Raw genomic sequence first — 41443 nt, forward strand, 5'->3', positions numbered from 1 at the left:
GCGAAAGTAGGAAGAAAACTACTTCGTTTTCCTCCTACTCGATTTTTGGGGACCATTCTGGGGACCAATTAGGTAGTATATTATGGATATACCGTTACTGCATGCGCTAATCCTTTTTATTTTAGGTTTTTCCCTACTGACAATTATGGAATTCACTTATTTATTCTGATTTTCCTGCGTTACTTTTGTTCTAAACCAAAAGAAAAACGCCATGAAAAAGATTTTATTTATCCTGTTTGTTGCCCAGTTTATTTTGGCTCCTTATATAATAAAGGGCTATGGTGCAAATCTTGTTGAAGATAATTATGAGTATTCGGGAGTTGACCAAGGGAGAGAGACTGTTGAAAAGGATATTTTAGGTAATATCATTATCCGTGATGATAATGGTAATAGAAAGACTATTGAAAAGGATATCTTAGGGAATATCATCATTCGTGATGATAAAGGCAATAGAAAGACTATTGAAAAGGATATTTTGGGGAACATCATTATCCGTGATGATAGAGGCAATAGAACGACTATTGAAAAGGATATTCTAGGAAATACCATTATTCGTGATGATAAAGGCAATAGAAAGACTATTGAAGAAGATATTCTAGGAAATACCATTATCCGGGACGATAAGGGTAATAGAAAAACTATAGAGAAAGATATTCTGGGAAATACTATTATTCGCGATGACAAAGGGAATAGAAAGACGATTACAAAAGATATCTTTGGGAATACTATTATCGAGGATGATAAGGGGAATAGAACAACCATTAAAAAAGATATTTTTGGAAACGAAATAATTGAATATGGTAACGGTCATGGGAAAATTATTAAAAAGGATATTTTTGGAAATACAGTCATTGAGGAGTATTAAAATGTACTTTTTAAAATGATAATATACGGGATGTCATTTGAGATAGGGGTTATTCACAATATCATGGATAGCCCCTTATTGTATGTTATAACCTGGCAATAATATTTTCGCTATAAAATCATATTATAATCGTAAAAGTGTATATATTTGCATAGTGCGGAGATAAAATATTTATTTCTAAGTTATTCAAGGATAAAGAAATGGAACACAAACAATTACTAACTGTATTTAATTCACTTCCTGTTGGAATAGGTTTCTTCACAGCCGATGGCACTCTGGTAAGATGTAATGAAAGCTTCTGCCGATTTTTTGGCGCTGACTCGCAAACGCTTCTTGGTAATAAACTCAACATAAATGAAAATTCTGTGGTTCCTGACGTGGTGAAGGAAGCAGTTCGTCGTTGTGTTCCGGTACAGATGAGTTTTTTGTATGATTTCGATAAACAGAGAACCGATAAACGCTTTTTCTCTACGCGTACCCGGACCTGCTATTTGAAATGTAATGGTAATCCTCTTTATGATAATGATGGCAAGTTTGTTAATTACATTTTTATCTTTGAAGATATTACAGAAACTGTGAAAAGTGAAGAGGTACTCCGTCAAAGTCGCCGGAAAACGGAGCTTGCTATGAAGGCAGCCAACATCATGTTTTGGGAATTTGATGCAGTGGCCAAATTATTTTATAGTGATAATGAACCGCTGAATGGATACGATCAGTCTAAGCCAGTTAGTATGGCACTATATCTGGAGACTTTGCATCCGGATGACCGTGGTCAGGTTACTGAAGTAATGGAAAGAATGAGCAATGGGGAAGACTTTTCTTTTTCTTTTGATAGCAGGGTTATGTTGCCGGATAGCTCAACCTGGCAATTTTGTACGATAAGCGGTGCTCCTTATGAATTTGATTCTAATAAGAAAGTATTGAAATATGTTGGTACCCGAAAGAATAATACGGAGGTGCAGAAAAAGCAGCAGTTCTTCTATAATATATTAAATAATCTTCCGTTATCTGTTCATATCAAAGATGTAGAGAATGATTTCCGCTATGTTTTTTGCAATGAAGAGAGTAAGCTCATGTTTGGTACCAGCGAAGATAAAACTACTTATGATGTGCTGAGTGAAGAAGAAGTAGAGCGTATTCAGAAGACAGATTTAGAGGTATACAATACTGGGAACCCTTATTTCGGCATGGAACGTATTATACTGAAGGATGGACGCAGCTATGATACTATTGTTCGCAAAAGTATAATTGAAGATGATGGCAAGCGCTTTCTGTTAAATACCCGCTGGGATCAGAGTTTACAAAATGAACTGAAGCGTCGTGCACAGCTGTTAACTGTCACTATGGAAGCGATGAATGCCTTCACCTGGTTTTTCGAGCCGGCTAAGAACAGGGTGAGTTTCGGTGAAGGTTTTGATAAAAATGGGAAAAAGGCATCAGAAATTAATTCGGTCGAGAAATATCTGACTCTCGTACATCCTGATGACCGACAAAAGTTTGCTGAAACTTTGCAAAAGGCGGTAGAACTAGGAAGCGGTGTATGGGATGTGGAATATCGCATTGACTTTAAAGGAGATGGCGTGTATCAATGGTGGGAAACGCGTGGCCTTGTTGAAACCACAACTTTGAACGATGCTCCTTATAAGTATCTGTTCGGTATGACGCAAAATATCGATTCCTATAAGCAGACTGAATTGACCTTACTAAAGAATAAAGAAATACAGGACGCTTTGGTACGACAGAATGAACTGGTTCTTAACAATACGAATTCAGGGTTGGCCTACATCACGAAGGAATATATGGTTCAATGGGAAAATATTTCGTTATGTTCAAAAAGTCTTTCTTTTGAAGCCTACAAAAAAGGTGAACTTTGCTATAAAAGTACATATAATCGTACTTCTCCCTGTGAAAATTGTGTGATGCAACGTGCTTTTGTTTCATTACAGACGGAACAGATGAAGTTTTCGTTGGACAGTGCGCATACCGTTGAAGTGTTTGCCACTCCCGTAGTTCTTGAAGATGGATCTGTGGATGGTGTTGTAATTCGCGTGGATGATGTAACGGAGCGTGAAAAAATGATTAAGGAATTGCAGGAAGCCAAACATCAGGCAGAGCAGTCTGATAAATTGAAATCTGCGTTCCTGGCGAATATGAGTCATGAAATCCGTACTCCCTTGAATGCTATTGTAGGTTTTTCGGAGTTGATGGCTTATGCCGGAGAAGAAGAAAAGGCGGACTATATCCAGATTATTAATAGTAATAATGAGTTATTGCTAAAACTGATAAATGATATACTTGATTTATCCAAGCTGGAAGCCGGTTCGGTAGAACTGAAATACGAACCGTTCGACTTATCCGAACATTTTGAAAACATGTTTACTTCCATGAAGCAGCGCCTGAAGAATCCGGATATCGTGTTAACTGAAATCAATCCTTATCACTGTTGCCGGGTAACTCTGGACCGTAATCGCGTGGCACAAATTATAACGAATTATGTCACTAATGCTATCAAATATACTTCAAAAGGTTCTATTAAAATGGGATATGCATGTAAGGATGGAGGCGTCTATTTTTATGTGAAAGATACCGGTATTGGTATAGCTGATGATAAAAAAGGAAAAGTATTCCAGCGTTTTGAGAAACTTGATGAGTTTGCCCAAGGTACCGGACTTGGACTTTCTATTTGCAAGGCAATTGCAGAAGCTATGGGAGGCAAAGTCGGCTTTGAATCGGTACACAATGAAGGATCGCTGTTTTGGGCATTTTTACCTTGTGAAGTCGATACACTTTCTATGGTAGAAGAGAAGAAAGAAGAGAATATCTCCGGAGAAGAGTTTGGCGCGAATGACGAAGTGATGGAGAAGAGTGCCGGTCGGAAAACAATTCTCATAGCTGAAGATATACAAAGTAATTATCAGCTGGTGTCTACTATCCTGAAGGATCATTATGATTTACTGCATGCAGAGAATGGGCAAAAGGCAGTGGAAATAGCGCGTAGCCAACATGTCGATTTGCTGTTGATGGATATGAAAATGCCAGTACTGGATGGTTTGAAGGCTACAGCTGAAATACGTAAGTTTAATGCTAGCTTGCCTATCGTCGCACTTACCGCCCATGCCTTCGATTCTGACCGGATTGCTGCAATAAAGGCCGGCTGTAATGAATATCTGGTTAAGCCGATTGAAAAAATGAAATTAATGGTGGCATTAAAGAAATATTTATAATCTTTGCATTGTGAATATCTGGAATTAGTTGAATATATCGATGAATCGTATTAAAGGTATACTTTATGCGGCGGTATCCTCCTCCACTTTTGGGCTGGCTCCGTTTTTTTCTATAACTCTGTTGTTAGCCGGTTTTTCGGCTTTCGAGGTGCTTTCTTATCGTTGGGGAGTGGCTGCTATTGTATTGACACTGTTTGGATGGTGTTCGGGATGTAATTTCCGGCTGGCAAAGAAAGATTTGTTAGTCGTTTTCTTATTAAGTTTGTTGCGGGCAACCACCTCATTCAGCTTGCTCATTGCCTATCAGAATATAGCCACGGGGGTAGCATCGACTATTCATTTTATGTATCCGTTGGCCGTATCATTGGCAATGATGTTTTTCTTTCACGAAAAGAAATCTCTTTTGGTGATGCTTGCTGTTTTAATGTCTTTGTTTGGTGCGGCTTTACTGTCATCGGGAGAGTTGGAGGCGAAAAGTGGTCATACAATGGTAGGATTGGTGGCGGCTTGCATTTCTGTCTTTTCTTACGGAGGATACATCATTGGGGTTCGAACAACACGAGCCGCTCAAATCAATTCCACTGTACTGACATGTTATGTTATGGGGATGGGAGCTGTTCTCTATCTGATAGGAGCTATGGCAACTTCCGGGCTTCATCTGGTGACAGACGGTTATATATGGCTGATTATTTTAGGACTTGCATTGCCGGTCACCGCTATTTCGAATATAACTCTGGTACGGGCAATTAAGTATGCGGGACCTACACTGACTTCTATTTTAGGTGCGATGGAACCACTGACAGCCGTTGTGATCGGTGTCTTTGTTTTTAAAGAACTGTTTACCCTGAATAGTGCTATTGGAATTCTTTTGATTTTGTTGGCTGTGGGTATGGTAGTATTTCGTAAGCAAAAATCTTAAAGAAGATATTAATAAAAAATGCTGCTTATCTGATGTGATAAACAGCATTCATTCTGGAGAGCCTCTTGTCGGATTCGAACCAACGACCCCGAGATTACAAATCACGTGCTCTGGCCAACTGAGCTAAAGAGGCGTTTTTCTTTTGCGGGTGCAAAGGTATGAATTTCTTTTAAAAATGCAAATACATCACATACTTTTTTTATATTTGCAAAGTTACCAATGATTAGATGAAAATGAAAATTATGAATGTATGTAGTGTGGCGCTTTTAGCCATAGGTATATGGGCTTGTTCCGGACAGAAGAAAGGAACGGCGAATGTTGAAGTTGCAACAGATAGTGTAGAAGTAACTGCGGATGCAAAATCTGTTCAGGCAGATAGTACAGGATATATTGTCCGGGTAGGAGAGATGGCTCCGGATTTCACAATTACCTTGACAGATGGGAAACAAGTGAGTTTATCTTCCCTTCGTGGTAAAGTTGTCATGTTGCAGTTCACTGCAAGCTGGTGTGGAGTTTGCCGTAAAGAAATGCCGTTTATCGAGAAGGATATTTGGTTGAAGCATAAAAATAATGCAGACTTTGCCCTGATTGGCATTGACCGTGACGAACCGCTTGACAAAGTACTGGCTTTTGCAAAATCTACCGGAGTCACTTATCCGTTAGGGCTGGATCCGGGAGCTGATATCTTTGCGAAATATGCATTACGTGAATCCGGAATAACGAGAAACGTGTTGATTGATAAGGAAGGAAAAATTGTAAAGCTGACTCGTTTATATAATGAGGAAGAGTTTGCTTCTCTTGTGCAGGCAATTAATGAAATGCTGAAATAAAAGAAAACCTTCATCAGATGTTTCTAACGGAACATGTATGAGTATATAAAAATAGTAACGCTATCCTGATGTGATGGCGTTACTATTTTGGTTATATAGTGACGCTATCCGGAGTGCATACCGTCACTATATGAAGATGCATTTTCAAGCAATGCTAAGTTTGACCAGGTAATCGTAATGTTTGCCTTCTTTTATCAATTCTGCCTTAAAACCACATTCGGAAGCATATAAGCTAAGAGTCTGGAAATCTACATATAACCAGTCGAATGTGTCTCCTTTTACATCTTTATATTGCATTTGGAAGTCGATCTCTCCGTAGTAATCTCCGGCCAGATCGATGACTATGCTACCGTCTTCCTCTTCAAAAAGATAACGCAAATCACTGGAATCCATAAATATGCATCCACCGGGGCGGAGAATACGTTTCATCCGTTGGAAAAATCCGGGCATATTATTCAGCTGTCCGATGATTCCGGAACCATTCATGAGCATTAGGATTGTATCGAATGTTTCGGAAAATGTTTCATCAAAAAGGTTGATGAGACGGGGATCGTTCACTCCGCGTTGTTTCATTACTTCGACAGATAAGGGAGAAATATCAATGGCGCATACGTCTTTTCCCATTTCCTGAAGTGCCAGCGCATGGCAACCACTTCCGGCACCTACATCCAAAATCCGTCCGGTAGCCATTTGCAGGGCGGTACGCTCTAGTATAGGCATAGACTGTATACTACGAAACAGTTCTTTGACGGGAATTTCATCTTCTTCGAATTGAGAAGAAAATACCCGCAAACGATCAGCTCTGTGATGGTTGAAATAGTCAGAAATAGCGGCTCCCATCGGGTCCTTTTCTGCAGAAAGAATTGTTGTTGCCATTGGTGGTTACGATTGTTAACTTTGCAAAGATAAATAAATCCGTAGAAAAGGGTTATCTTTGCCATCGGAAATGTTGAATACTAATAAATGATTATATGAGTATAGAAGAAGCAATCATGGGTGGTATCGTTTTTAAAGGTAAGAAAGATAAGCCCAAAGAAGAGGAAAAGGTGAAAACGAAAGCGAAAAAAGCGACGTATATTCGTGGACAACATGGTTCGGGTGCAGCGAAGATGAAAGCAGATATCCGGAAGAAAAGAGCTAACCGACATAAAAAATAAAGATCGTAGCAATAAACGGATCATATTCTGATATAAAAAGTGGGGGCAGGATAATTATCCTGCCCCCACTTTTTATATAAAATCACTTCTGTGGAAGTATTTCAATCCAGTAATCATCCGGGTCATTAATGAAATAAAGCCCCATGGCAGTGTTCTCAAAACATACACAATTCATTTCTTTGTGATAGGCCCTGATTGCATCGTAATCACCGGCTACACGAAAACATAGGTGACTTTCGTTTTCCCCCAGTTCGTATGGAGCAGTATGATCTTTGAGCCATGTCAATTCCAATAGGAAACCAGTTTCATTATCTGTCAGGTAAACCAGTGTGAATGAACCGTCGGATGCTTCTTTCCGATGATGTTCTTTTAAGCCGAGTGCTTTCTCATAAAAAGCGATACTCCGCTCCAGGTTTGTAACGTTGATATTAAAATGGTCAAATTTACTTTTTATTTCCATTGTTGCAATTTTCCTTATTTTTTCATTAAGAGTTTCACAATTTCTCCAACATAGGTACGGGGTTGTCCGGCTTGCGGAGTTGTCTGTGAAGGCATTTTCTTACATTCGATAACAGCTGAAGGAGTTGTTTGGTTCGGAGCATACAATTTCAGTGTATAGCTGTCTGCCTTTTCTATAGCATCATAAGGTTGGTCGGGTGAAAGTGTGCAATATGCAACAGCTTTTCCTGATTGATACCCCAATGCACCACCTGCATTTGCAGTCATATTGGTCATGTTGAACTCATCTTTTCCAATACTGATTACTAATTTACCACTTCCCATTAAGGCATATACTTCGCCCGGAATTTGTTTCAAATCAATTTCTGTATAACCGGATGCGTCGGATGCAACTTTGGTAGCCGGAGTGGCAGGAGTCAAAGTAGCCGCAGGAATGGTGGTTTGAGCAGATTCGGTAGTGGTAACTTTACCTCCCTGACCGATAACGATCGGACCGGCAGCGGCCACAACAGATGGTTTTTGTTGCTCTTCTTCTTTCTTCTTTTTCTCTGTCTTCGGACGAGTATCAGGTGCTCCGAAAGCTACTGCTACATCCATAAACATATCATCTGCGAAGTCTACAGTTTTTCTACGCCATTTAGCCAGGCCGCGCACTAATTTGGTCTTTGCTTTATTGAGCGCATATTTATCAGTAATCCATTCTTCCGCTTTGTATTTCTCTGTTTCGCGATAAGTGAAACGGATTTTCTCAAGCTCTACCAGGCAGTTGCCGGGTTTACAGGTAACGGTAATCTGATAGTTGACCAGTGTACGGTCTAATGACAGAGCACTGGAACTGAAAACAATCCATTCTTCTCCAACACCGGCAATTGTCCCCTTTGCTTCGTCAGAGAAAACAATGCGGCTATCAATATTTTTATTTTCTTTCAGACGTTCGTCCATCCACTTTGTCATTGTGTCGTAGATTTGTGCCTGACTCATTCCGGGAATCTGGAACTCTTTGGAAAATACTACTTTACCATCTACTTCAGGAACAGCTCCTACAAGGTACCTGGTGTCATCTTTCTTCTCTTTTGCAGAATCTGCCTTCATCGCCATCGGCAATGCAAGGAACAGGGTAAGAAACAGAATCGTAAATTTATTCATAATTATCATGTGTTTATTTGGTAATCTCAAAACTTTCGCCCCGATGGGTGATGCTGATAAAACGGCATCCGGCATTTTCAGCAAAACTACGAAGTGCATTTCCCCCCTCATAATCTTCACTGAAGTGCATGGGCACAAATATAGTAGTTTTTATTTGTTCGATGAACTGTTTTGCCCCTTTCATGTAATCTTTTCCCATTCTCCGATCCACCGGGAATAGTACTAAATCAATGTTTGGCGCTTTTTCTTTTAAATATTTAACTTCTGCAAGGAAATCACCATTGGCTTTTCGGATCTCTTCTTCAGTAGATTCCTCACTCCAATGCCAGTTGTTCAAGTCGCCGGCATGGAAGATACTCCAATCTTGCAGGTGAAGCAAGAACGAACTGCCGACATCCGTTGAGCCGAAAGCATCGATACGAATTGTCTCGTCTTCGTATGTTTCTCCTTTTTTAATATAGAAAGCATCTTCGGCTTTGGCACGATGGGACTTCAAAATATCTTTGGAGAAAATATATTGAATGTCGGGGCGTTGTTCTTTCCAGGTCAATATCTCACGGTTAAAGTGGTCGGGATGGAAATGGGTGGCCAATACGTATAGTTTACCCGGCCTTTGCAGGAGATAATCATGTACGATTCCCCGGTTATGTTCCGTTTCGGAAGAATCTTTGTAGTAATCGATGATAACGGTTACACCTTCCATTTCGATGGCGAAACCGCTGTGATAAATATAATCCAATGTCATAAGCTGACTATTTTATAGTTGCAATATTACGTATTCTAGTTGGAGTTGCCAAGAAAAATCGACGAAATCAAGGAGCAAGACGACTGATTTTCCATTCCCCGTCCGGTTGCAGGGTATATAGAAAACGGTCATGCAGACGGTTGGGGCGTCCTTGCCAGAATTCAATCCTTGTAGGGGTAACGGCATATCCGCCCCAATTATCGGGCCTCTCCACTTCTTTTCCGATCCACCGGGCTGCCTCCCTGACAAAAGACCGTATTAATTGCATTCGGCTTGTTATAGGTTGACTTTGGGGAGAAATTCGTGCACCGACCCGACTTTTATAAGGACGTTTCCGGAAATATTCATCCGATTCTTCCGGAGGAACTTTCGTCGCTATTCCCTCTATATGTATTTGTCTTTCGAGGGCGTGCCACACAAAAGAGAGGGAGATATACGGATTTTGTGCCAATTGCCTGCCTTTACGGCTTTCATAATTGGTATAGAAGACAAATTTTCCATCATGGAGCCCTTTTAATAATACGGTACGCGTGGACGGTCTCCCTTCAGGGGATACGGTTCCTACAATGACAGCAGTCGGTTCATCCACCTCTGCGTCAATTGCTTCTTGTAGCCAACGGTTGAAAAGCGAAAGCGGGTCGCCCGGAAGTTCATTTTCCCGCAACCCGCCTTTCGTATATTCCTGTCGGATATCTGCTATGTTTAATTTCGCCATAAGATTATCTGGCAGTTTTAGTTCTTAATTTCTAATTATGGAATCACATAGGTACTTCTATTAATAGAATATGTGAATCTTTCAATGTCTCCAGTTCGAAACTGTTGGTATCGTAAACACCCATACCATCGCGGCGTTTCAACACTTCGCCGTCTACTACAATTTCTCCTTCAATGAGGAAAATATAGACGCCTGCATGACTTTGATGCATGTGATAACCCAGTTTCTTTCCGGCTTCTACTTTACCGATTGAGAACCAGGTGTCTTGCAAAAGGGAGGCAGGTGTACTGCCGTCGGGAGATACGATGACTGCCAGTTCATTCGGACGTTCCAACTCTGTGATACTGAAATCCTGATAAACGGGACGGGTGTTCCGTTCTCTCGGCATAATCCAGATTTGCAGGAATTCTACCGGTTCTACAGGGCTTGCATTCACTTCACTGTGGAAGATTCCCGTTCCGGCACTCATTGTCTGAATTTCTCCAACAGTAATGATGCGGCTGTTCTTCTTGCTGTCTCCATGTTGCAGATGTCCTTTCAGAGGGATGGAGATGATTTCCATATTCTTATGCGGGTGAGTCTGAAAACCTTCTCCGGGTGCAACTTTGTCATCATTCAATACGCGAAGGGCACCGAAGTTGATACGATTGGAGTCGAAGTATTCGTCAAAACTAAAAGTATGGTAACTATCCAACCAATCATACTGGGAATGTCCTCTTGTATCTGCTTTATGTATTACTTTTTTCATAAAATCTGTCCTTTCTCTTATTTGTTTATATGTTTTGTAAACAAAGAAAGGAGCTTAAAAGTTTTATTTCTTCACTTCATTTAGCAAAGGCTTATGATTGATAAAATCTTTTATGTTTTGCAGGGTGGTCGCAGCAATATTCTCCATCGCTTCGTGTGTGAAAAAAGCTTGATGAGAAGTGACGATCACATTGTTGAATGAAAGTAAGCGGGCGAGTACATCATCGTCGATAATACGGTCGGATTGATCTTCGTAGAAGTATTCACTTTCTTCCTCATATACATCCAGTCCTGCAGAACCTATTTTTTTGTTCTTCAATCCTTCGATCAGTGCGTTGGTATGAATCAGCTGTCCACGGCCGGTATTGATAATCATTACTCCGTCTTTCATTTTGCTGATAGAGTAGTCATTAATCAGGTATTTGGTCGCTTCGGTGAGCGGGCAATGCAAAGAGATGATATCCGAATTGTGATATAGTTCGTCCAATGAAGTGTAAACTATTTGTTCTTCACGGGCGAAGTTGTGATCCGGATAGAGGTCGTAAGCCAATATGTTCATCTCAAAGCCTTTTAAGATGTGAATCAGTATTTTCGCGATTTTGCCTGTGCCGATGATTCCTGCAGTTTTTCCGTGCATATCGAATCCCATCAGACCGTGCAGGGAGAAATTACCATCTTTGGTACGCCAGGAAGCACGGGGAATTTTTCGGTTTAGCGATAGCATAAGAGCTACGGTGTACTCTGCAACGGCATAAGGAGAGTAGGCAGGAACCCGTACTACGGTAATTCCGGCAGCGGCGGCAGCATCTAAATCTACATTATTAAATCCGGCACAGCGTAGTGCCAATAGTTTTACTCCGTTGGCTGCCATCACACGGATTACTTCTGCGTCGGCAACGTCGTTCACAAAGATACAGACAGCATCCACTCCTTGTGTCAGTAGTACGTTGTTCTTATTCAGATGCCCTTTGTAGTAGCGTATCTCAAACCCGAACTCTTTGTTTTTGTCATTGAAAGAGGACTCATCATAAGGCTTTGTGCCGAAAAATGCAATTGTATAGGCCATAATATTATTCTATGAATTATATAATATTAAACGTTGGAGCAGGTGAATTTGTTTAATCAATCCATCATTCGAAAAACAGATTGTTTCATTAGAAACAGTTTGATTTTTCAATTAAAATGGCGGATAAATGAAAATAAATGCACAAATGTGTGCTCCCTGTGCAATATTATTATATCTTTGCGCCGAAATAATTTTAAAAAAGATTTAGATGAGAAAAATTTCGTTGATTGGTCTTGCAATGTTGATCGTTTCAATTCCAACTTTTGCCGGAGATTATCTAACCAATACGAATCAGAATGCTGCTTTCTTACGCATGATAGCCCGCGGCGCTTCCATCGATGTTGATGGAGTTTATAGTAATCCTGCCGGACTGGCATTTCTTCCCAAAGATGGTCTTCAAGTAGCACTTACTATTCAAAGTGCATATCAGACCCGTGATATTGCTGCAACAAGTCCTTTATGGACTATGGACGGACAGACTACTGTGCGTAATTATGAAGGGACGGCTTCTGCTCCCGTTATTCCTTCCATACATGCTGTATATAAAAAAGGTGATTGGGCGTTTTCCGGTAGCTTTGCCATTGTGGGTGGCGGTGGAAAAGCTTCTTTCAACACAGGCTTGCCTATGTTTGATGCCGCTGCTATTAGTTTGGCAAATTCTGCGAGTGGAGGAATGTTGAAACCTAATATGTACAATATTAATTCGGCTATGGAAGGTCGTCAGTACATCTATGGTTTTCAGTTAGGAGCAAGTTATAAGATTAATGAACACTTCTCTGTTTTTGCTGGTGCACGTATGAATTATTTTACTGGTGGATATAAGGGGCATTTGAATATTAGTCTGAAAGAGGGTGTGGCTCAACAGTTGGGTGCTGCCATAGTACAACAAATCATGGCTGCTAATCCTGATATGAGTTTAGAACAAGCAACTCTGGCAGCGCAGGCGCAATCGGGTCCTTTGCTTCAAAAACTGGATGATACAAAGATTGAGCTTGATTGTGACCAGACAGGTTGGGGATTGACACCTATTATCGGTGTAGATGCTAAATTCGGAAAGTTGAATTTGGCAGCGAAGTACGAATTTAAGGCTAATATGAATATTGAAAATGATACGCATACACGTGAGTTTCCGGATGCAGCTGCGGATTTTATGGCACCTTATGCGAATGGTGTGAACACGCCGAGTGACCTTCCTTCTATGCTTTCTGTAGCAGCAAGTTATGAATTTTTGCCATCATTGAGAGCTTCGGTAGAATATCACTTTTTTGATGATAAGAATGCCGGTATGGCGGATGGTAAGCAGAAAACACTGAAACATGGTACACACGAGTACTTGGCGGGTGTTGAATGGGATATCAATAAACTGTTCACAGTCAGTGGAGGTTATCAGAAAACAGACTACGGATTGAGCGATGCTTTCCAATCAGATACAAGTTTTTCTTGTGATTCTTATTCAGTTGGTTTCGGAGGCCGTATTAATTTCACGCAGGCATTGAGCCTTGATGTTGCTTATTTTTGGACTACATACAGTGATTATACCAAAGAAAATCCACGACGTGGTGGTTTGCCTGAATCGATGGCATCATTAGTAGATAAAGACGTTTATAGCCGTACCAATAAAGTATTTGGCGTGAGCGTGAACTATAAGTTCTAAATTTCTAATCCTTTATATGTATAGAAAAGCCGTCTCGAACATGATGTTGAGACGGCTTTTTTGTTTTACTGTTCTATGTTAGTTTAGAAAGAATATTGTACCAGCATATTCAACCGGTTGGCGTGGCGGGTTGAAGAACTGAAATCAGTACGCCATCCTCTTAAATATTCTACGCCCACTTGCAGGTTACTGCTTACATTCCAGAAAGCATTAGCCACTAAATACTGTCCTTTGCGATAGGATTCCGGATTTTCACTTGGATATCCGTTTTCAGAATAAAGTCTGGATAAACTATATGTACCGGATATAAAGATGCTCGGACAAAGGTTGTATTGCAACCCTGCATACCATCCCAACATTGGGAGAACCTGCATTTTTCCCTCATTATCAGGATCGGGAACGATATCTACGTTCAGATTACTTAAATCGTTCAGGTAAGATCCGATACCTTTTCCATAATTAAACTGTCCGAATGCCTGTAATTTCTTCGTAATATTGAAGGTTGTAGATGCTTGCAGACCGAATCCGGTGGCGGAATAGGCTTTCTCATGAACGTTACTTGAGTAAGTCATACTACGGACAATAGCACCTAATTTAACGTGACTGCTACTATTCCAGTTATACTGTACGGAAGTGGCAAAGTCCGGCATTCGTTGGGTGTTGATAGACAAGTCATTGTTGGTTGTACCGTCTACTGAAGGCATTTCCATCGAAACACCGAATTTCCAGTTTTTCAACTTATCGCACATATAGCTCAATTGCGTAGTGCGGTAAAAGGCTGATCCGTTAGGACCTGCAAAGTCAATGGTGGGAGGCAGTGCGGAGAGATCCATGAACGAACCGTAGCTGTATCCGATCGTGAAACCGAGGAATTGCGCATAAGCATTCTGCAATTCAAAAGTTTTTCCGTCACCCCGGAAGTTTCCGGCTGTGTAGACAACGAAGTCTCCCAGATGTTTTGTGCGTCCTACCAGTTTGAGGAATAGGGTAGAAGTGGTGATATCCATCTGGAATTGATTCTTGGCAAAATTGCCGCTTCCGCGTTGTGGAATCAATGCCGGATAGAAATCGACATCATTTACGATACCGTTAAAGTCATACTCTGCTGTTGCACGAACATATCCTCCGATACCCAGGGCAAATTTCCCTTTCTGGTCGGTGAGCAGGAAACGGGGAGCATTCGGGTCATGGAAACGCATCTGCGAACGATCGTTCATGATTCGGATGATTTCATCTCCTGCTTTGTTCTTCGAAACAAACATGATAGAATTCGGTTCTTCATCTTCGATGACTACCTTCTGTTGTGCATAGGCACAGAGGGGGAAAATTCCTATCCCCAGTAGCATAGCTACCATTTTAAAGCTTGTTTTCATTATCAGTTAAGTTTTAGGTGAATGCCCAATGAACAACTAAAAAAAGAAATGGTTGAGAGGGGCAAAGGAAAAATTGCCAAACTAATCGGAAGAATTGCTATTTATAATGATTCTAAAAGAACGGATCTTTGTACCGTACTAATTAGATAAAAGAAATACGACGATGGAAAAAGTAGATTTTACCCAAGGAATATTAGCGATGGAACAGGATTTGCATCGTTTCGCATATAAATTGACAGCAGATCGTGAGTCTGCAAATGATTTGGTACAGGATTGTCTGTTGCAAGCACTGGATAATCGTGAAAAATTCACGTATACCAAGAATCTGAAAGGATGGATGTATACGCTTATGCGTAACATTTTCGTCAATAACTACCGCCGTACAGTTCGTGAAATGAATCTGATTGATGATAGTTATTCTATCAATCAACAACATTTGATCGAGGATGAAGATGCCGACAGATTTGAATTTACCTATGATATGAAACAGCTGTACCGGGTGATACATTCCATACCGGAAGAAATGAAAGTTCCCTTCCAGATGTTTGTTGCCGGATTTAAGTATAGAGAAATTGCCGAAAAATTAGGATTGCCGATGGGAACGGTAAAGAGCCGTTTGTTTTTCATCCGTAAGCGGTTGAAAGAGGAATTGAAAGATTTCTCCTCCTGATGCAGATGCCTGATTGAGTGATGTGTTTTAAGGTCAAAGTGATGAGCCTTCCTGTCAGAATACGACGACTGACGGGGAGGCTTATTTTTTTCTTCAATTTTCGAGAAGGCAGATTCTGGTAAGATGAATGTGATAATTCCAGTTTTATTTTTTACCTTTGCACCCCGAAAGAATAAAAAATGTATGATGCCGTGAATAGCGGTCGTGTATTCTAGAACACCACGTAAAAAACAGGAATTATGAAAGAAAAAGTATCTGTACCCTTTATGCTGCTGGGCATTCTGTTTAATGTCTGTCTCATTGCAGCCAATCTTCTTGAAACAAAAGTAATCCAGGTAGGTAGTCTGACCGTGACAGCCGGATTATTGGTTTTTCCTATTTCTTATATTATTAATGATTGTATCGCCGAAGTTTGGGGATTCAAGAAAGCGCGGCTCATCATTTGGAGTGGTTTTGCGATGAATTTCTTCGTGGTTGCTCTTGGGTTGATCGCTGTTGCCATTCCGGCTGCTCCTTTCTGGGAGGGCGAGGAACATTTCAATTTTGTGTTCGGTATGGCTCCCCGTATTGTGGCTGCCAGTCTGATGGCTTTTCTGGTAGGTTCATTTCTCAATGCGTATGTGATGAGTAAGATGAAAGTAGCCAGTCAGGGACGTAACTTTTCGGCCCGTGCCATCTGGTCGACTGTTGTAGGTGAGACTGCCGATTCATTGATTTTCTTCCCGGTAGCTTTTGGTGGAGTTATTGCCTGGAAAGAACTGCTTATCATGATGGGAATTCAGATTGTGCTGAAATCCATGTATGAAGTTATTATCCTTCCGGTGACAATTCGTGTAGTGAAAGCCATTAAGAAGATAGACGGTAGCGATGTGTATGATACCGATATCTCCTATAATGTATTGAAAGTCAAAGATATTTAAGATAGAATATGAATAGAGAAGCAGCATTGGTTGTGTTTAGTGGCGGACAGGACTCTACTACTTGTTTGTTTTGGGCAAAACGCAATTTTAAGAAGGTATATGCCTTGAGTTTCCTGTATGGTCAGAAGCATCAGAAAGAGGTGGAGCTTGCACGGGAGATAGCCCGGAAAGCAGAAGTGGAATTTGATGTGATGGATGTTTCCTTTATCGGACAGTTAGGTCATAATTCATTGACCGATACTACGATGGTGATGGATCAGGAAAAACCAGCAGATAGCGTTCCCAATACCTTTGTTCCGGGACGTAATCTGTTTTTCCTAAGTATTGCGGCAGTATATGCCCGTGAACGTGGTATTAATCATTTGGTAACGGGAGTTTCCCAAACAGATTTCAGCGGTTATCCCGATTGCCGTGATGCCTTTATCAAGTCTCTTAATGTAACTCTCAATCTGGCTATGGATGAACAATTTGTGATTCATACCCCTTTGATGTGGATTGATAAGGCAGAAACATGGGCATTGGCCGACGAACTGGGAGTGCTGGAGCTGATTCGCACCGAGACTCTGACTTGCTATAATGGTGTTCAAGGGGATGGTTGTGGACACTGTCCGGCTTGTACGTTACGTCGGGAGGGACTGGAGAAGTATTTAAAAAGTAAGAATCAATAATATCTCTACATAGAGATTAAAATGTATTTTTTTGTTGTCATCTGTCACATTGTTGTAGATAAATATTTGATTATAAGATATCTAGTTTGTGACAGCAAGTAGTGACAGCAGCTAAATTTGACATTTTGCCGTCACATCTATTGTCACCGGTACGTTCTAATTAATAAATGATAGTAGCTTCTATCCAGAATGTATAGGCTTAGATTAGTTTCAGCGGCTTGAAACTGTTGTTTCATCGGTGAGAAACTAAAGTTTCACCAGTAGGAAACTAAAGTTTCTAACGCTTGAAACTATTAGTTTCAAGGCTTGAAACAGTTTGTTCCAAGTAATGAAACAGTTTGTTTCAAGGCGGGAAACACCTTGTTTCAGGCAATGAAACGCACCGTAACAAGTAAGATGAGGAGAAAGCAAACGTGGGTTAAGAGTTGATGGTGATAGGTGATAGATGCGGTGATAGGTTGTAAAATGAATCCTTCACCACTGAAACCTTGATGAATAAGGCGTTTGAGACTGGACGGTGATAGGTGAAAGAGGAAATGCATTTTTTGTTTAGGATAGAGATTGTAGTTAACGAGTGCAATGACTGAATTAAAAGACCAACTTTCCTTGTTAGGAAGAAAAACCGAGTATAAGCAAGATTATGCTCCTGAAGTACTGGAAGCCTTTGATAATAGGCATCCTGAAAATGATTACTGGGTACGTTTCAATTGCCCGGAGTTCACAAGTCTGTGTCCTATTACCGGACAGCCGGATTTTGCTGAAATACGTATCAGCTACATTCCTGATATAAAAATGGTGGAAAGCAAGAGTTTGAAACTCTATCTTTTCAGTTTCCGCAGTCATGGAGCCTTTCATGAAGATTGTGTGAATATCATAATGAAAGATCTAATCCGATTGATGAATCCCAAATACATAGAAGTAACGGGAATATTTACTCCTCGTGGTGGTATTTCCATTTATCCGTATGCTAATTATGGTCGTCCGGGAACAAAATTCGAACAGATGGCAGAACATCGTTTGATGAATCGGGAATAATATAAATAAAAGAATTCACTAGCTAAAAATATCGAATATGACTCATCATGTGCCTGCTGAATTGCAAAACTATGTTCGGCAAAGTATTATCCCTCAATACGCTCACTTTGATAAAGCGCATCAAATTGACCATGTAGAAAAGGTTATTGAGGAAAGTCTGAAATTAGCGACGCATTATGAAGTCGATTATTCGATGGTTTATGTCATCGCTGCTTATCATGACCTGGGGTTGTATGAAGGACGTGAATTTCATCATATAACCTCCGGCAAAGTGTTGCTAGCGGACGAAACTTTGCGGCGTTGGTTTACGGATGAACAGCTGTTGCAGATGAAAGAGGCGATAGAAGATCATCGGGCTTCTAATAAACAGGCTCCCAGAACGATCTATGGAATGATTGTTGCCGAGGCTGACCGAATTATTGATTCCGAAGTCACTTTACGTCGTACCGTACAATATGGGCTGTCTCATTATCCGGAGATGGATAAAGAAGGGCAATATGCCCGTTTTCGGAAACATCTAACTGAAAAATATGCAGAAGGAGGGTATCTGAAGTTGTGGATACCTCAATCGGATAATGCCGGACGGTTGGCAGAACTTCGTCAACTAATTGCGGATGAAAAAAAACTTTGTAGAGTTTTTAATAAAATCTATGAAGAAGAGAATAATACAGTTTTGTGAAATATAGCTATTAGCTTGCGTTCGATTCATTTTTTATTTTTATCTTTGTCATATTAAGGATTGCAATACGATAGATAATGGAAGAATATATTACTCGATTTTCAACATATCTTTTTTGGGATGTCAATAAAGATGATTTGGATATGGAGAAGCATTCACAATATATAATAAAGAGAGTGCTTGAGTATGGTATGTTGCAAGATTGGAATATTGTAAAACAATATTACGGACTTGGGAGAATCGTCGAAATAGCTAAAGGGTTTCGTGAATTGGAGCCTCGGGCTTTAGCTTATCTTTCTGCCATTTCACAAACTCCTAAAGAACAATTTAGATGTTACACTTATCAACGGTCGAATCCACAACACTGGAACTTTTAAAAAAGTTACAACAGTTACCTGTACTTTGTAATACTCGTCTAGTCGGTGGTACTGCATTAGCTTTGCAATTAGGACATCGGAAGTCAGTCGATTTGGATTTTTTTGGTCAGATTAATGTAGACTCTCAAGATTTGAAGGAAGCTTTGCGAACACTTGGGACACTGACTATCTTAAATGATTCTAAGAATATACACATTTACGTATTGAATGAGGTTAAAATAGATATCGTGAACTATACTTATCCTTGGCTTGATGATGTCATATATAAAGATGGGATACGCTTGGCAAGTCCTAGAGATATTGCGGCAATGAAAATTACTGCTATTGAAGGGAGAGGTACTAAAAAAGATTTTGTAGATATTTACTTTTTGTTGAAAAAGTATTCATTGAAGAATCTATTGGATTTCTATTCTCAAAAATATCCTGACTCATCTTCTTTTATGGCTATGAAAAGTTTAGCTTATTTTGAAGATGCGGAGGAGGAGCCAATGCCTTATATGTTTGTGGATGTATCTTGGGACGAAATTAAAAAGTCTATTTTGTCTCGTTTATAATAGTATATGAGATAAGTTACTATTCATGATGATACGGCCCTCCATTCAATATAGTCATCGCCCGATAAATCTGCTCAACGAATATCAGCCGGATCATCTGATGTGAGAAAGTCATCTTAGACATTGAAATCTTTTCGTGTGCCACTTGATAAACTTTTTCAGAAAAGCCATAAGGCCCTCCGATAATGAATACCAGTCGTTTGTTGACCGTGTTCATTTTTCGCTTCATATATTCGGCAAACTCCAGAGAGCGCATTTCTTTTCCGTGCTCATCGAGCAATACCACCACGTCACCCGGTTGGAGAACTTTCAGTATCAGTTCTCCTTCTTTTTCTTTCTGCACTTCCATTGAAAGACTCTTGGTGTTTTTCAGTTCGGGAATCACTTCCATATCAAAAGTGATATAGTGTTTGGTGCGCTGGATATAGTCATTGATGGCAGTTATATAGTGTTGTTCTACGGTTCGTCCTACGACGAGCAGGGCTGTTTTCATACGTTTACAATTCTGATTATTGCACAAAAATAGGCATTTTTTATGTTATTCTGCAATTAATGCTTACCTTTGCCTATCATTAGTTGAAAGTTTAAGCCTTTAAACTACAACTTAAAAGCTTGTATTTATGAAAAAACGAGTGCTCGTAGGAATGGCCACTTTGCTTCTTTCTCTCTCGTTGCTGATGGCACAAGAGATACCGGCAGGAGTGATAACGGCATTTAAAAGAGGAAGCTCGCAAGAGCTAAGTAAGTATATGGGGGACAAGGTAAATCTGGTGCTCCAAGGTCGCTCGACAAGCGTTGACAAGCAGAAAGCAACAGCTATGATGCAGGAATTCTTTACGGAGAATAAAGTCAGCGGATTTAACGTGAACCATCAGGGAAAACGAGACGAATCGAGTTTCGTTATCGGTACGTTGGCTACTACTAATGGGAACTTTCGTGTGAACTGCTTCCTGAAGAAAGTGCAGAATCAATATTTAATACATCAAATAAGAATTGACAAGATCAATGAATAAGGAAAAAGAACTGATCGACAAGTTGATCGATCTTGCTTTTGCAGAAGATATAGGTGATGGCGATCATACCACCCTTTCATGTATTCCCGCTACGGCAATGGGAAAATCAAAATTGCTTATCAAAGAAGCCGGTGTGTTGGCTGGCATCGAAGTAGCTAAAGAAATCTTCAACCGTTTTGATCCTACCATGAAAGTGGAAGTGTTTATTAATGACGGAACAGAAGTGAAACCGGGTGATGTAGCAATGGTAGTGGAAGGAAAAGTGCAATCTTTACTTCAAACCGAACGCCTGATGTTGAACGTGATGCAGCGTATGAGCGGTATTGCAACAATGACGCGTAAATATGCAAAGGTATTGGAAGGAACAAATACCCGTGTGCTTGATACCCGCAAAACAACTCCCGGTATGCGTATCCTCGAAAAAATGGCAGTGAAAATCGGTGGCGGAGTAAACCATCGTATTGGTCTGTTCGACATGATTCTTCTGAAAGACAATCATGTGGACTTCGCCGGAGGTATCGACAAAGCCATCACTCGTGCCAAAGAATATTGCAAGGAAAAAGGCAAAGACCTGAAAATAGAAATAGAAGTCCGCAGCTTCGACGAACTGCAGCAAGTTCTTGATCTCGGCGGAGTAGACCGCATCATGTTTGATAACTTCACTCCCGAAATGACAAAGAAAGCAGTAGAGATGGTAGCAGGCAAATACGAAACCGAATCTTCGGGTGGTATCACCTTTGATACTCTCCGTGAGTATGCCGAATGTGGCGTAGACTTCATCTCTGTAGGAGCTTTGACTCATTCAGTGAAAGGACTGGACATGAGTTTCAAAGCATGCTGATAGTATAATAATAAGCGGTGAACGATAAACAGTAAACGGTGGATATTTTGTAGCATGATTATGCGCAGCTTTGTTCATCATTTACCGTTTATCGTTCACCGTTTTTTCTTTCCCGTTTATTATTATCTATCCTTTAACTTCTTTTAGCAATATCCATTGCAGCATTCCTCAAACTCTCGCGTCTAATGAGCAAACGACGCAGACATACGTTCGATTTTAAAAAAAGTAATTGACTTTGGAAAACGAGATAGAACTGATAAAGGGCTGTCGGGCAGGAAAGGATTCAGCCCGAAAGGAACTTTACACCCTCTATTCCAAGCAGATGCTGGCGGTATGTTTCCGCTATACGGGCGATATGGATGCGGCGCACGATGTACTGCATGACGGTTTCATCAAGATTTTTACCAACTTTTCGTTCCGGGGTGAGTCTTCACTTTGTACATGGATTACCCGGGTGATGGTTACTCAATCACTCGATTTCCTGCGACGGGAGAAACGAGTCAGCCAGTTGGTAGTGCATGAAGAGCAGCTTCCCGATATACCGGATATATCGGATTCGGGAGGAGGGGCTGGAATCTCCGAAGAGCAGTTGATGGCGTTTATTGCCGAATTGCCGGATGGTTGCCGAACCGTTTTCAACCTTTATGTGTTTGAAGAGAAATCGCACAAGGAGATAGCCAAGATGCTTCATATTAAAGAGCATTCATCTACTTCGCAGTTGCACCGGGCCAAATATTTGTTAGCAAAAAGAATTAAAGAGTATAGGAATCATGAAGAAAGAAAATGATGAAATAACCGATCTGTTTCGCACGCGTCTCGCTGATGCCGGGATGAGTGTACGGGATGGCTTTTGGGAAGAGCTCTCGCAGGAAATTCCTGTGGCTTGCCAGCATCGTCGTCGGATTCTGCTCTTCCGTGTGGCGGCTGCGGCATCTGTATTGCTCGTTTTGGCGGCCTCGTCGGCTACTTTTTTGTATTTCTCTCCAAAGGAAGAAATGGAAGAAGCATTTACAAAGATAGCCGTGACGAATGGAGGACAGATGGATGGAGATGGAATACGCGTCAATCAGTTGCCGTTGCCGGTAGAACCGGTGTTGCCTAAACCGGCTCCGAAATCTTACGGTATGCTGTCGCAATATACAGAGGAAGAAGATTCTCTTTCTATCACTTTCTCCATGTCGTTTTCTTTTTCTTCCACTACTTCTACGGGAAATGGCAACCGATACGGCAATCAGGGGCATAATGGCTATTGGCAGGCAACAAACGGTCATACAGAATCATCTGTCGCTCCGGAAGAACAGTCGAATGTCAATATATCTCAACCCAAAGCGGTGAAAAAGCATCGTTGGGCGATGAAAGTTCAAGTGGGTACAGCACTTCCGGCAGATAACGGTACTTATAAAATGCCGGTTTCCGCAGGGGTGACGGTAGAACGTAAGTTGAACGATTTTCTCGGCATAGAAACCGGACTGCTCTATTCGAACCTCCGTTCTGCAGGGCAACACTTGCACTATCTGGGAATCCCCGTTAAAGTGAACGTGACGTTGGTAGATACGAAGAAAATCGACCTTTACGCTACTGTGGGAGGAATAGCCGATAAATGTATTGCCGGTGCACCGGACAATAGTTTTAAAGAAGAACCTATCCAGCTGGCAGTGACTGCCGGTATTGGAATCAACTATAAGATTAATGACCGACTTGCTGTTTTTGCCGAACCCGGAGTTTCGCATCATTTCAAGACAGATTCGAAATTGGCTACGGTACGAACGAAACGGCCGACTAATTTTAATTTACTTTGCGGACTTCGCATGACGTATTAATCCTTATGAAAATGAAAAAAACACTACTAATGCTGTGGATGGCTGTTTGCCTGATCGTATCCTTTACAGGATGCACCAGCGAAGAAATGGATTATAACAATCCGGATGTTGCTCTTTTTGTGAAGCAATTGAAGTCGGGTACGTACAAGATGAAGAATGAAAAAGGGGTGGTGGAGGTTCCTCATTTCACGGAAGAGGATATCCCCGAACTTTTAAAATATGCAGAAGATCTGACTATTATCCCTTCTTTTCCGTCGGTTTATAATATGAACAACGGTAAGATTCGGTTGGGTGAGTGTATGCTTTGGGTGATTGAATCTATCCGTCAGGGCACACCTCCGTCATTAGGTTGCAAAATGGTATTGGCGAATGCTGAAAATTATGAAGCAATCTATTTCCTGACCGATGAGGAAGTACTCGATGCAGCCGCTTGTTATCGTAGTTGGTGGGAAGAACGCCAATATCCGAAAACGGGATGGACAATTGATCCGTGCTACGATGAGCCGCTTTGTGGATCGGGTTATCGTTGGTGGTAATAAAGGGGGAGGAGCCTTCGGAAAGTAAAAAATAGGAAACATTCATGTGGGAACATTTGTTTGTATCAGTAGTCTTTTGCTGCTGACAGGGGGATTGTTACGCTCAAAAGATAGCTTCTCATACGTGCAAATGTATATGAAGTGCTCCGAAATATAGGTAATGAAAGAGTAAAAAGGATGGATGGATTAAAACGGGTTATAACAACGATGGCACTGTGCCTGATCGCTGTATTTGCATATTCGCAAGTATGGACGGCACAAGATTCTTTGCATTTGAAGAAATTGCTGGAGAGTGACCAGGAGTTGCATTTAAATATGGATGCTGTGAAGTCGATTGATTTCGGAAGCGCAGTGGGTACTCCCCGGATGTCGGAGGAGAAAAGCTGGATGATGCCTGATGAATCGCTTCCTGAAGCGTTGCCTAAACCGAAAGTGATGTTGACTCTGATGCCATATAAAGCGAATACCCGCTATAACTGGGATCCCATCTATCAGAAGAAGATAAAGATCGATAAAAATACCTGGCGGGGTGATCCTTTCTACGAGATACGCCATCAAAGATCTTATTCAAACTGGGCACGCAATCCGATGGCAAAGGGAATGCGTAAGTCGTTGGATGAGATACAGGCGAGTGGGGTGCGTTTCCGTCAGTTGGGTGAACGTGCTAACGGAATGATGGTGAACACGGTAGTGATGGATGCACCTATTCCCTTGTTTGGTGGGGGTGGAGTGTATATCAATGGTGGAACTATCGGCGGACTTGACCTGATGGCTGTCTTTACAAAAGATTTTTGGAATAAGACGGGACGGGATAACCGTGCCCGCACATTGGAAGTGTTGAGAACTTATGGAGATTCTACCACTGTGTTGATAAATAAACCAATCGAACAGATTGCCCGTTGAAGGCGTTATAATGATGTGTTGATGTAGCAATGCGCTAATGTGCTGACTAGAGAATGTTTGTAATTGAATAATTAGTATATTTGTGTGTTGTTATGTTGGCGCATTGTTATATAGCTCTGTCGCTATTATTGGTATCTTAGTATATTAACACATAGATAAATTATTGGTTATGAATAGAATTACTTCTCTTCTGGGTATTCAGTATCCTATTATTCAAGGTGGTATGGTGTGGTGCAGCGGTTGGCGTCTTGCTTCTGCTGTGAGCAATACCGGTGGACTGGGATTGATCGGTGCCGGTTCTATGCATCCGGAGACTTTACGCGAGCATATCCGTAAATGTAATGCGGCCACGAAACTGCCTTTTGGTGTAAACATTCCTTTGATGTATCCCCAGATAGAAGAGATTATGAATATTGTGGTGGAAGAGGGAGTGAAGATTGTTTTTACCTCTGCCGGAAATCCGAAAACGTGGACCGGATGGTTGAAAGAGCGTGGAATAACGGTTGTTCATGTTGTTTCTTCTTCCCGTTTTGCTGTAAAATGTGAGGAGGCTGGAGTAGATGCGGTAGTGGCAGAAGGGTTCGAAGCCGGAGGGCATAATGGACGCGAAGAAACAACGACTTTCTGTTTGATTCCCGCTGTACGTGAGGCTACAACATTACCTTTGATAGCTGCAGGAGGTGTCGGCACAGGAGAAGGAATACTGGCTGCTATGGTATTGGGAGCCGAAGGTGTGCAGATAGGAACCCGTTTTGCTCTTACTGAAGAGAGTTCAGCGAGTCCGGTATTTAAAGATTATTGCTTGAGTCTCGGTGAAGGGGATACTAAGTTGTTGTTGAAAAAGCTGGCTCCGACGCGTTTGGTAAAGAATGCTTTCCGCGAAGCAGTAGAGAAGGCTGAAGATAGTGGTGCTAGTGCAGAAGATTTGAGAACTTTATTAGGACGGGGGCGTGCTAAAAAAGGAATCTTCGAAGGTGATCTGGAAGAAGGGGAATTGGAGATCGGACAAGTTTCGGCAATCATATCCCGTCGGCAGTCTGTGGCAGAAGTAATGGACGAATTGGTAGCGGCTTATCAACGGGCAGCAAAGAAAGATTATTTATTTTAAAGATATAGCTCACCACAGAGTAATACAAAGTCTTGCAAAGTTTTTTTAAAAGGTCATCAATCGAAGGCGTAAGACATTGAGATGGCCTTATTTTGAAAAAGAAAAAACTCTGTAAGACTTTGTGTTACTGTATGGTGAAAATGCATAGTTATAGGCTGATAGGATCGTACTTTAAACCAAATACGTCGGCTACGGCCTTATAAACGACTTTTCCTTCTACGATATTTAATCCGAGTGCTAATGCTGGATTCTCTTTGCAGGCTTTTTTCCATCCCTTATTTGCTAAAGCGATCACATAGGGGAGGGTAGCATTGGTCAGTGCAAGGGTGGAAGTGTAAGGTACAGCTCCCGGAATATTAGCTACTGCATAATGCACGATTCCATCTACAATATAGGTCGGTGCACTGTGAGTGGTCGGGTGAGAGGTCTCGAAGCATCCTCCCTGATCGATTGCTACATCTACTAATACTGTGCCAGGCTGCATTATTGAAAGCATTTCTTTGGTAATCAAATGTGGTGCTTTATCACCGGGAATCAGTACAGAGCCGACAACTAAATCAACATCCGGCAATTCTTTTCTGATTCTTAGTTCGGATGCGTATAATGTCTTTACATTCTTCGGCAGTGTCTCGCTCAAATAGCGCAGACGTGCCAGATTTATATCTGTAATAGTGACATCTGCCCCCATTCCTGCAGCCATTTGTGCGGCATTGCTACCTACCACTCCACCTCCTAAAATTAATACTTTAGCTGGTTTAACACCTGGTACACCTCCCAAAAGAATACCTTTTCCGCCTTGCGGTTTTTCCAGAAAACGGGCGCCTTCCTGGATAGACATACGTCCGGCAACTTCACTCATAGGAATTAATAAAGGTAATGAGTGGTCTGCTTCTTCTACAGTTTCATAAGCCAGGCATATTGATTTGTTGGAGAGCATGGCGAGGGTTAACTCCCGGTCGGAAGCAAAATGGAAATAAGTGAATAGTAACTGTCCTTTTCTGATTAAGTTATATTCGGTGACTATCGGTTCTTTCACCTTTACAATCATCTCGGCAGTGGCGTAAATGTCTTCTATTGTTGGCAGGATATGCGCGCCGACAGCTTGATATGCTTCATCCGGAAAACCGCTATTTATTCCCGCTGTATGTTGGATAAATACCCGATGCCCTTGTTTTACCACTTCGGCCACTCCTGAAGGTGTCATGCCTACACGGTTCTCATTGTTTTTGATTTCCTTTGGTACTCCGATAATCATAATGTTACGTATTAAAGATTTAACATGTTCGAATGTACAAAAAATCCCCTTACGTTGTTATTCGTAAGGGGATGTTTTAGAACAGAATGCCTCGCGTGTTGAGATGAATAAATGCGTAGAGTGGTTATTTTATAGACATTCACTGCCCTGCTTGTTGATTTTCATGCTTTTTCCATAGAGACCCACTCGAGCTATGTTGTTATAAAAGGGTTCTGCAATATCGTACTTAAAAGGAAGTACTTCTTGGTTGTCTTTGTTTATATACCCCCACTTGGACGACTGACTTTCAATACAGACAGCAGCCAATCCTTCAGAGAAAGAGCATCCATTATCATATTCCAGGGGAATGACAACTTCTCCTTTCTTGTTAATGAATCCTATCTTGTTGTGTAGCGAGACGAGAGCTAATCCTTCCGCGAATTGTTCTATTTGACTGTAAGTCGGTGGAAGAATGTAGTTTCCTTGTCTGTCAATCAGTCCCCATAATCCATCGTGGCATACACGCGCGCATTCTTGCTCAAACGAGTGAGCGGCTGCGTACTTAAACGGAATCTGTACCTGTCCGGTATGGTCGATGAATCCGTATTGGGAATTGAGTACTACCATTCCTAATCCTTCTTTAAAAGAGAAAGCCTGTTCATACATTAGAGGGATGACAACGTCATATCCTTTATTGATGTATCCCCATTGGATTTTTCCTTTAACCGGAGCCAATCCTTCAGAGAAACGGCCAATTGCCGAAAAGCGCTTTTTCTTATTAGCTACCCCATAAGCTAAAAAAGAAGCAAAGAACTTTGTAATAGTGTTGCTCATTTTTCTTGATTGTTTGTGCGGTAAGCGTCCGGATACCATATATATACAAGAGAAGCGTGGACGTCGTTAGTTCATTCTATTCAAGGCTCTGGTAAGCCCAACAGTGAATGAACAACAGAGTCCACGCCCTTGCATATAACAAAGACGTGAACGCTTAGTTGTCATTACCCCACTGTTGATGAATTTACCAGATTCTGAATAGGGATAATATTCTAAACGCTTCTACGTTATTAATCGTAATAAGTCGCTACAAAGATACGGATTTCTTGTTAAAGAACAATATTTTGAGGGATAAAGATTTTGCGATGAATGAGGTGTGTAGACAAAATACGAAGTGGTTAGTAGATGGATTAAAAAAAGCTCCCCTTACGTTTTAGGTAAAGAGAGCTTTTTTTAGTCTATGTCAGGCGATTTCTATGAAGAATGCCTGTATTAGTTTAAAAGTCCTGGATTAGCATCAATTGCATCTTGTGGAATACGCAATGTGTAACGGGAATCATCTTGTACAAGTGTGTAGGTTACATTTTCAATTACTTTTTTGATTTCCGGCCGGGTAGTTCGGCGTAAATCAAACCAGCGATGTCCTTCAAAAGCAAGCTCACGAGCACGTTCTTTCAGAATTTCTGTGATTAGCTTTTCTTGGCTCATCGCATTTATTTCATTCTTTTTCTGCTCATAACCTTCTGATGTATAACGATTCTCTATTAGTTTTAAGAGTCGGGTACGTGCTTCTGGTAATTTGTTTAAATGTGCAGCAGCTTCTGCTGAATTTAAATAAAGTTCTCCGGTGCGGAAAGTGCATTTGAATTTAGATTCACCATTTTTGATGGAAGTATAATTCCCATTTTCATTTGCTTTGTAGTACTTGTTTGGTCGTAGATCTTTCCCTTCCTCATACTCTTGTAAAAATGAAGGGTAAAGTAGGAGTGATCCGGCATAATCGTTATTCGGGAAAACTTCATAGGCAGTAATCATTTCTACAGATGTAAATTCATTAGGAAGTTTGCCTCCTTCATCGTTCAGGTTCACTAATGTTGATTTTCCGGCTAATACACGTTCTGAAGCTTCATAAGATTTGGCCCATTCACCCATGTATAAATATACCCGTGATTCCATAGCATCTACAGACAATGTTGAAAAACGGTATGAATATTGAACTTCCCATTCTTTTTTATTAATCAACTTCCGTGCTGTTTCTATATCAGACAATATAGAAGTATATATTTCCTTTACAGTGTTTTTTGATGGTATTTCTTCTAAGTCAGTATTGAGTTTTAGTGGAACTGCTTTGGTTTCTAATGCTCCGGTAGCTGTATAAGGTTGTCCATAAAGATTAACCAATATGAAATGCATATATGCTCTCATAAGGTAAGCTTCTCCAACTAGTTGATTAATATCCGCTTGGCTTCCTTCTGATATTTCATCTTTTTTATCGATGATTGCGTTGGCGTAATAAATATTGGTATAATAGCCTGCCCATCCAAATTGTCTCGTACTTGCATTCGGATTTACATCATTCCATTTCTCAACATCTCCTAAAGAGTTTTTGGAAGTGGCATCAGATTGTAATATTGTTGCGATATCTGTTCGGATTTCACATATTCCTCTGTCATTGAGTGCAGTGTTGTAGACTGTTGTGAATAAAGCTCTGTATTCAGCCAGCGTATTGGGAATTACTTGGCCTACCGGTTGTATGTCTAAATAACTATCACAGGAAGATAATAGCAGGCTTCCTATAAATGTGAATATATAATATATTTTCTTTGTCATAATCTATTTTTTTAAAAGTTAAGACTTAGGTTGAAGGTGATGGATTTAGGAACCGGGGTAGAGTATAAGTTACCCATTGATTCCGGATCCATATAATTATCATAATTTGAGCTGATAACAAATAGGTTACGAGCTTCTAATCCTACAGTTGCTCCGCCGATACTTAGTTTATGTAGCCATTCGGATGGAACCCGGTAAGCAAGACGTATATTTTGTAGACGTACAAAGCTTAGTTTTTTTACCCAAATATCCAATGATCTGTAAATGTCATTTCGAGTACTGAACAAGTAGTAGTCAGCCGGATTGTAGTTGTATGTTGCTAATGCTGGGAATTTTCCTGTTTTATTTTCCGGTGTCCATCTATCCAGTATGTCTCTATTCATATTGCGTCCTGGATCTAAGTCAGACACATTATAACTTGGAGTAGTTTTTACGTGTGCTCCAAAATTATAAGAAAAATTCAGATTCAGTTCCCAATTGCGGTAATTGAACGTATTTAGAAAACCGCCCGTATAGGGAGCATCTGACGTTCCGACATAGCTGTAGAACTCTCTTTGTTCTTCAGTATTTGGTCCTATTTGGTAAGTGCCAAGCCCGTCTTCATTCGATGTCATTCTGAATAATTCTTCTACAGTGACAGCTTTCCCCTCTTTATTCTCAAGATAGATTTGTCCTGTCTCGGGGTTTATACCTTTGGTTTTCAATGCAAAGATTGCACCTACGGGGTATCCTTCCAAACTAGGAGTCACTTGGTTTTTATCTGTAAGTACTTTTAGTACTTTATTTTGGTTATATGCGAAGTTGAAAGTTGTGTACCAAGAGAAGTTTTTAGTGGTAATATTACGGGTTTGCAGGTTTATTTCGACACCTTTGTTTTCCATGCTAGCCCAGTTTATAGACATATTAGTGAATCCATTTTCCAAAGCTAATGCTTTAGAACCAATTAAGTCTGTTCCTTTTCTATAGTAGTAGTCTACGCTAAGATTGATGGCTTGATTGAGTACAGAAAAATCTATTCCTAGATTGTAAGATGCTGTTTTTTCCCAGCGTAATTTACTGTTGGGAGCACTATTGATAATAATGTTTTCTTCACTGTAGCCAGGTAAAATACTCACATTATCATATTTTCCGACTAGGAATGGAGAGGTTCCCTTATCAATATTTCCTTGTAAGCCATAAGAAAGACGAAGGGCTAAATTATCGATCCATTTGTATTGTCTGATGAACGATTCATTAGATAAACGCCATAAACCACTTACCGAATAGATTGGCAAGAAACGATATTTCTTATCTACTCCGAATAAATCAGAACCATCCATGCGCACACTTCCTCCCAATGTATAACGATTCATTAAAGTATATGAACCGTTGGCAAAGAAAGAAGCAAAAGCGTTTTCCTTGTATGACTTGGTTTTTAGATTCCAATCATTAGCCTGTGTTTCATCTTTAAATATGAGATTTTGGAATGTCAGTTTCTTGGGATCATATCCGTATCCGGTTGAGGCTTGGTTGTCTACCCAGTTTTTACGGATTTCCGAGCCGGCCATTATTTGTATATCATGTATATCGCTAAATGTATTTTTGTATTCTCCCTGGATTTTCCATGTGAGTTGTGAGGTTGTGCTATTAGTTGTTTTAAGCATACCTCCTTCTGGTATAAGATAGGTTTGTACACCATCTTTCCAATATTTATTGTTTTCACGTATATTTCTGATATTGTATGAATTTAGCCCAGCATATTCTTCTTGAGACAATTGATCCCATTGCACACCAATCTGTGAATAAACTTTCCACTGATCGTTAAAGCGTAGTTGAACATCAAAGATAGAATTGATGGCTGTGGTGACAGATTCTTTATTTGTGTTTGCCCGTTCTTCGAATATATTAAAGCCTTGCTTTTCATCTGTTTCACTGCTTTTGACTACGTCGTAATCGTACAGGTAGTTTCCCTGTTCGTCAAACGGATTAAAGTAAGGGTTGGCGATACGTGAATAATATATAGGGTTGATAAGTCCGTAAGTATCGGTCATAAATGTGTTATTCTTACGTCTGTTGGCAAAAATAGACATTCCAATTTTTAACATTTTGTTGATTTGATAAGACGTTTTACTGGTCAGGTTAAAACGACTCATGCTTACGCCAGGTACATTTCCGTTTTCTTTTACATAACCGAGGGAATTGTAATAAGTAACCTTTTCACTACCACCGGAAATGCTAAAGTTATATTCTTGTGTGAAAGCATCTCTGAATAATATATCATTCCAGTCTGTATTGATTGTTTTCAGTTTGTTTATAGCATTTTGGGCTTCAGGTGTCAGTCCGTTCCAGCCTTGTTCTTTATAGATGTCTATTAAGTCATATTGTTTCATGATCGCGGCGACTTTACCTTTTTCAGGAAATACTGCTATCGGATCTGTTAACCCCCATAATATGTCAAATCGTGCTTCTTTCAATAATTGAAGTTCCAAATCGACTTTCTCTTCCGAGTTTAATAAGTTGAGTCGTGAAGTATTGAGATTTGGAGTGTAAGTCAATTTGGTATTGAAGTTAATAACAGGTTTTCCGGTTTTTCCTCTTTTGGTTGTTACCACAATTACGCCATTTGCAGCACGTGCACCATAGATAGCAGTAGCAGCTGCATCTTTTAATATCGTAATGCTTTCAATGTCGTTTGGACTCAAACCTGCGATAGAAGATTGGGACATATTTACGATGTCATTATCGTTATCTTTGTTGATTTCAGGAATATCAGTCCCTTCCAAAGGTATTCCATCCAATACCCATAACGGGTCTTGTGTTCCATTCAATGAAGCTGTACCACGGATACGAATACGTGCAGGAGCTCCCGGTGCACCGGAAGTTGTCGTAACGGCTACACCCGCAACTTGTCCGGCTAATGCCTGGTCGATGCTTTTTGCTGCGCCTACCATTCCGTCTGTAACGTCTACTTTAGCAATAGCAGCAGTCAGTTTACGACGTTCCAGTTCTTGATAACCAGTTACTACTACGTCTCCTAGTGTGTGTGATGAAGCTTGAAGGACAATACGATAAGTATCTTTTCCAGCTTGCAACACGATATTTTGTTCTTCAAAACCTATATAACTACAATGTAGTCTGGTCACCTTTTCCGGAATGGAAATGGAGAATTTGCCATCCATATCAGTGATAGTACCTAGAGAAGTCTGTGATACTCCAGCTTTTTTCAAATCGTCTGCATTAACATATACAGAAGCACCGATTAGAGGTTCATTGTCTTCACCGGATATAACGACTCCGGTGATTGTGCGATTTGCAGCGTTGGCTGTAGCCAGCGTGCTAACAAGAAAACATATAAGAACGTATAAGTATTTTTTTCTCATCAATATAGATTGTTAAAGTGATTGATTTTGTTTTATTTGATTCCCAAAGCTGTATTGATACGTAGAATCATGTCTTCATAATGATAGCGTGCGGCAGTATCAGAAGTGCCGAGGCGGTTCTGCAACAATTTCTTGATACGTAATAGCTCTCCACGTTTCACCGAGATAGCATCAGAAATACGGTTGAGCTGACTGCCGTAGAAGTTGAGCACACGTGGAGCACCCATTCGGTCTTCCTGACGAAGTGCCCGTTGTTCGGCTGCATAACAACTACAGAAAGGAGTAGCATGGTCAAGCAGAAAATGCTCGTTTGCAATCTTCTTGTTGATTTTTACAGCTTCGGGTTCTGCGGCTGCTGTAAGTAATGCATCGAGGAAGTTTTTCTGCAAAGAACGTTCCATAACATTAGGGATGCCACCACGTTCGGTAATACCGAAAATGTTTTTATGAAGTCCGTCCATAAGCTCCACTACTGTAAAGGCTTTTTTTCCGTTGACAGATTCATTCTCTATCATACGCATCAAACGAGTGTTGCCTAGTAAATCCCAGAGGATATAGGCTTGGGCGTTCTTTAAGATTTGAGTAGGAGCATTCTCCTGTTTTCCGATTGGAGTGTTGCGGAGCAGATAGGTATATTGTCCTACTTCCGTGTCAAACAGCCATTTAGGATATGTCAATACTTCATCCATCAAGAATTTTAATGAAGCTTCTTGTTTCTCTTTCTCAACGAATGTATAAGTCTTGACACCGTCTCCTACAATTGTATTTTCAATATAGATACCACCGATGTTGGCAAGTACATGATATAAGTAGTTGTTCCACTGGTTGATAACTGCGTAGTAGAGACGCGACGCTTCTTCGTAAGTTTGTCCCTTTTCTCCGGTAGTAGTCCATTGAAGAATTTGTGGAACGATACGTTTCAGGTTTTCGATGCCATATAAAGAAGAACGAACCGGATCATCACCCAGATCTTCGTTCTGTGCGCGTGGATCTACCGCGTCACGTACATCCTGCGCTTCACTATACTTATAAAGACGATCGGTATGCTTACTCAAGAAATCGAATAAAATATCTTTTTCTTCTTCCGGAGTATTCTTTCCATACCAACGATAGCCATATTCGATAGCAAACATATCATAAGGACCGATATGCGGAGAAAGAACTTTTACGCCATCTCCAGGCTGTGCAATATAATTGAATCGTGCATAATCCATGATAGATGAAGCGGTAGAATTCATTCTGGAAGTGAATGCTTCGGAACGTAATGAATCCGTCGGGAAAGCCCATGATCCCATCATATTGTGACGGAGTCCCAATGAGTGGCCTACTTCATGGCAAGCAACGAACCGGATGGCATCTCCCATTAAAGCATCGGGTAATTGCACATTGCGTGCTTCCGGACACACAGTTCCAGTTTGTACAGTGATCCATTCGCGTACCATAGAAAGCACATTGTGCCACCACATAATATCAGCTTCCAGAATTTCTCCGGAACGTGGATCTAACAGGGAAGGTCCCATTGCATTTTTCTTTTCTGAAGCAGCGTAAGTCAGTACCGAGTAATTAACATCGTCCATGTCTACATGCATACTGTCTGTGATTTCCTTGGCGATAATCGCGTTCTTGAAACCAGCTTTTTCGAAAGCAATCTGCCAGTCCTCGATACCTTTTTTAATGTACGTACGCCATTGGTAAGGTGTTGAATTATCAATGTAGAATACGATTGGCTTGGCAGGTTCCACAAGCTGACCTTTCAAATAAGCCTCCCGGTCTTCCGGTTTGGGCTCCATACGCCAGCGAGTGATATACTGTGTTTTATCCGTACCCTGTTGTGCATCACTAAAACTCAATAACGGATTAGTGAAATAACCGACTTTCTGATTGTCGAATCGTCCCATCATCGGTTTTTCGGGCAACAAGAGAATAGAAGAACTAACTTCCACCGTCACATAAACAGTGGTAGTTCCTTCTGTAACTTTGGTGGTCAACTCGGAAGTTGCCACGACATTGTTTGAAAAGGATTTGATGGATAAAATACGTGATAATTTCTTGATAGCCGAAGTACCCAGATTGATATTAGTAAATACATTATTAATACTGGTTTCAGTACCGTCATAAATATCATTCACCTTGATTACTAATGCAGTAGAATCTGCATTAATCGCTTCTATTTTGAATGCGGCAATCAACGGAGAGATAAAATTATCCTTTACCGAACGGAAGATAGCATCCGTTTGGGGGGCCAGAGGTAATGGGCGTTGTTGTCGTAGCATTAGTTTGCCCGTAGCTTTATCCCATTCCATGCAAACCATCTGATTCTCGTAGTTTACTCCACGGTTTACACCTGCATCATTAAGTTCGGCAGGAACTCGCTGCAGTTTGTTGACAACTAATAAATCACGTCCCAAAAGTGAGGTAGGAATTTCAAAATAATAGTCATTCTTCTTTTGGTGTACAGCAAACATTCCTTTTGTAGTTTTACTGTCTTCCACTAATTTTTCGTAGTCGCTTTTACTCTTCTCTTCTGGTTTCTTCTTTTTCTTTTTAAACCAACTCAGATTTTCTGTAGCGGGGGTAATTGCAAATGCCGAGAGTGCTTCTCCACTCAGCAATATACATGCAATGACCGCTGCCATTACTTTTACATACATTCTCATTGAGTCTCTAACTTTTAATTATAATTAAAAAACAGCCACAAAAGTACTAATATTAATAACATAATGACTACTGATTTGCAATGAATATAACATTAAAAAGAAATATTAACTAGAATCTAAGGCCATCATTCCTCCCAGATATTTCATAGTTTAGTGGGAATAGTGTACATTTGCGGGAGTAAAAAAGTGAGTGGAATGATGAGACGATATATCACAGCTTTGATGCTAGCTTGCTGCATCGGAGGGTATGGACAAGAGAAAAAGCAAGCTACCTTTGTGCCTCCTTTTGACTTTCCTCTTACATTGAGTGGAAACTTTGGCGAAATCCGCTCCAATCACTTCCATGGCGGGCTGGATTTTAAAACAGGTGGAGTGATCGGTAAACCCGTTCGTGCTCTTGCTGATGGCTATATTTCACGTATTCGTGTCACGAATGGATCGGGATATGTACTTGATGTCTGCTACCATAATGGTTATTCAACTATCAACCGCCATTTGAGCGGTTTTGTTTCTCCCATTGCCGAAAGGGTGGAGAAACTTCAATATGAAGAAGAGAACTGGGAAGTGGAGATTGTTCCCGAACCGGGAGAATATCCGGTAAAAGGAGGTCAACAGATTGCATGGAGCGGCAATACGGGATATTCGTTCGGCCCACATCTTCATCTGGATGTATTTGAAACGGAATCGGGAGATTATATTGACCCTATGCCTTTTTTCCAGTCGAAAATAAAAGATACACGTGCTCCGAAAGCTGATGGCATCCTATTTTTTCCGCAACCGGGTAAAGGAGTGGTGGATGGAAAGCAGGAGAATAAAACGATTCTTCCCAATAGCGAACGTCCTGTGGAAGCATGGGGAGTGATAGGACTGGGCATCAAGGCATACGATTACATGGATGGCGTAAGTAACCATTACGGAGTTTATTCTGTGGTGCTCACGGTAGATGGGAATGAAATATTTCGCAGCACCGTAGATCGTTTCTCGCAGGAAGAAAACCGGATGATTAACTCATGGACGTATGGACAATATATGAAATCTTTTATTGATCCGGGGAATACGTTGCGTCTGCTGAAAGCGTCGAATGATAATCGTGGTTTGGTGACGATTGACGAGGAACGGGATTATCAGTTCTTATATACATTGAAAGATGCTTTCGGAAACACTTCCAACTATCGTTTTACCGTACGGGGCCGGAAGCAGCCGGTTGAACCGTTGAATCATCGGGAGAAATATTATTTCACCTGGAATAAGACTAATTATTTGCAAGAACCGGGATTGAGCCTGGTTATTCCGAAAGGAATGCTGTATGACGATGTCCCCCTCAATTATCAGATGAAGGCGGATAGTGGTGCCGTTGCTTTTACTTATCAACTGAATGATAAAACGGTTCCATTGCATGCAGCTTGTGAACTTCGTATCGGGTTGCGTAGAAAGCCGGTTGCCGATACGACCAAATATTATGTAGCCCGCATCACTCCGAAGGGCGGAAAGTACAGCGTAGGCGGAAAGTATGAAGACGGATACATGAAAGCCGCTATCAGGGAGCTGGGAACTTATACTGTTGCCATCGACACCATTCCGCCGGAGATTATTCCTGTCAATAAGAACCAGTGGGGAAGAAACGGAAAGATTGTCTATCGGTTGAAAGATCAGGGGGCGGGAATTGCTTCCTATCGTGGAACGATTGATGGTAAGTATGCACTTTTCGGACGCCCCAATATTGTGAAATCGTACTGGGAATGCGTACTTGATCCGAAACACGTGAAGAAGGGTGGAAAGCATACTGTCGAGTTTACAGTGACCGATGGGTGTGGAAATGAAACGGTGGCTCGTGAAAGTTTTGTTTGGTAAATTATTAAAAGTGAATCATATATTTATGAAAAGAAGAATTATTCTTTGTGCTGCCGTATTTATGGCAGCTGTGGCGAACACTTTCGCCTGCACTAACCTGATTGTCGGAAAGAATGCGTCTGCCGATGGTTCGACAATCGTTTCCTATTCTGCCGACTCATATGGCCTGTTCGGAGAACTTTATCATTATCCGGCTGCTACCTACCCGAAGGGAACGATGTTGAAAGTGTATGAATGGGATACCGGCAAGTATCTGGGAGAAATAGAGCAGGCACGCCAGACTTACAATGTAGTCGGTAATATGAATGAATATCAGGTTACGATTGGTGAGACTACTTTCGGCGGACGTCCGGAATTGGCGGATTCTACAGGGATTATTGATTACGGAAGTCTGATTTATATTGGTTTGCAACGTTCGCGTACCGCCCGTGAAGCAATTAAAATCATGACCGATTTAGTGCAGCAATACGGTTATTATAGCGAAGGAGAGTCCTTTACTATTGCCGATCCGAACGAAATATGGATCATGGAAATGATTGGTAAAGGTCCCGGAATCCGTGGAGCTGTTTGGGTGGCTGTGCGTGTACCCGATGATTGTATCTCGGCTCATGCCAATCAGTCACGTATCCACCAGTTTGATATGAATGACAAGGAGAACTGTCTGTACTCTCCGGATGTGGTTTCTTTTGCCCGCGAGAAGGGATATTTTAATGGAGTAAACAAAGATTTTAGTTTTTCGCTGGCCTATGCACCTCTTGATTTTGGTGCCCGCCGTTTCTGTGAGGCACGTGTGTGGAGCTATTTTAATAAGTTCACGGATAACGGAAAAGATTATCTTCCTTATATTGAGGGAAAGACCGATACTCCGATGCCTCTTTTTGTGAAACCGAAACAAAAACTGTCTGTACAGGATGTGAAAGATATGATGCGTGACCACTATGAAGGTACGCCTCTTGATATTTCCAATGATTTCGGAGCAGGTCCTTATAAGACGCCATATCGCCTTTCTCCTCTGAACTTCAAGGTAGACGACAAGGAATATTTCAACGAACGTCCCATTTCCACTCAACAAAGCGGATTTGTATTTGTTGCACAGATGCGTGCTCATAAGCCGGACCCGATAGGTGGTGTACTTTGGTTTGGTGTGGATGATGCCAACATGACGGTATTTACTCCGGTCTATTGCTGCGCAACGAAAGTTCCGGTATGCTATACCCGTGTAGATGGAGCCGATTATATAACATTCTCCTGGAATTCAGCTTTCTGGATTTTCAACTGGGTATCTAATATGGTCTATCCGCGTTATGATTTGATGATCGGTGATGTACGGGAAGCGCAGAAAGAAATGGAAACGACTTTCAACAATGCACAGGAAGGCATTGAAGAGATGGCTGCCAAACTGTTGGCTAAAGATAAGAATGCAGCAGTTGATTTCCTGACAAATTATACAAATATGACTGCACAGAGCACTTTCGATACTTGGAAACAATTAGGTACATTCTTGATTGTGAAGTATAATGATGGAGTAGTGAAGCGTGTTAAAGATGGTAAGTTTGAGCGTAATTCTATCGGACAACCAGCCGGTGTGATCCGTCCCGGATATCCGAAAGAATTCTTGCAAGAATATGTCAAACAGACCGGTGACAGATATTTGGTAAAATAAGAATTGAGAATTGAAAATTGAGAAATAACAGTAATCAATCATTTTTTGATTTTCAATTCTCAATTTTCAATTGAATAACTAGGATTTATAAACTTATTATTTTACATTTGTGTGCTCAAGAAATTGATAATAAATAATTCATTAACCAATAAATAACAATCGAAATGGAAAATCAGGAACTTATTAAACAGGTCACTGAAAAAGCCGAAAAATGGCTAACCCCGGCTTATGATGCTGAAACCCAGGCTGAAGTGAAACGCATGTTGGAAAACGATGATAAAACCGAACTTATTGAAGCTTTCTACAAAGACCTTGAATTTGGTACTGGGGGTCTGCGTGGTATCATGGGAGTAGGTAGTAATCGTATGAATGTCTATACGGTAGGTGCTGCCACTCAAGGACTTTCCAATTATCTGAAGAAGAACTTCAAGGATCTGCCGCAGATTTCTGTAGTAGTAGGTCACGACTGCCGTAACAACAGCCGTTTGTTTGCAGAGACTTCTGCTAATATTTTCTCTGCCAATGGCATTAAAGTGTATCTGTTTGACGATATGCGTCCGACTCCGGAAATGTCTTTTGCTATCCGTCACCTCGGTTGCCAGAGCGGTATCATTCTGACTGCTTCTCACAATCCGAAAGAATACAACGGTTACAAGGCATATTGGGATGATGGTGCACAAGTGTTGGCTCCGCATGATAAGGGTATCATTGATGAAGTGAATGCCATTGCTTCTGCTGCTGACATTAAATTCCTGGGAAATCCTGATTTGATTCAGATTATCGGTGAAGACATTGATAAGATTTATCTGGACATGGTGAAAACCGTTTCTATTGATCCGGCAGCTATCGCCCGTCACAAAGATATGAAGATTGTCTATACTCCGATTCACGGTACAGGTATGATGTTGATTCCGCGTGCATTGAAGATGTGGGGATTCGAAAACGTATTCACTGTTCCCGAACAAATGGTTAAGGACGGTAACTTCCCGACTGTTGTATCTCCGAATCCTGAAAATGCGGAAGCTCTTTCCATGGCTGTGAATCTTGCCAAAGAAATTGATGCTGACCTCGTAATGGCTTCCGATCCGGATGCTGACCGTGTGGGTATCGCTTGTAAGGATGACAAGGGCGAATGGGTACTGATTAACGGTAACCAGACTTGTATGATGTACCTTTATTATATTCTGACTCAATACAAACAACTGGGTAAGATTAAAGGTAATGAGTTCTGTGTGAAGACAATCGTTACTACCGAACTTATCAAGAAAATCGCTGATAAGAATAACATCGAAATGCTTGACTGCTATACCGGATTTAAGTGGATTGCCCGTGAAATCCGTCTGCGTGAAGGTAAAAAGAAATATATCGGTGGTGGTGAAGAAAGCTACGGATTCCTTGCTGAAGATTTTGTTCGCGATAAAGATGCTGTATCTGCTTGCTGTCTGATTGCTGAAGTTGCTGCATGGGCAAAAGATAATGGCAAATCTTTGTATCAGTTGTTGCTCGATATCTACGTAGAATATGGATTCTCTAAAGAGTTTACTGTAAACGTAGTGAAACCGGGTAAGAGCGGTGCTGAAGAAATCAAAGCGATGATGGAAAACTTCCGCGCTAATCCTCCGAAAGAATTGGGTGGTTCTAAAGTGATCTTGAGCAAAGATTATAAGACTTTGAAACAGACAGACGATAAAGGGATCGTAACTGTAATTGATATGCCGGAACCATCTAACGTTCTTCAATATTTCACAGAAGACGGTAGTAAAGTTTCTGTTCGTCCTTCAGGTACAGAACCGAAGATTAAGTTCTATATGGAAGTTCAGGGTGAAATGGGATGCCGCAACTGTTATGCTTCTGCCGAGTCTGCCGCCATGGAAAAGATTGAAGCAGTGAAGAAATCATTGGGTATCTGATTTTGTCTCTTCTGAAATTTCAGATATAGATCATAAAAAGATAAATAATAAAATAGCGCCTCCATCATCTTTTGAAGATTGTGGAGGCGCTTCATTGTACGCTCGGCATGAGCATTATCTAACGGGTGTAAGTCCCGAGTA

General features: G+C 40.9%; 37 protein-coding genes and 1 tRNA gene. 23 read left to right on the forward strand and 15 right to left on the reverse strand.

Annotation, left to right across the window (positions count from 1 at the left end; all coding sequences use genetic code 11):
• Nucleotides 1-211: 211 nt before the first annotated feature.
• The 3 genes from DXB58_RS24240 to DXB58_RS24250 all read left to right on the forward strand — a co-directional run bounded on the left by DXB58_RS24240 (nucleotide 212) and on the right by DXB58_RS24250 (nucleotide 5008).
• The gene (locus DXB58_RS24240) at nucleotides 212-865 is read left to right on the forward strand and encodes a hypothetical protein (protein WP_122138522.1); all 654 of its coding nucleotides are present in this window, start codon (nucleotides 212-214) and stop codon (nucleotides 863-865) included.
• A 200-nt stretch (nucleotides 866-1065) separates the two neighbouring features.
• Nucleotides 1066-4089, forward strand: coding sequence for a response regulator (locus tag DXB58_RS24245; protein ID WP_122138523.1), 3024 nt, complete (start codon nucleotides 1066-1068; stop codon nucleotides 4087-4089).
• Between the two features lie 40 nt (nucleotides 4090-4129).
• Nucleotides 4130-5008: a DMT family transporter gene (locus tag DXB58_RS24250; protein ID WP_122138524.1), complete on the forward strand. Its 879-nt coding sequence runs from the start codon at nucleotides 4130-4132 to the stop codon at nucleotides 5006-5008.
• A gap of 59 nt (nucleotides 5009-5067) precedes the next feature.
• Here DXB58_RS24250 and DXB58_RS24255 read toward each other — a convergent pair.
• Nucleotides 5068-5141, reverse strand: a tRNA-Thr gene (locus DXB58_RS24255).
• A 94-nt stretch (nucleotides 5142-5235) separates the two neighbouring features.
• On the opposite strand from DXB58_RS24255, the gene DXB58_RS24260 reads away from it, so the two are divergent.
• The gene (locus DXB58_RS24260; protein WP_004300781.1) at nucleotides 5236-5838 is read left to right on the forward strand and encodes a TlpA disulfide reductase family protein; all 603 of its coding nucleotides are present in this window, start codon (nucleotides 5236-5238) and stop codon (nucleotides 5836-5838) included.
• 144 nt (nucleotides 5839-5982) lie between these two features.
• Here the strand turns inward: DXB58_RS24260 and DXB58_RS24265 are convergent, their stop codons facing one another.
• Nucleotides 5983-6714, reverse strand: a complete 732-nt coding sequence (locus tag DXB58_RS24265) for a bifunctional 2-polyprenyl-6-hydroxyphenol methylase/3-demethylubiquinol 3-O-methyltransferase UbiG (protein ID WP_122138525.1) — start codon at nucleotides 6712-6714, stop codon at nucleotides 5983-5985.
• Nucleotides 6715-6809: 95 nt separating this feature from the next.
• Here DXB58_RS24265 and DXB58_RS24270 point away from each other — a divergent pair, with 95 nt between their 5' ends.
• Nucleotides 6810-6995: a hypothetical protein gene (locus DXB58_RS24270; RefSeq protein ID WP_022136515.1), complete on the forward strand. Its 186-nt coding sequence runs from the start codon at nucleotides 6810-6812 to the stop codon at nucleotides 6993-6995.
• Nucleotides 6996-7077: 82 nt separating this feature from the next.
• On the opposite strand, the gene DXB58_RS24275 is transcribed toward DXB58_RS24270, so the two are convergent.
• The 6 genes from DXB58_RS24275 to DXB58_RS24300 all read right to left on the reverse strand — a co-directional run bounded on the left by DXB58_RS24275 (nucleotide 7078) and on the right by DXB58_RS24300 (nucleotide 11873).
• Nucleotides 7078-7455: a VOC family protein gene (locus tag DXB58_RS24275; RefSeq protein WP_004304308.1), complete on the reverse strand. Its 378-nt coding sequence runs from the start codon at nucleotides 7453-7455 to the stop codon at nucleotides 7078-7080.
• Nucleotides 7456-7469: 14 nt separating this feature from the next.
• Nucleotides 7470-8600: a DUF4468 domain-containing protein gene (locus tag DXB58_RS24280; protein ID WP_004326524.1), complete on the reverse strand. Its 1131-nt coding sequence runs from the start codon at nucleotides 8598-8600 to the stop codon at nucleotides 7470-7472.
• Nucleotides 8601-8613: 13 nt separating this feature from the next.
• Nucleotides 8614-9345: an MBL fold metallo-hydrolase gene (locus DXB58_RS24285; protein ID WP_004321445.1), complete on the reverse strand. Its 732-nt coding sequence runs from the start codon at nucleotides 9343-9345 to the stop codon at nucleotides 8614-8616.
• Between the two features lie 67 nt (nucleotides 9346-9412).
• Nucleotides 9413-10060, reverse strand: coding sequence for a pyridoxamine 5'-phosphate oxidase (pdxH, locus tag DXB58_RS24290; protein ID WP_004300774.1), 648 nt, complete (start codon nucleotides 10058-10060; stop codon nucleotides 9413-9415).
• Nucleotides 10061-10103: 43 nt separating this feature from the next.
• Entirely contained in the window at nucleotides 10104-10808 is a 705-nt protein-coding gene (locus DXB58_RS24295) for a pirin family protein (RefSeq protein ID WP_004300773.1), read from the reverse strand.
• 63 nt (nucleotides 10809-10871) lie between these two features.
• The gene (locus DXB58_RS24300; RefSeq protein ID WP_117934018.1) at nucleotides 10872-11873 is read right to left on the reverse strand and encodes a 2-hydroxyacid dehydrogenase; all 1002 of its coding nucleotides are present in this window, start codon (nucleotides 11871-11873) and stop codon (nucleotides 10872-10874) included.
• A gap of 208 nt (nucleotides 11874-12081) precedes the next feature.
• Between DXB58_RS24300 and DXB58_RS24305 the strand changes: the two genes are divergently transcribed.
• Complete coding sequence (locus DXB58_RS24305; RefSeq protein WP_117934016.1) at nucleotides 12082-13527, forward strand: OmpP1/FadL family transporter; 1446 nt, start codon at nucleotides 12082-12084, stop codon at nucleotides 13525-13527.
• An 83-nt stretch (nucleotides 13528-13610) separates the two neighbouring features.
• Here the strand turns inward: DXB58_RS24305 and DXB58_RS24310 are convergent, their stop codons facing one another.
• Nucleotides 13611-14900: a DcaP family trimeric outer membrane transporter gene (locus DXB58_RS24310; RefSeq protein ID WP_115484013.1), complete on the reverse strand. Its 1290-nt coding sequence runs from the start codon at nucleotides 14898-14900 to the stop codon at nucleotides 13611-13613.
• 163 nt (nucleotides 14901-15063) lie between these two features.
• Between DXB58_RS24310 and DXB58_RS24315 the strand changes: the two genes are divergently transcribed.
• The 7 genes from DXB58_RS24315 (at nucleotide 15064) to DXB58_RS24345 (ending at nucleotide 19803) form a co-directional block, all read left to right on the forward strand.
• On the forward strand, nucleotides 15064-15570 hold the full coding sequence (locus DXB58_RS24315; RefSeq protein WP_117934014.1) for an RNA polymerase sigma factor: 507 nt from the start codon (nucleotides 15064-15066) through the stop codon (nucleotides 15568-15570).
• A gap of 239 nt (nucleotides 15571-15809) precedes the next feature.
• Complete coding sequence (locus DXB58_RS24320) at nucleotides 15810-16490, forward strand: queuosine precursor transporter (RefSeq protein ID WP_004304261.1); 681 nt, start codon at nucleotides 15810-15812, stop codon at nucleotides 16488-16490.
• Between the two features lie 8 nt (nucleotides 16491-16498).
• Nucleotides 16499-17158: a 7-cyano-7-deazaguanine synthase QueC gene (gene queC / locus DXB58_RS24325; protein WP_004300765.1), complete on the forward strand. Its 660-nt coding sequence runs from the start codon at nucleotides 16499-16501 to the stop codon at nucleotides 17156-17158.
• Between the two features lie 579 nt (nucleotides 17159-17737).
• The gene (queF, locus tag DXB58_RS24330; RefSeq protein WP_122138526.1) at nucleotides 17738-18193 is read left to right on the forward strand and encodes a preQ(1) synthase; all 456 of its coding nucleotides are present in this window, start codon (nucleotides 17738-17740) and stop codon (nucleotides 18191-18193) included.
• A gap of 37 nt (nucleotides 18194-18230) precedes the next feature.
• Entirely contained in the window at nucleotides 18231-18872 is a 642-nt protein-coding gene (locus DXB58_RS24335) for an HD domain-containing protein (RefSeq protein ID WP_122138527.1), read from the forward strand.
• A gap of 77 nt (nucleotides 18873-18949) precedes the next feature.
• Nucleotides 18950-19249 (forward strand): hypothetical protein, encoded by a 300-nt coding sequence (locus tag DXB58_RS24340; protein WP_004311349.1) that lies wholly within the window; start codon nucleotides 18950-18952, stop codon nucleotides 19247-19249.
• Complete coding sequence (locus DXB58_RS24345) at nucleotides 19204-19803, forward strand: nucleotidyl transferase AbiEii/AbiGii toxin family protein (protein ID WP_122138528.1); 600 nt, start codon at nucleotides 19204-19206, stop codon at nucleotides 19801-19803. Before DXB58_RS24340 ends, DXB58_RS24345 begins: the two co-directional genes overlap by 46 nt.
• 19 nt (nucleotides 19804-19822) lie before the next feature.
• On the opposite strand, the gene rlmH is transcribed toward DXB58_RS24345, so the two are convergent.
• The gene (gene rlmH / locus DXB58_RS24350) at nucleotides 19823-20296 is read right to left on the reverse strand and encodes a 23S rRNA (pseudouridine(1915)-N(3))-methyltransferase RlmH (protein WP_122138538.1); all 474 of its coding nucleotides are present in this window, start codon (nucleotides 20294-20296) and stop codon (nucleotides 19823-19825) included.
• 127 nt (nucleotides 20297-20423) lie between these two features.
• Between rlmH and DXB58_RS24355 the strand changes: the two genes are divergently transcribed.
• From DXB58_RS24355 to DXB58_RS24385, 7 genes are all read left to right on the forward strand, one after another.
• Complete coding sequence (locus DXB58_RS24355; RefSeq protein WP_004304257.1) at nucleotides 20424-20816, forward strand: DUF4783 domain-containing protein; 393 nt, start codon at nucleotides 20424-20426, stop codon at nucleotides 20814-20816.
• Nucleotides 20809-21657, forward strand: coding sequence for a carboxylating nicotinate-nucleotide diphosphorylase (nadC, locus tag DXB58_RS24360; protein WP_004300759.1), 849 nt, complete (start codon nucleotides 20809-20811; stop codon nucleotides 21655-21657). The genes DXB58_RS24355 and nadC overlap by 8 nt, the downstream gene beginning before the upstream one ends.
• Before the next feature lie 235 nt (nucleotides 21658-21892).
• Nucleotides 21893-22444, forward strand: a complete 552-nt coding sequence (locus DXB58_RS24365) for an RNA polymerase sigma factor (protein WP_004300758.1) — start codon at nucleotides 21893-21895, stop codon at nucleotides 22442-22444.
• Complete coding sequence (locus DXB58_RS24370; protein WP_122138529.1) at nucleotides 22428-23477, forward strand: outer membrane beta-barrel protein; 1050 nt, start codon at nucleotides 22428-22430, stop codon at nucleotides 23475-23477. Before DXB58_RS24365 ends, DXB58_RS24370 begins: the two co-directional genes overlap by 17 nt.
• 11 nt (nucleotides 23478-23488) lie before the next feature.
• Nucleotides 23489-24013: a DUF4943 family protein gene (locus tag DXB58_RS24375; protein WP_122138539.1), complete on the forward strand. Its 525-nt coding sequence runs from the start codon at nucleotides 23489-23491 to the stop codon at nucleotides 24011-24013.
• A gap of 177 nt (nucleotides 24014-24190) precedes the next feature.
• Nucleotides 24191-24916 carry a DUF4858 domain-containing protein gene (locus DXB58_RS24380; protein ID WP_122138530.1) on the forward strand — a complete coding sequence of 242 codons (726 nt, stop codon included), beginning with the start codon at nucleotides 24191-24193 and terminating at the stop codon, nucleotides 24914-24916.
• A gap of 169 nt (nucleotides 24917-25085) precedes the next feature.
• Entirely contained in the window at nucleotides 25086-26024 is a 939-nt protein-coding gene (locus DXB58_RS24385) for a nitronate monooxygenase family protein (RefSeq protein ID WP_122138531.1), read from the forward strand.
• Nucleotides 26025-26172: 148 nt separating this feature from the next.
• Here the strand turns inward: DXB58_RS24385 and ald are convergent, their stop codons facing one another.
• From ald to DXB58_RS24410, 5 genes are all read right to left on the reverse strand, one after another.
• A complete protein-coding gene (gene ald / locus DXB58_RS24390; protein WP_122138532.1) occupies nucleotides 26173-27279 on the reverse strand; it encodes an alanine dehydrogenase in 1107 nt (368 codons plus the stop codon).
• Nucleotides 27280-27408: 129 nt separating this feature from the next.
• Complete coding sequence (locus tag DXB58_RS24395; RefSeq protein ID WP_122138533.1) at nucleotides 27409-28092, reverse strand: WG repeat-containing protein; 684 nt, start codon at nucleotides 28090-28092, stop codon at nucleotides 27409-27411.
• 432 nt (nucleotides 28093-28524) lie between these two features.
• Complete coding sequence (locus tag DXB58_RS24400; protein WP_122138534.1) at nucleotides 28525-29862, reverse strand: RagB/SusD family nutrient uptake outer membrane protein; 1338 nt, start codon at nucleotides 29860-29862, stop codon at nucleotides 28525-28527.
• Between the two features lie 11 nt (nucleotides 29863-29873).
• The gene (locus DXB58_RS24405; RefSeq protein ID WP_122138535.1) at nucleotides 29874-33221 is read right to left on the reverse strand and encodes a SusC/RagA family TonB-linked outer membrane protein; all 3348 of its coding nucleotides are present in this window, start codon (nucleotides 33219-33221) and stop codon (nucleotides 29874-29876) included.
• 32 nt (nucleotides 33222-33253) lie between these two features.
• On the reverse strand, nucleotides 33254-35878 hold the full coding sequence (locus DXB58_RS24410; protein WP_122138536.1) for a zinc-dependent metalloprotease: 2625 nt from the start codon (nucleotides 35876-35878) through the stop codon (nucleotides 33254-33256).
• Between the two features lie 198 nt (nucleotides 35879-36076).
• Between DXB58_RS24410 and DXB58_RS24415 the strand changes: the two genes are divergently transcribed.
• The 3 genes from DXB58_RS24415 (at nucleotide 36077) to DXB58_RS24425 (ending at nucleotide 41302) form a co-directional block, all read left to right on the forward strand.
• A complete protein-coding gene (locus tag DXB58_RS24415) occupies nucleotides 36077-37729 on the forward strand; it encodes a M23 family metallopeptidase (protein ID WP_122138541.1) in 1653 nt (550 codons plus the stop codon).
• A 25-nt stretch (nucleotides 37730-37754) separates the two neighbouring features.
• Nucleotides 37755-39392, forward strand: a complete 1638-nt coding sequence (locus tag DXB58_RS24420) for a C69 family dipeptidase (RefSeq protein WP_122138540.1) — start codon at nucleotides 37755-37757, stop codon at nucleotides 39390-39392.
• Nucleotides 39393-39556: 164 nt separating this feature from the next.
• On the forward strand, nucleotides 39557-41302 hold the full coding sequence (locus DXB58_RS24425) for a phospho-sugar mutase (protein ID WP_122138537.1): 1746 nt from the start codon (nucleotides 39557-39559) through the stop codon (nucleotides 41300-41302).
• The last annotated feature ends 141 nt before the right edge of the window (nucleotides 41303-41443 follow it).

It is taken from the genome of Bacteroides sp. OM05-10AA, assembly GCF_003439055.1.
In the GTDB taxonomy this organism is placed as follows: Bacteria; Bacteroidota; Bacteroidia; order Bacteroidales; family Bacteroidaceae; genus Bacteroides; species Bacteroides intestinigallinarum.

Bases quoted from the DNA above. Each gene is read 5' to 3' on its own strand.
- DXB58_RS24245 (WP_122138523.1), top strand. From the start codon at position 1,066: ATGGAACACAAACAATTACTAACTGTATTTAATTCACTTCCTGTTGGA.
- ald (WP_122138532.1), bottom strand. From the start codon at position 27,279: ATGATTATCGGAGTACCAAAGGAAATCAAAAACAATGAGAACCGTGTA.
- DXB58_RS24250 (WP_122138524.1), top strand. From the start codon at position 4,130: ATGAATCGTATTAAAGGTATACTTTATGCGGCGGTATCCTCCTCCACT.
- DXB58_RS24355 (WP_004304257.1), top strand. From the start codon at position 20,424: ATGAAAAAACGAGTGCTCGTAGGAATGGCCACTTTGCTTCTTTCTCTC.
- DXB58_RS24410 (WP_122138536.1), bottom strand. From the start codon at position 35,878: ATGAGAATGTATGTAAAAGTAATGGCAGCGGTCATTGCATGTATATTG.
- DXB58_RS24380 (WP_122138530.1), top strand. From the start codon at position 24,191: ATGGATGGATTAAAACGGGTTATAACAACGATGGCACTGTGCCTGATC.
- DXB58_RS24400 (WP_122138534.1), bottom strand. From the start codon at position 29,862: ATGACAAAGAAAATATATTATATATTCACATTTATAGGAAGCCTGCTA.
- DXB58_RS24295 (WP_004300773.1), bottom strand. From the start codon at position 10,808: ATGAAAAAAGTAATACATAAAGCAGATACAAGAGGACATTCCCAGTAT.
- DXB58_RS24405 (WP_122138535.1), bottom strand. From the start codon at position 33,221: ATGAGAAAAAAATACTTATACGTTCTTATATGTTTTCTTGTTAGCACG.
- nadC (WP_004300759.1), top strand. From the start codon at position 20,809: ATGAATAAGGAAAAAGAACTGATCGACAAGTTGATCGATCTTGCTTTT.
- DXB58_RS24395 (WP_122138533.1), bottom strand. From the start codon at position 28,092: ATGAGCAACACTATTACAAAGTTCTTTGCTTCTTTTTTAGCTTATGGG.
- DXB58_RS24240 (WP_122138522.1), top strand. From the start codon at position 212: ATGAAAAAGATTTTATTTATCCTGTTTGTTGCCCAGTTTATTTTGGCT.
- DXB58_RS24260 (WP_004300781.1), top strand. From the start codon at position 5,236: ATGAAAATGAAAATTATGAATGTATGTAGTGTGGCGCTTTTAGCCATA.
- queC (WP_004300765.1), top strand. From the start codon at position 16,499: ATGAATAGAGAAGCAGCATTGGTTGTGTTTAGTGGCGGACAGGACTCT.
- queF (WP_122138526.1), top strand. From the start codon at position 17,738: ATGACTGAATTAAAAGACCAACTTTCCTTGTTAGGAAGAAAAACCGAG.
- DXB58_RS24275 (WP_004304308.1), bottom strand. From the start codon at position 7,455: ATGGAAATAAAAAGTAAATTTGACCATTTTAATATCAACGTTACAAAC.
- DXB58_RS24270 (WP_022136515.1), top strand. From the start codon at position 6,810: ATGAGTATAGAAGAAGCAATCATGGGTGGTATCGTTTTTAAAGGTAAG.
- DXB58_RS24370 (WP_122138529.1), top strand. From the start codon at position 22,428: ATGAAGAAAGAAAATGATGAAATAACCGATCTGTTTCGCACGCGTCTC.
- DXB58_RS24310 (WP_115484013.1), bottom strand. From the start codon at position 14,900: ATGAAAACAAGCTTTAAAATGGTAGCTATGCTACTGGGGATAGGAATT.
- DXB58_RS24345 (WP_122138528.1), top strand. From the start codon at position 19,204: ATGTTACACTTATCAACGGTCGAATCCACAACACTGGAACTTTTAAAA.
- pdxH (WP_004300774.1), bottom strand. From the start codon at position 10,060: ATGGCGAAATTAAACATAGCAGATATCCGACAGGAATATACGAAAGGC.
- DXB58_RS24315 (WP_117934014.1), top strand. From the start codon at position 15,064: ATGGAAAAAGTAGATTTTACCCAAGGAATATTAGCGATGGAACAGGAT.
- DXB58_RS24320 (WP_004304261.1), top strand. From the start codon at position 15,810: ATGAAAGAAAAAGTATCTGTACCCTTTATGCTGCTGGGCATTCTGTTT.
- DXB58_RS24305 (WP_117934016.1), top strand. From the start codon at position 12,082: ATGAGAAAAATTTCGTTGATTGGTCTTGCAATGTTGATCGTTTCAATT.
- DXB58_RS24285 (WP_004321445.1), bottom strand. From the start codon at position 9,345: ATGACATTGGATTATATTTATCACAGCGGTTTCGCCATCGAAATGGAA.
- DXB58_RS24385 (WP_122138531.1), top strand. From the start codon at position 25,086: ATGAATAGAATTACTTCTCTTCTGGGTATTCAGTATCCTATTATTCAA.
- rlmH (WP_122138538.1), bottom strand. From the start codon at position 20,296: ATGAAAACAGCCCTGCTCGTCGTAGGACGAACCGTAGAACAACACTAT.
- DXB58_RS24340 (WP_004311349.1), top strand. From the start codon at position 18,950: ATGGAAGAATATATTACTCGATTTTCAACATATCTTTTTTGGGATGTC.
- DXB58_RS24425 (WP_122138537.1), top strand. From the start codon at position 39,557: ATGGAAAATCAGGAACTTATTAAACAGGTCACTGAAAAAGCCGAAAAA.
- DXB58_RS24280 (WP_004326524.1), bottom strand. From the start codon at position 8,600: ATGAATAAATTTACGATTCTGTTTCTTACCCTGTTCCTTGCATTGCCG.
- DXB58_RS24335 (WP_122138527.1), top strand. From the start codon at position 18,231: ATGACTCATCATGTGCCTGCTGAATTGCAAAACTATGTTCGGCAAAGT.
- DXB58_RS24415 (WP_122138541.1), top strand. From the start codon at position 36,077: ATGAGACGATATATCACAGCTTTGATGCTAGCTTGCTGCATCGGAGGG.
- DXB58_RS24375 (WP_122138539.1), top strand. From the start codon at position 23,489: ATGAAAAAAACACTACTAATGCTGTGGATGGCTGTTTGCCTGATCGTA.
- DXB58_RS24420 (WP_122138540.1), top strand. From the start codon at position 37,755: ATGAAAAGAAGAATTATTCTTTGTGCTGCCGTATTTATGGCAGCTGTG.
- DXB58_RS24300 (WP_117934018.1), bottom strand. From the start codon at position 11,873: ATGGCCTATACAATTGCATTTTTCGGCACAAAGCCTTATGATGAGTCC.
- DXB58_RS24265 (WP_122138525.1), bottom strand. From the start codon at position 6,714: ATGGCAACAACAATTCTTTCTGCAGAAAAGGACCCGATGGGAGCCGCT.